Source organism: Marinomonas sp. 63XJN7_7_ISO-PGPR-S23-202 (assembly GCF_056173505.1).
In genome coordinates this window covers 3,252,639-3,310,009 of sequence record NZ_CM149677.1, presented here as the reverse complement: position 1 = coordinate 3,310,009, position 57,371 = coordinate 3,252,639, and the positions used below count along the sequence as shown (strand labels likewise).

The following is a 57,371-nucleotide window of genomic DNA, read 5'->3' as shown; positions in this document are numbered from 1 at the left end:
TTTAATGCCTTGGTCGTAGCATTTTCATAGTCTAAGGTGATCCACGGAATATCTTTTAATATCTCCGGTGTCAGTATGCTGTAGCGAGCAGCAGGATGCTGTTTAGGAATGGCACAATGGCATAGTAAATCCATTGCAAGTGAGCCATGGCGATAAGAGCTTTCAGCTTTGTCGACTAAACCTATTTGGTATTGTCCAGTCGCTACGCCTTGTCTGATGGCAGTACAGCCGGATAAATGCAAACTGACTTTCACATCTGGGTTGATTTGCATATAACGAGCAATCAGCTCCGGTAAAAAACGATAGGATGGCCCCAAAATGCTGCATATCCTCAAACGTCCTTTTTTATTGTTCTTCGCTCCTTTTATGCTGTCTTCAAGATGATTGACACTCTGTAAAAGCCCATAGACCTCTTCATGTAAGTAATGAGCTTCGTCCGTTGGAATCAGCTTTCCGTTGTTCCGTTCGAAAAGTTTATAACCGATTTCCTCCTCAAAGTTAGACAGCATTTTACTTGCCGCTGGTTGGCTTACATGACTGCGCTCGGCTGCCCTCGTAATGCTTCCTGTGACAAAAATTTCATGAAAAATTCTGAGTTTATTGATATTCATAGAGATAACCTAAAGTTATGAGGTCATTTAAATTATTCAGTGTGATTATGATGAATCTTCCCATAAGATGCTAGTAGCGTCAGGTCAGATAAGACGATAGCGGGCCCACTAAGTGGCGCAGAGCTCTAATAATTACAAATGCCAGTCATCATAAAAGGAACTCACATGAAAATGATTACCAAAAGTTTGTTGGTCGTTACCTCATTCGTTACGTTGCAAAGCTATGCCTATGCCGATACGAATGTATTTCAGGAGGTAAAAGACAGAGGGTATGTTAATTGTGTAATAGGTAACTCTTTCCCAGGCTTTTACAGTCTATCCAAAGATGGTAAGTGGAGTGGTATGGATATTGACATGTGCCACGCTGTCGCGGCGGCTATGTTTGGGGATGCAAGTAAGGTGAAGTTTTTGCCAGTGGAATGGGCGCAGAGTTTTACGTCCATCAAAAGTGGCAAAGGCGATTTACTGTCTAAAGGAATGACCTGGACAGAATCTCGCGATACGACTCAAGGGGTCGACTTTTTAGAGACGTACTTCTATGACGGTCAGGGTTTTATGGTTCGCAAAGATCTTGGTGTGAACTCGGTGAAAGATCTAAAAGGCGCGACGGTGTGCGTTTTGACGGGGACATCCAGTGAATTAAATGTCGCCGACTACAGTCGTAGTCATCATTTGGATTTAAAAACCGTTGTATTTGATAACTCTGCCGTGCGTAATACCGCGTTTTTTAATAATAACTGTGATGCATTGACGAACGATAAGTCGGGTTTGGCCGCTCAGCGTTCCGCGGCTCCGAATCCGAACGATTATAAAATCCTGCCAGAAACGATTTCAAAAGAAGCCTTATCTTTTGCCGTGAGACAAAATCAAAGTGAATGGGCGAACGTCGTGAAATGGACGTTTGAAGCCATGGTGGCGGCAGAAGAGTATGGCATCACCTCTAAAAATGTTGATGAAATGAAAGCTCATTCTACGAGTCCTGTTGTGAAGCGAATTTTAGGCACAGAGGGTAATTTGAATGAAGGGTTGGGTCTGTCAAAAGACTGGGCTTATAACGTCATCAAACAAGTAGGCAATTACGGTGAAGTTTATGACCGAAATGTGGGGCCTGGCACTGTCTTGAATATTCCGCGTGAAGGTACGTTGAATGAACTTTGGACGAAAGGCGGTTTGATGTACGCCAAGTCGTTTCGCTAGAACTTTTCTTTGGAGCTATCTGGACTCATATGGATCGGATAGCTCGCTTCTATTGTTTTAACGAGGGCATAGAAATGCGAAATAGGTCTATGGTGAACAGACTGGGGTTATCCGCGTCAAAGTTTTTGTCATCATTTCGGAGTTTTTTGCAGTCAGGTATTTTTGGACGAGATGGTCTGCGAGGCTATTTAATACAGGCAATGGTTTTGCTGTCCGTTCTCGCTTTCTTGTCTTATCTTTTTTTTAATGCAGACCATAACCTAAAACAAATGGGGTTAAGTCTTGGTTTTGGGTTTTTGCATTCAACGGCAGGCTTCAATATCAGTTGGAGCATTATTCCTTATGATCCAACGATGACCTATTGGCGAGTCTTTTGGGTTGGTGTGCTTAATACGTTGGTGTTATCTGCCAGTGTTATTATTTGTGGGACCATTACTGGCACCATTATTGGCATTATGCGTTTATCTGCTAATCCTATGGTGTCTCAATTAGCGCGCTGGTATGTCGAGCTGGTTCGTAATATTCCGCTGCTGATTCAGATTATCTTCTGGTTCACGGTTGTTTTTTCCAAATTGCCTTCGCCTCGCCAAAGTTATCATTTGGGTGATGGTTTTATTCTTAATAATCGTGGCTTGTATGTGCCGTCGCCAACAGTGCAGAGTGGTGCATTATGGTCGGTTATTCTGCTTGTTGTTGCTCTTATGAGTTTCCTCTTTTTAGTGAAATGGTCTTATAAACAACGTCGCATTACAGGGAAACATTCCATTTGGTTATTGGCCGGTAGCGTGGCGATGCTGGTGGTGACGTATTTCTTTATCGTAAAAAGCACGTCTATTCTCGTTTGGAGCATACCAACATTGCATGGCTTTAATTTTGAGGGTGGGCTCTTTTTACCTGCTGCTTTTGGGGCGGCGTTTATGGCCATGACAATTTACCGCTCAGCTAGTATTGCTGAAACCGTTCGAGCTGGTATGCAATCAATTGACCATGGTCAAGGTGAAGCGGCTTCAACTATTGGCTTTTCTCGCCTTCAAACGCTACGCCTTATTCTTCTTCCGCAAGCAGCAAGAGCCATTGTTCCACCAATCACTAATGCATGGTTGGCAACGACAAAAGACTCGTCGTTGGCTGTGGCGATTGGCTTTCCTGAATTGGTGTCTTTATTTATGCAAACTTCCATTAATCAAACTGGACGTGCCATTGAGATTATCTCCATGGTGATGGGGTTTTATGTGGTGATCAGTTTGCTTATGTCTTATGCGCGGAATGTCTACAACGACCGCGTCCAGTTGAAGGTGAGATAGATGAAAGAGAATGATCTAGTAAATGCAAATAGTGAGTCATCGCCTCTACGCCAATTTATAGCCACGCCAAGCCGACCACCAATAAATGCCTCTCGGGGGCTGGCTGGCTGGGTAAGAGCTAAATTATTTAATAACGTTTGGAATGCCATACTGACCTTATGTGTGTTCGTCTTATTGTATTTGGTGCTTAAACCCGCTCTAAATTGGGCGATATTTGATGCCGTATGGAGTGCCGCTAATCGCCGTCAGTGTCTAGCAATCAGCCCAGATGGGGCCTGTTGGGCAGGGGTGATCGATTGGTTCAATAATTTGATTTATGGACGTTATCCAGAGCCACAGCAATGGCGTGTCAATATTGGCTTTTTACTTGGTGTGGCCTGGTTGGCTTCCTTAGCGTTTAAGAAGACACCTTATAAAGTGTGGGTCGGTATATGCACTATTGTGTTGTACCCCTTTTTAGCATCTTACCTTTTTTTAGGTGGTTCTATTGGTCATGATATTAGCGTCTTTCATAGCGTCATGAGTGCGGCGGCTCTAGGTTTTTTTGTGTTGTTATATATGAATCTCGTTATGAGGTTATTCGGTAAGAAGTGCCTGCATGAGTATGTTGTTAGTCGTTTTACTACGTTGTCATTAAGAAACGCTAAGCCGATGGCTTTTGTGACAAGTTGGCTCATCATATCTGTTGTTATGGCAATCGTATTGTCCCGCGTCAGTCTTGTTTTAGTTCCCATTGATCACTGGGGTGGCTTATTTTTGACCTTTATTATCGCTGGCTTTTCTATTTCCATGGCGATTCCTGTTGGGGTGGTATTGGCATTAGGTCGACGCTCCAAGCTGCCTGTCATCCATTGGTTGTCGCTTGGTGTGATTGAGCTGTTGCGCTCAGTTCCTTTGATCACGGTCTTGTTTATGGCGGTCACGTTACTGCCTATCTTTTTGCCTGCGGATGTGCAAATCAATAAATTGTCTCAAGTGTTAGTGGCTGTGTGTTTGTTTGCTGGTGCCTATATGGCGGAAAACATTCGTGGTGGTTTGCAGGCCATTCCTGTAGGGCAATATGAAGCAGCACAAACGCTAGGCTTGGGTTACTGGAAAACCATGGTTTTGGTTATTCTGCCTCAAGCATTGCGTATGATGATTCCCAATATTATGACCTCTTTTATCAGCTTATTAAAGGATACCACCTTGGTGTCCATTATTGGTTTGTTCGACATCATGTTGATGGCGCGCAATATTGCGAATGATAAAAATTGGTTTGGCTTGGATACCGAGCCTTTAGTGCTGATCTCTATTATTTTCTTTGTCCTTTGTTATGGCATGTCCCAATACAGTTTGAATTTAGAAAAACGTCTTAAGGTAGATCGATAATGTCTGTGATGCAATCTAATGAAATAGCACCTAACCCATTGAGTAGACAGCAAAATCGCCCATACAAAGAAGCCATTTGTATTCACAAACTGAATAAATGGTATGGAGATCATCATGTGTTGAAAGATGTGTCATTGACCATCAATGAAGGGGAAATCATGGTGGTGTGTGGGCCATCAGGTTCAGGTAAGTCAACATTGATCCGTAGCCTAAACCAACTTGAAGAATACCAAGAGGGGAATGTTGAAGTCTTCGGACATCGGCTGGCGAGGGATAAGCAAAGCGCCCAAGTGATTCATAACACTATGGGCATGGTGTTCCAGAACTTTAACTTATTTCCTCATCTTACGGTGTTGGAAAATTGTACGTTGGGATTAATGTGGATTCGTAAGGTGCCGGAAGCTCAGTCTAATAAAATTGCGATGGACTTGTTGGATCGGGTTGGTATTGCGAATTTATCCCATCGTTACCCTGGACAAATCTCTGGTGGACAGCAGCAGCGTGTGGCGATTTCTCGTTCGTTGGCAATGGAACCCAAAATCATGTTGTTTGATGAGCCAACTTCGGCACTGGATCCGGAAATGGTAAAAGAAGTTCTAGATGTGATGATGGATCTTGCAAAGTCGGGAATGACCATGGTGTGTGTGACTCATGAGATGCAATTTGCTCGTCAAGTAGCCGATCGAGTTGTGTTTATGGCGGATGGTGAAATTGTTGAAGTTGGGCCGCCAGAGCAAGTGCTAATGAAGCCACAATGGGATCGCACGCGGGAGTTTTTACAGCATGTTTTGTAACGTAAGTTAAGAAGAGTAATGCATTCTTTGGCCTTAATATTTCTTTAATAAATGGATTCTTTAAATCATGAAAAGCAATCAACAACCAACCTACACCAATGTTCCTTATTGGTTGGCCGATCAATCTTTTAATTTGGCAGGGTTAACAAGGACGGATAAAAGTATGCCCAATCGTGCCGATGTGGTGGTCGTCGGCGGTGGCTTTACGGGAATGTCAGCGGCGATTACCCTAGCACGTGCTGGCCGCCAAGTGGTGGTGTTGGAAGCGGCCAAGTTCGGTAGCGGCGCCTCATCGCGAAACGGCGGCATGTTAGGGCCAAGCTTTAGTAAGTTAGGTGTGGAAGGGCTTGAGCGGCACTATGGCAAAGAACAGGTATATGAAACCATTCGGGAAAGTTTGCTTGGTTTTCAGTGGCTGGTGGACTTTATTCGTGAAGAGAACATCGATTGCGATCTACAAATGTGTGGGCGTTTTCGTGGCGCGAGTCATCCGAGTCATTATGCCGGGTTAGTGACGCAAGCAGAAGCCTTGGCTAAAGTGGTGGACTTTCCCGCGATTGAAGTTAGTCGTCAGGATCAGTTGGCTGAAGTCGGTAGCCATGCCTATCATGGCGGTTTGATTTATCCGACCGATGGCACATTACAACCGGCGAAATTGTTTTTAGGTTTGTTTGAGATCGCCAAACGAGAAGGGGTTATTTTGCTTGATCATGCGCCAGTGGAGCAGATAGAGCGCCAAGGTAAGGGGTTCGATGTCCGCTATCAGGGAGGGCGTTTATCAGCAGATGACGTAATTATTGCCACCAACGGCTATACCGGTGAACAATTTGGTAAATTTCGTCGTCGTGTGATTCCAATTCGTTCTGCTATGATAGCCACACAGGAACTGCCAGAAGAGGTGATTCGGTCAGTGTCACCCAAGTTGCGCTGTCATGGCGGTACGGAACGTCTGGTTGCCTATTACCGACCATCGCCCGATGGTAAACGAATTTTATTTGGTGGAAGAGGGCAAGGTCGAGGGGACCGGCCAGAGATTTATAGCCGTTATTTGCAAGGCTTTATGCTACGTCTTTTTCCTCAATTAGCCAGCGCGAGAATCGATTATGCTTGGTCTGGTTATGTGGCATATACCTTCGATCATGTGCCGCATATTGGTGTAATGGATGGGTTGCATTATGCCATGGGGTATTGTGGTTCGGGTGTTGGCCGGTCAAACTATTTCGGGCGTAAAGTAGCTCAAAAGGTAATGAATTTGACGGATGGTAAAACCGCTTTTGATCACTTTCCCTTTAAAACTCGCCCTTTGTACACTGGCCATCCTTGGTTCTTACCGATGATCATGAAGTGGCATGATTTTGCAGATCGAAAGGGTTGGTAGTCTTTCTCTATGAAGATAGTTGTGAGGTGTCATGGTAATGGTTAGCGAATGTGTTTCGTTTCTCTTGATTCGAGATGAGCAGATACTATTAGAAAAAAGAGCGGATGATAAAGCCTCTGACCCTGGTTTAATCGCTGTTCCTGGTGGCCATATAGAATCAGGGGAAAGCCAGCTTGAGGCACTGGTTCGTGAATTAAAAGAAGAATTGGATGTGGTACCTGATTCCCATCGCTATTTGTGCAGTCTGTATCATCCTACGGACGAGCTTCAATTGATTCATTATTATGTGATACCCAGTTGGACAGGTGAAATCAAGTCATTAGAAGCAGCGGCGGTGTTTTGGCATGATATGCAGAATGCGCCGATCGATGTAGCAGCCGATGGCATTGCTGTCTCGGAATATTTGCGGGTGTATTCTTCACTTTGACATATCAATAATAAAAAGGATCATTAGCCAACGCTAATGATCCTTTTGAAAGGTGAAAAGAGTACCAAGTATTAGTACTTAGATAATACAAAAGGTGAGGTGTAATATTTCACGTTATCTTTGGTAATCAAGTAGCAATCAAACAGTTGTTTTTCAGTCGCTGCGCCTGTTTTTCCTGTACGGATATAGTTATCCGCTTCGTCAACGGCTTTCGCCGAGAAGATCGCCACAGGTTGAAGAACCGTGTATGCCATTTCACCATCGAGAATCGCATTTACCGCATCAGGTGAACCATCAAAACCGCCAACGGTGACTTGTTTTAGTTTGCCCGCTTCTTTTAGTGCAGCAATAGCACCTAACGCCATTTCATCGTTACCACTGATGACACCGTTGATATTTGGATGCGCTTGCAAGATGGACTGCATTTTGTTGTAGCCTTGTGTGCGGTTCCAGTTAGCCACTTCTTCAGCCACTTTTTTCAGGTCAGGGTATTGTGACAATACGGTTTTATAACCATTAGAGCGAGTGGCGGCATTGTTATCGGATGGCGCACCAAACAACTCAACATAGTTGCCCGTGTCGCCGATACTGTCAACAAATTGCGCCGCACCAAGGGCAGCCCCTTGTGCGTTGTTTGATACTAGTTGCGCTTTGGCCAACCCTTTTTGGTTGATCTCGGCATTGATTAAAAACACGGGGATACCCGCTTTTACCGCTTTACGAACAGATCCGATAGACCCGTCTGCGTTAGCCGGATCAAGAATAATAGCCACCGCTTTGTTGGTGATGGCGGTATCGATTAGGTTGCTTTCTGTATTGGTGTCGCCTTTATGGGCGGAAACCGTTGCCGTGTAACCGAGCTTTTCTGCTTCCGCTTTGGCAGTTTGTCCTTCGGTATACCAGTATGGGTTAGATGGGTCATTGACGATGATAGACATCAACCCACCTGCCCATACATGGCTTGCCATTAAACCTAAGCCTGCTACAGAAGCTAGCAGTAAACTTTTCGTCGTCTTTAACATGATAGTGCTCCAGTTATTGTTATTGTCGTTGCCGAGTGCCGAGTAACGGCAGGTTCTTTACAGCAAGTTGTGTTTCGTTTGAGACAAATTTGCTATAAAAATTTAAGTATCATCGAACTATTTTCCCTTTTTACCGTATTGCAAACTGTTTAGGAGTACGGCCAAAACGATCACGGATCCTGTAAACACCGTTTGCCAGTAGGAAGATACGCCGATGATGACTAAGCCATCTGATAAATAGCCGATGACGAGTGCGCCCAGCAAGGTGCCTTGGACATTACCTCGTCCTCCTGTTAGAGCTGCCCCACCAATGACAACAGCAGCAATGGCTGTTAACTCGTAGGTGGTGCCTGCTGTTGGTCCTGCTGAGGTCAATTGTGATGACAGAACGAGCCCTGCAATCGCTGCACATATACCAGACAGTACATAAACGGTTATTTTGACGCGCTTAATCGGGACACCAGATAAGTCTGCTGCTTGTTCGTTACCACCGGATGCATACAGCCAACGACCAAAGGCGGTTCGACTAAGCATGATCCCGCAGAGCAGGGTAATGACGATGAAAATGATGACACTAATTGGAATGTTGGCAATTCGATTAAATCCTAGCCAGTCGAAACCAGTATTACCCAAAGACGGATCGCCTTCTAACTTGTTGAACGTCAACCCATTCGTCATTAATAGCGCTGCACCACGAGCCACATAGAGAGTACCTAACGTGGCAACAAAGGCGGGCACATTGAATCGGGCAATCAGTATGCCGTTCACCAGCCCAACGAATGCGCCGAGGGCACAGGTTAAAACAACGACGACCCATAAAGAGGGATATAATGTGATGCCCAGTGCTTGGATGTTCACCCCTTGCATCAAGAAACCAGCAAACACACCACTTAGCCCCAAAGTAGAGCCAACCGATAAATCGATTCCACCATTCAATATGACTAATAACATGCCCATCGCCAGTAAGCCATAAATCGCCACATGTGAGGACATGATTAAAAAGTTATTCACCGTAAAATAGTTCGGTGACATAAACGAAAAAAAGATGATGATAGCGATCAAGGCAAAAAAGGCACGGCCTTCTAATAATAACCGACCAATGTCGACTTTCTTGGCAGGGGGAGTTGCCTTATTTAAGGTTTGTTCGTGTTGTGCTGACATGATCACACTCCAGAATATTGTTATTTTTTTAATCTTTTACGGCTTCGCCTGAGGCGGCCATGATTTTTTCTTTACTGACGTTGGCGTCAAACTCTGCTGCAATTTTGCCCTTGTTCATGACGATAATACGATGGGCGATACTTAGGCATTCTGCAACTTCCGAGGTGGAGTAAATGACGGCAAGCCCTTGTTTTGCGCGTTCCGCAAGTAATTTAAAGACTTCTGCTTTCGCACCAATATCAATGCCTCTGCTGGGCTCATCTAACAATAAAACGTTTGGATGAGTCGCTAACATTTTGCCAATGACGACTTTTTGTTGGTTGCCACCAGACAGTGAGCCAATGGGGGCTTCACCACTGTCTGTTTTAACCGTTACATCCTTAATGGATCGATTGATCAGATGGGTTTCATCTTTATTGGAGGTAAAAAATCGACGGGTAAACTCACCAATGCTAGCAAGAGACAAGTTTTGACCCACGCTCATGGTTTGTACCAGACCATCTTTTTGCCGATCTTCTGGCACCAAGGCCAATCCCGCTGCGATGCGATCCGCAATAGAGAGTGAGGAAATTTCTTCATCTTTGAGTAGAATTCGTCCTGAATCGGCCTTTAGACGTCCGGCAGCGCACTCCATAAATTCTGAGCGTCCGGCCCCCATAAGACCATAGATGCAAACGATTTCCCCTTCCCGTACTTTGATAGAAAGGTGATCGACCACGTTAAACGGCCCTCCCTTGGGATCATGAATGACTAAATCATCGATTTCCAAGGCGGTATCGCCCATGTCATAGCCTGTTGGTGGCGAGCCAAGGTCAAAGTTCTCGCCCACCATATGGCGGACAATCCACTCTAGATCGATGTCTTTTCTGGGAGCGTAAGCGGTCATGGTGCCGTCTCTTAAAACCACAGCATGATCGGTAATTTGCAGCGCTTCTTCGAGGTGGTGGGAAATATAGACGATCGAGACACCACGCTTTTTCAAATCATTGATGACTTTAAAAAGGACTTCCACTTCGGTGGCACTGAGTGCCGAAGTGGGTTCGTCCATGATCAGGATGCGAGATTTCTGAGATATAGCTCTGGCAATTTCAATGATTTGTTGTTGTCCCAAGCGTAACTCCTCAAGGGGAGTCAGTGGGTCAATATTCTCCTGCAACTCTTCCATTAACGCTTTGGCTTGGCGTTCTTCTTCCGCGTAATCAACCCCTTTAGAATTCGTGATTTCCCGTCCCATAAAAATATTGTCACGAACATTTAAGTTGGGGGCGAGACTTAATTCTTGGTGAATGATGGAGATACCTTGTGCACGGGCTTCTGCTGCACTATTAAAATGAATGGCTTCGCCATCCAGTAAAATATCGCCAGAAGTCGGTGATATGACACCAGAAAGAACCTTCATTAAGGTGGATTTTCCCGCACCATTTTCTCCGAACAACGTGGTGACCTGACCTTTATAAATGTCGAAGTTAACTGCTTTTAATGCTTGCGTGTTGCCAAAGGTCTTGGTGATATGGCGAGCCGCTAAGACGACATCGTTTGGTGCGGTCTCTGCTGTGACGTGATGATTGTCGTTGTTTTGCATCATGGATACTGTCATTTTACATCAAACCTTACTGGTGTTATCAGCCAGTTCTTTGGGTTGATCAGTCTAAAAACACCCACAATAAAGACTTGCTTACCCACCAGCGTCTTCTGATCGATGTGTTGGAGCGTGTCGGCTTTCATGACGCGGTTAATGGCCGCCCCCACATTTTGATATTGAATTTGATTGGTAAACTGTTCGAATGAGATTTTACCTGTCGCATCGCGCAGAGCCGTACCATTAATGGCGGGCCCAACTTGTACACGAATCGTTTGCTTCTGCGGTGTATTGGCGATCTTAAGGGTATAAATACCAGAGCGACCACTTTCTACGACAGCGTCAAATTTGACTGGAATGATGGCACCGATACCGCTTTTTACTCCATATTTTTCAATGGCACTTTTTTTGTTTTCCTGAAGGGCTGCCAGGAGTGTTTGGGCATCCACCGCTTTATTAACAACAAAATCACGGATAGATGGGTATTCTTTTTGAGCGAATTTGTCAGGAGAAAAGCTTTGCTGGCGTAAGTCTTCGCTTGAACCGTTTACAATTACTTTTGTGCAAAGCGCCATTGCCACTACTAATATGATGGTAAAGAGTGCTGTTCCAAGTATCCATTTGCGTTTTCTGGATACCATTTGATTTGAGAGATTAGTGCGCATAGAAACGCCCCTTCATAGCTGAACGAATAGAAGATGGTTGCGTATGCTTGATAGAGAAAGTGTTTGTATCAGAATGAAAAAGAGAGGTAGGTCGTCTCTCATCAGCAAGATAGACGGTAGTCTGATACGGTATTCGCTGATGGTCGGCTTGCTTGTGCAATGTGTTTATCATTGTTTTTCTCCGGCTTTTCTTTTTATTCGTGATCGCATCGAAGAGTAATGTGGCGATCTAGCCATAGTTGTTTTTGTTATGTAGGTAGAGAGCTTAAGTAGTCAAACAATGGTTTAAAAATTACTTTCTGTCAATGAAATTTATTTCTTTTACCGACAAAAAAATCATCATTTTTCATCTCAATACTTTATTTCATCGTTAAAAATCGTCTTGTTGTTTTCTTTTTTCTTCATGAAATGTTTATTTTCTTATTGATTTTCAATACTTTTTTTGAATTTGTTTTACTTTTACCCTATCAAATATGCCTCTTTTTCTATCCCTTTTGAGAAAAATCTATGTTGACAGAGTGGCGTTTGATAGAAATAATTAACAGATAAAGAAAAAAATTACAAAAAAGGATGGTCGATTTTAAGATGCGGTGACGCCCTTAACAAAAGACTTACCTTCATGGGGAATCAGTATGCTAAGTGTTTGCCTGCGTCATGCTAAAACGTTGATACGACTTTGCTGTTCACTTGATTCAGTAAGAGGTGGCCTGTGAGAACCGATCTGATTGTTGGTATCGACGCAGGAACGTCGGTGATTAAAGCGGTTGCCTTTACCATGGAAGGAGAGCAAGTGGCGGTTTCCAGTGTTAGAAATCGCTACCAAACAGGCTTAGATGGATCGGCAACACAATCTATGATGCAGACATGGTCTGACTGTGCTCAAGCGGTACGCGATCTAGGTTTACAAATTCCTAATTTTTCTCAACGTGTCTGTGCCCTATCAGTGACTGGTCAAGGGGACGGCACTTGGTTGATGGATCAGCAGGGAGACCCCGTTTGCGATGCGTGGCTATGGTTAGATGGCCGCTCCGCTCCCATCATCGATACATTTAGGTACTCTCATACCGATCGTTTGCGTTTCGAATTGACGGGGACTGGACTGAATACCTGTCAGCAGGGGGCTCAATTAGCCTTCATGAAGGATAAGCATTCGTCTCTTTTAGCCGCCGCGACAACGGCGTTTCATTGCAAAGATTGGCTGTATTTTAAATTGACTGGTGTGAGAGCGACCGATCCTTCAGAGGCTTGCTTTACGTTTGGCGATTTTCGAACAAGAGAATACGACGAGCGGGTGATTGCCAGCCTGGGATTATCTGATTATGACCACTTATTACCACCGATTATAGATGGCTCACAACAGACCTTTCCTTTAACGAACGAAGCAGCAAAACAGACGGGGTTGCGTGTTGGGATTCCGGTATCACTTGCTTATGTTGATATGGTGATGACGGCATTAGGTGCGGGGGTTCATACCGGAGACGAGGAAGTGGCCTGTTCTGTGGTTGGGTCCACGGGAGTGCATATGAAGTCCGTTAATTCAGAGGATGTGTACCTGAACGATGTGGGGACGGGCTATGTAATTGTATTGCCCATTCAAAACCGTGTGACTCAGGTTCAAACCAACATGGCATCGGCGTTGAATTTGGATTGGTTGTTGAATGTTGCTGCGGACTTATTGTGCGACTTTGGCTGCTCGCAATCCAGCCATGAACTGGTGTCTAAGGTCGATGGATGGCTTAAAACAACCATGCCAGGACAACTTTTGTACCATCCCTATATTTCCGATGCAGGTGAGCGTGGTCCTTTTATTAATGCTTCAGCACGCGCCGGTTTTACTGGCTTAACCTCAAGACATCGCTTTCCTGATTTGGTGAGAGCCGTGGTAGAAGGGATGGGAATGGCCATGCGTGACTGTTATAGCGAAATGGGGGCCTTACCTAAGGAAGTGCGTCTAAGTGGTGGAGCGGTGCGGTCACCTATCTTGCGTCAGATCCTTGGCGCTTCCGTGAATGCTAACGTCAGAATGTCTTTACGGGATGAAGCGGGTGCTGCTGGGGCTGCGATGATGTCGGCTGTCGCTATGGGGGCTTATGCCAATATGGAGAGTTGTATCAACACATGGGTTTCACCTCTTCTCGCAGAGCAAGAAGCCCCAAGTTTATCGTTAGCCAATCACTACAATGATGTTTTTGATGCTTTCAGTGAAGAGCGTTATCGACTATCGACTACTTGGAACAAGATTGACGCCTTACGTAAGGCATCAAATGCGAGTTTTGAAGCGATAAAAGCGGACCAAGTGGTAGCAACATCTGCTTTAAACAAGTCGGAGTTTTAATATGAATAATGAGCAGACATTAGATCTTTTTGTCATTGGTGGCGGTATTAATGGTGCGGGCATTGCGCGCGATGCCGCAGGACGCGGCTTGTCAGTTGCTTTGTGTGAAAAAGACGATTTAGGTCAAGGCACTTCATCCCGTTCAGGTAAATTGGTACACGGTGGTTTGCGCTACTTAGAATATTATGAATTTCGCTTAGTGCGGGAAGCACTCATTGAGCGAGAAGTCTTGTTGAATTCTGCCAGTCATATTATTTGGCCGATGCGCTTTGTGTTGCCCCACAGTAAAGAAGATCGTCCTGCTTGGTTAGTGCGTTTAGGCTTGTTTTTGTATGACCATCTTGGTGGACGTAAGCGTTTGCCTGGTACGCGTACTTTAGATCTACAGCGAGATCCAGAAGGCGCAGCCATTAAAGATAAATACAAAAAAGGCTTTGAGTATTCAGACTGCTGGGTGGATGACTCTCGGTTGGTGGTGCTAAATGCCATGGATGCGGCGGAAAAAGGGGCGCAAGTGTTAACTCGAACGCGCTGTGTCTCAGCAAAACGCGAGAAAGACCATTGGCTGATTACCGTGTGCAATGAGTTAACGCACGAAGAGACGGTTTTTAAAGCCAAAGTTCTGGTGAACGCCGCAGGCCCTTGGGTTCGTAATATTATTGATGGTGTGGCCTCTTCAAAAAGTGCTCGTAATGTGAAGTTGGTTAAGGGCTCACATATTATTGTTCCCAAATTCTGGGAAGGTCAGCAGGCTTATCTGGTACAAAATCATGATAAGCGCGTGATTTTTATTAACCCATATGAGGGAAACAAAGCGCTGATTGGAACCACTGATATCCCTTATGAAGGTCGTGTAGAAGACGTGACTGCTGACGAAAGTGAAATCGAATACTTGTTGGCTGCTGTTAATCGCTACTTTAAAGAACAGTTAAAGCGTGATGACGTGATTGAAACCTTTTCAGGGGTAAGGCCTTTATTTGACGATGGGCAAGGCAACCCATCAGCTGTCACCCGTGATTATACGTTTGATTTGGATGAAACCAGTAAGGTGCCATTGCTTAATGTTTTTGGCGGCAAGCTAACAACGTTTCGCAAGTTATCAGAACACGCTATTCAAAAAATCGATAAGTTTTTTCCAAATATTGGGCCAGATTGGACGAGTCACGCCTCGTTGCCTGGGGGCGATATTGCTAATGCAGACTTCTCAACCTTTATTCAATCCATGAAAGATCAATACGCTTGGCTACCCAGAGAGTTGGTTATGCATTGGGGACGTCATTACGGTACCAGAATGAGCCAGATTATTGGTTCTGCGGCGTCGCTTGAGGGATTGGGGCAGCATTTTGGGGCGAATTTGTATGAAGCGGAAGTACGCTATTTGGTGAGCCATGAGTGGGCGATGACGCCGGATGATATTTTAACGCGCCGTACGAAAGAAGGACTGCGCTTTAATGCCTCACAAAAAGAAGCTTTTTCTCAATGGTTTAACGAGCATATCACGTCGCATAACCAGGCTCACATTACGGCGGACCATTCCAGCACAACGTCAGAAGAGGTGAACAATGTCGCTAACCTTAGCGCTTAATACTAATCCTTTGGTGAACCGTTTTGCCGAGCCAAATGACTTGATTGATACCGTCGCGCATCAAATTAAAATACGTGACTTGCAATTGACTCACGAATTTATTAATCCCAGCTGGCCTGCGTCTGTCATCCGTCGTCTCACCCGAGAGATGAAACACGCCTTAGAGCGAACAGGGGTAAGAGTCACGTCAGGTATGACGGGGCCTTATGGCCGTCTTAATCACTTTGGCCATCCTGATGCGGACGTACGGCGTTATTATGTGGAATGGTTTAAAACCTTTGCCGAGATTATCGCCGATTTAGGAGGAAATTCGGTAGGAACACAGTTTGCGATTATGACCTATCAAGATTTTGATGATGCAACACGTCGTGAAGAGTTAATCTCGATTGCGATGGATTGTTGGGCAGACGTTGCTGAACACGCTAAGGCGGCTGGGTTGGAATATGTCTACTGGGAGCCAATGAGTATCGGCCGTGAGTTTGGCGAGACGATTCAGTCTGCGCTTGACCTTCAGCAACGCTTGATAGACGCCAAGATGGCCATTCCTATGTGGATGATGGCGGATATCGATCATGGGGATGTGATGTCTAAGAACCCTGATGATTACGATCCCTATGCATGGGCAAAAGCGGTTCCGAGTGTGTCCCCCATCATTCATATTAAGCAAAGTTTGATGGACAAAGGCGGACATCGGCCTTTTGCTTCACCCTACAACGAAAAAGGTCGTATTCAACCCGAGCCTTTATTAGCGGCTCTGCAAGCGGGTGGCGCACGAGATAATCAGATTTGTCTTGAGCTCAGTTTTAAAGAGCGTGAGCCGACGGATCGCGAAGTAGTGCCACAAATAGCGGAAAGCGTTGCCTTTTGGGCCCCCTACATTAATACCGGGGTTGAAGATCTACATATTTAATGTTTTGGGCTTTCTGAGCGGTTTTCATATGCTAGCTCGGATGGTCGTAAATGAATCAGTTAAAGGAAACACCATGGCAGTACGAGAAAAGATTAATTGGGTCAATGGAGTGAATAAAAATGCAGCATGACAATGAGAGCTCTTTGGCAATTAAGGCCGCGTGGCTGCATTACGTGGGTGGTTTAACTCAAGCCGCGGTGGCAAAGCGTTTGGGGCTGACGTCGGTCAAAACCCATCGTTTAATTGCCAAAGCCGTTGCCGATGGGGCAGTCAAAGTGACCATTGATGGCCGTATCACAGAATGTGCTGAGTTAGAAAACGAACTCATTGAAAAATACGGACTGAAACATTGCATCGTTGCACCAGATCTGGGGGAAGAAGGTATTCCGCTGAAAGCGCTTGGTCAAGCGGGTGGCTCCTTTCTGCGTTCTATCTTATCGAACCGAAAAAATATCACCATTGGTTTGGCGTTAGGGCGTGCGTTATCGGCGGTGGTTGATCAATTACCGACTATGGATACACCAGATGTGCGCTTTGTGTCTTTGCTTGGTGGTCTAACACGGGATTACTCGATTAACCGTGATGATGTATTGCATTGGATTGCTGCCAAAACAGGCGCTCCGTCTTACACCATGCCAGTGCCTTTATTGGCAAATTCGGAAGAAGATAAAGTGGTTTTGATGGCACAAAAAGGGGTTCAAGACGTGTTTGCTATGGCCAATCATGCGGAGATCAAGTTGATCGGTATTGGCACGGTTGCGCAGACGGCACAACTCGTCGTATCGGGTCCAATTAAGCCAGAAGAAATTGTCGAAATCGCCCGAGCTGGGGCTGTTGGAGAGGCCATGGGGCACTTCTTTGATGATAAAGGCAACATCATTAAAACCGCATTGAGCGAGCGCATGTTGTCGGTATCCATTGATGGTAATCCCAATGGCGATGTGGTTGCCATTGCGGGCGGAGACGAGAAAATAGAAGCCATTAAAGCGGTATTAGAAGGGCAGCTATTAACAGGATTGATCACTGATGAAAGGTCAGCGAGAGCCATTTTAACGGCGCAGATTAATGAAAAGGCAACGGTCTAGGGCGCTTGTTTTAAAGCGCATTATGTCTACTAACGCGCGGGGTAGAGTATGGATAAAAATAAAACATTCTGGGTTGGCACAAGCTGGAAAATGAACAAAACCTTGTCAGAATCCCTTGAGTTTGCAACGGCGCTGAAGCAGGACGACGTCAATACGAATGAGCGGATACAGCGTTTTGTTATCCCGCCTTTTACCTCGGTCAGGCAAGTGAAAGCGTTGCTTGAGGAGACATCGGTCAAAGTGGGCGCCCAGAATATGCATTGGTGTGACCGTGGTGCATGGACCGGGGAAGTCTCGCCGTTGATGTTAACGGACTGCTGTTTAGACATGGTGGAGTTAGGGCACTCTGAAAGGCGTGAGTATTTTGGTGAAACCAATGAAACCGTAGGCCGAAAAGTTGAGGCTGCTGTTCGTCATCATTTGATTCCGCTGGTTTGTATCGGCGAAACCTTAGCCGATAAAGAGAGTGGTCATGCCACGAGTGTTTTGGCGGAACAAGTCAAAGGGGCATTACAGTACTTAAGTGAGGAGCAAAAAAACGCGCCCCTTTTGTTTGCTTATGAGCCTGTTTGGGCAATTGGTGAAAAAGGGGTCCCAGCCTCTGCAGATTATGCGGACTTGCGTCAATCAGAGATCATCAAAACGGCAGAAGCTGTGTTAGGTCGAAGAGTACCTTGCCTTTATGGTGGCTCGGTAAACCCAGAGAATTGTCAAGAGTTGATCGGCTGTGAACACGTTGATGGTTTGTTCATCGGTCGCTCGGCGTGGAATGTTGAAGGCTATATCAACATTCTGAAATTGTGTTCAAGTGCTCAACAATAATAACAGGAGATCATCATGAGAATTGCAATTGCGGGTGACAGTGCAGGCGAAGGGTTGGCAAAAGTATTGGCAGACTATCTTAGTGATCGTTACGACGTGGAAGAAGTCTCCAAAACAGAAAAAGGAGCCGAACCGTTTTACGCCAATATGTCCGAAAGAGTGGCTAAGGCGGTATTAGATGGCAAATACGATCGTGCTATTTTGGTCTGTGGGACAGGAATTGGTGTGAGTATTTCTGCCAATAAAATTCCCGGTATTCGAGCCGCTCTAACACACGATACCTATTCGGCGCAGCGCGCAGCGTTGTCAAATAATGCCCATATTATCACTATGGGAGCGCGAGTCATTGGTCAAGAGTTGGCAAAATCCATTGCGGATGCTTTTTTGAAAGAAGTCTTTGACGAAAATGGCCGCTCAGCTGGAAATGTTCAGGCGATTAATAGTGTTGATGAAGCTTATCGCGTGAGGTAATTCTCGTGAGTTGGTTTCGTTAGTACTTTCTTGGTTATAACCATTCGATTTTATCGGCTTTAAGGTTAAGGCTACTCACTGATTGTCTTCGAGTTCTTCCTATAATAAAAACAACTCAAGGAGAGGCTAATGCCTAGCTTTCTTGGTATTGATAGTGGTTTAACGGTAACAAAAGCGGTGTTATTTGATGTCGATGGCACGCAGATTGCCGTTGCGAGACGGCGTGTGCCACAACATATTCCCAAAGCAAAGTGGGTTGAGAGAGATATGTTGGGTCTGTGGTTCGCGACAGCGGAAGCCATCCATGAAGCGATACAGAAAAGTCATCGTTCTGCTCAGGATATTTTAGGCGTATCAGTAACGGCCCACGGCGATGGTATCTATCTTTTAGATCGCGATGGCAAGCCTGTTCGAGCAGGTATTTTGTCTTTAGACAGTCGTGCTGGCGAGCAAGTTCGAGCGTGGCAATCTGATGGCAGAGCGCAATCTGCTTTAGTGTTGACAGGACAAGAGCCCCATGTGTCAGCCCCTTCTGCCTTATTGGCGTGGATCAAAACGAATGAACCGGATAATTATCAGCGTATAGCACATGTTCTTAGTTGCAAGGACTGGCTAAGGTATTGTTTGTGCGCTCAACTAGGAACGGATAGAACGGAAGCCAGTACGTCGTTTACGGATGTTCATTCTCAACAGTATTCTTCGGCGGCTATGTCTTTGTACGGTCTTGAGTACATTGAAACGGCGTTACCGGATATTCATGATTCTTCAGAAATTGTGGGAGAGGTGACTCAAGCATCCGCCCAGTTAACAGGATTGTGTCCAGGCACCCCCGTGGTTGCTGGATTGCATGATGTAACGGCCTCGGCATTAGGAATGGGGGGCCAAAAGAGTAATATGGTGGATATTGTCGCAGGGACCTATTCCATCAATGAAATTGTTTCCGAATCCCCCATTGTCGATGGGCAGTGGTTTTGTCGTAATGGACTTGTTGAGGGGCAGTGGAACAATATGGCCATTTCACCCGCTTCATCGGCGAATTATGATTGGTTTTTAGATACGCTATGTGGGGCGGATAAATCGCTTGCCGCGACCAGAGGCACGGATATTCACAATAGCATAGCGGAAGAAATGCAGCCTGCTTTGCTCAATCCATCGTCACTTTTGTTTCATCCTTATCTATTTGGTTCACCTTATGGTGATGAGGCGAGTGGTAGTTTTTTGGGCTTGCGTGCCTGGCATGGTCGAGGTCACATGCTTGCCGCCGTTCTCGAAGGCATTGCTTTTAATCACCGAGTCCATGTGGAAGCACTAAATACCGCCTTTTCATTTCATGAAGCAAGATTGACTGGTGGGGTGTCACGTCATCCTGTCTTTGCTCAATTGTTCGCTGATATTTTAGGCTTGCCCGTTCATGTCCTTAATACCGATGAGTCTGCTGCGTTTGGTGCTGTGTTGTGTGCAGGTGTGGGGGCGGGTGTTTACAAACATCCCCACGATGATCCTCGAGATTTGTCAGCCTTAACCACCAGTTATTATCCTGATGCTCAAAAAAAACTGATTTATGAAGAAAAATTTCAATTGTTTCATCAGCTAACCACCAGGTTAAACGACGCTTGGTTAGATATTGAGTGCTTTGCTAAACAGCAGGATAGGGCCTAGATGGAAACTCGATATATGGAAGATGAACATAATGTTAGCGCTGAAGTGGTACACGGTATGGGCTCTGTAGAGAAGGTAGATCATTACGATGTGGTGATCATCGGTGCTGGCATTAATGGTGTGGGCTTGTTTCGGGATCTTTGTGAGCAAGGTGTATCTTGTTTACTGGTAGAAAAAAAGGATTACGGTGCGGGAACGAGTGCTGCCCCCTCTCGTCTCATTCATGGTGGCCTTAAGTATATAGAAACGGCGGAACTTGGGCTGGTGGCGCAATCCACGTTGGAACGTAATTTATTGCTGCGAAATGCGCCCCATTATGTGACACCGCTCTCGACATTTATTCCGACCTTTTCTTGGACAAAAGGGGTTTTTGCGGCCCTGCGAACCCTATGTGGATCAACGACAGCCCCCCGCAGCCGAGGCGCTCTTTTGATTAAAGTGGGCTTGGCGATTTACGATTTTTATGGTGCTCGTAAACGCATTATGCCGAAGCATCGATTTTTATTCCGTCGTCGAGCTTTGGCGCTGTTGCCAATTCTTAACCGAAACATTGTGGCGTTGGGGAATTATTACGATGCCAAGATTGCTCAACCAGAACGCCTAGTATGGGAGTTAGTCAAAGATGGTTTGGCGGCGAATGATCAATCTCGGGCACTCAATGGGACGGCGTTACGACAAGTTGAGCAGGGTGTGTTGTTGTTCCAGCAGGATAATGAACAAGTCACTCGTGTTAACACCAATATTGTGATCAATGCAGCGGGGCCTTGGATAGACAAAGTGAATCAATCGTTAGGGATTGATTCTAGAATGATTGGTGGCACCAAAGGCTCGCACATTTTATTGGATCATGCTCCTTTGCTTAAGGCGCTGGATGGTGCCATGATTTATTTTGAAGCGGACGATGGGCGTATTTGTTTGGTGTTTGAATATTTAGGTCGAGCGTTAGTGGGGTCGACAGACAGTAAAGCGGATGATCCAGATACGGTGAAATGCGAAGAGGAAGAGATTGATTATTTTCTTCAGAGCTTAAGCTCCCTTATGCCCAGCTTGTCTTTTACGAGAGATCAAATTGTGTATGCTTACAGCGGTATTCGTCCATTGCCATTCAGTGAGGCGGCTATTCCAGGTTTAATTAGCCGAGATCATTCGGCACCTGTGTTTGAGCCAACTCACGAGCGGCCTTTTGCGATTATTTCCCTCATCGGTGGGAAATGGACAACTTTTCGAGGTTTTGCAGAAGAGGTGGCGGATGATGTGCTGAAACGGCTGCATAAATCCCGTCGTGTTTCCACACAAGATTTACCCATAGGGGGAGGGCGAGATTTCCCCTTATCTGTCGCGGAAAGAAAACAGTGGGTAACACAGGTGAGTGAGCGTTCAGGATTGCAGATTGACCGAGTCGATCAGTTATTAGAACGATACGGCAGTCATGCCCAAAACGTGGCCCTGCATCAAGGCGAATGGCATGATGATCAGCGTTTACCCGATTCGAATGATGTGAGTTTGGCGGAAATTGATTGGATCGTAAAAAACGAGCAGGTTAATCATTTAGACGATATTGTCATGCGCCGTACTACGCTGGCGGTCACCGGTGGGGTCACTCTAAAAGATATAGAGGCCATTAGCCAAGTGGCGGCCAAGCAGCTTGCATGGGATGAGCAGAGACAACGTTTAGAGAAGGAGACCTTAGTAACGCAGCTTATCAGTAAACACCACTATCGTTTTTCTCCAGATAAATAATATGTTCTAGGCAAAGAGTACGTCAAATACAGCCTTATGTATCAGATAAGGCTGTGTTCGTCTTAGTGATCGTTTAAGCGGTCAGTTCATTGGCTAAGACCTGGATATGTTCTGGTCCGATTCCACAGCAGCCACCAATCAGAGTTGCGCCGTCTTGTTGCCATTGCTGTGCCCAGCTTAGGTAGGCTGGTGGTGTTAGTTCTTGGCGCAATTCGTTTAAATTGTCATTTGCCATGGCATTTTTCGGTTGTGGAGGAAAGGCATTGGCATAAGCACCTATCTGGATAGCTTTATTCTGCAACGTGGTTTTGGTTAATTTTATAGCTTCACCAATGATTTCAGGTTGACTGCAATTGAACAATATGGCGTTTACGCCGATGGCTTCCATAGCCTTCACTGCCTCTTCAACACGTTCGCCTGAACGTAGAATCGGTTCATCCGTTGGCTCCAAATCTTCTAATGTAAATGCCACCCAGAATGGTTTATGTTCGGTGTCGATTGTGTCGACGATGGCTTTAATTCTTGTGGGTTCATCTATCATGCTTTGTGTTTCGCATAACCAAATATCCACGTAATCGTTTTGTGCTTTAATTAATGGTGTGGCGAGTTCTTCGACCCGTTCAGGCTGATATAAATCCGCACGGTAAGAACCGAACAGAGGGGCGATAGAGGCAGCGACTTTGGTCGTCGTGCCACTTTCATCTGCTGCTTCACGTGCTTTTTTTCCCGCCAGTTCAGCTAGTTCATAAGCTCGTGCTTTGAATGTCTCTTCGCCAATGTGGAATGGCACCAAAGCGTAGCTGTTAGTGGTGATGACTCGGGCACCACTGGTTATGTAGGTCTTGTGAATGTCCTTAACGATGTCAGGCGTTTCTATCATGGCTAAAGCAGACCATTCAGGTTGTTTAAAGCGGGCGCCACGGCGCCTAAGTTCACGGCCCATGCCGCCATCTAGAATGGTTATGTCTGTCATTTTTCTCACCTAGTTTGCAAAGTAGGCAGGATTCTAACGACATTTTTTAACTATTCAATTGATTACATCAAGAAAAATAGATTGGCTGGAAGAATATGATGAATTTGCATAAAAGCGTCGTTATTAGAGAATAAAATGTCTGTCTTGCTCAATTATATGAGCGTTATTATGGTCACACTAGCCAACAACTTTAGAGCCTTTTATTGAAGAGATCATTATGAAGCCAGTCGGTGTATTTGATATTTTAAAAATTGGCGTTGGGCCATCCAGTTCGCATACCTTAGGGCCTTGGCAAATATGCCGAGTATTTGCTCAAGGGCTGGAAGATGAGGGACTGTTGGATAACGTTTATAGTGTTCGAGTTTTTCTATATGGTTCTTTGGCATTGACGGGGCAAGGTCACTGCACCGATATTGCCATTATGATGGGGCTATCTGGCGCAAATCCTGTGACGGTTCCCCTAGAAGATGTAGATAATCTTCCTCGACAGATTACTTCGACAGGGCGACTGTTATTGTCCGCCAAACAAGATGTTCATTTCCCCCCGGCGTCCGCTATTGTCTATCGTATGAGCGAGCGATTACCGATGCATGCTAACGGCATGACGTTGATTGCCTACGATGAACAAGAGCAAGAAGTGGCGCAGAAGACGGCTTATTCCATTGGCGGAGGCGCCATTCTTTGGGAGGAGGGAGAGGATGTTATTCATGAGCCGAGTTTCGGTTTTCCTGAAACCGGTAAGGATTTACTGGCTTTGTGTGACCATGGTGAGGCGTCATTGAGTATCTCGCAAGCCATGTTAAAGCTAGAAGAACAATTGCGACCAGAAGCAGAGACAAAAGAGGGATTACTAGCGATTTGGCGGGTGATGGAAAGTGCCGTTTTTCGAGGCTGTCATACGATAGGAGTATTACCAGGTGGACTAGAGGTAGGGCGCCGAGCTGCTCATCTAGCGACTAAACTGATGCCCAGTTCCTATGAGTTAGATGAAAAAACGTGGTTTGAGGCTATCGGGGCTTGTCATAAAGATTTCTCACATACATTGAAGTGGGTGGGATGCTTTGCGTTGGCGGTGAATGAAGAGAATGCGGCTTTAGGACGTATTGTGACTTCACCAACTAATGGTTCGGCTGGCGTGATTCCTGCAGTGATGATGTATTACCTGTATTTTACCGATCAAAAAGTGACTCAGGACGATCTCATTCACTTCTTATTGGTCGCGGGGGCCATTGGCAGTATTTTCAAAAGCGGTGCGACTATTTCTGCTGCGATGGGAGGGTGTCAGGCCGAAATTGGCGTGTCGTCTGCGATGGCCGCAGCGGCTTTAACCGAAGGCTTAGGTGGCTCCCCTGCACAAGCCTTGATGGCGGCTGAAATCGCCATGGAACATCACTTGGGGATGACATGTGATCCGGTTGGTGGCCTAGTGCAAATCCCTTGTATTGAGCGCAATAGCATGGGGGCGATCAAGGCCATTACGGCGGCACATATTGCTTTAAATACGGAAGCGGCCAATGCCAAAGTCTCGCTAGACGATGTGGTGCGTACTATGTGGCAAACAGCGCAAGACATGAATAGCCGTTACAAAGAAACCTCCCAAGGAGGTCTTGCGGTGAATATTTCTGTGCGCTTGCCCGAGTGTTAATTGTTGGCTGTACTTGTTTAGGAATGTTTTGGTTTAGGAATGTTTTGGGCGCTATAGCAGTGGCTGATAGCGCTTGAGCATTGCTTCTTGGCTCTCTGGTTCTTCGCTCAGTTGCAACTGATCTTTGATCATTTGCCCCATGGTTGGCAGCTTGGAGCGCTCTATCTTAGTAGATTCTGACCAGAGCTTGGCGCGCATCAGGGATTTAGCACAGTGTAAAAATACTTCTTCAATGGTGATGTCGATACACGCTTTAGGAGGGTTTTTCTCTTTTGCAAAGTGAGCAAGGTGTTCTGGGCAAGTGCTGATGCTTGCTGTGCCATTGATTCGTAGCGTCTCATCGACCCCCGGAATTAAAAACAGGCAGCCAATCTTGCCTGTTTCTATAATGTTGACTAAAGAGTCCAATCGGTTATTGCCTTTTGCTTCGGGGATGAGAAGACGATTGGTATCCAGAATTTTAACGAAACCTGCGGCGCCTCCTCTAGGAGAGCAATCTAGCTTGCCAGACTGATTGAATGTTGAGATGGTCATAAAAGGAGACAGTTCAATAAATCGCATGCTATGGGGTTCTAGCTGAGAAAGTTGTTTTTGTGCAGCACGACCCTTAGCATGACCAAAGATTTCTCTTAACTCGACTTCAGATTGAATAGGCATTGTATTATTTCCTTGACTGGTTGTTATCTCTTATCCAGTAACAAACTCTCTTTGAATAGACGTGTTTGGTTACGCCCTCTTTCTTTGGCATCATACAAGGCTTCGTCTGCCTGCCAAATGATTTCATCAAGATTTAAGGCTTGCTTATCGATTGGGTAACCTGTCATGCCAATGCTGACATGTAAGGTGTCGCGACCTATTGCGATTTGATTGATCCTGTCATGAAGTCGTTGGCAAAAGGTGTTGGCCTTGTCTATGGGCGTGTTATAAAGGACAATTAAAAATTCCTCCCCACCCCAGCGAGCCACAATGTCACAGGAACGAACTGTGTTTACCAAGACTTTCGACATCTCAATGAGTATTTTATCCCCTTTTTGATGACCAAATGTGTCATTGACTCTTTTGAAATAATCGATATCTAACAGAATAAAAGACAACATTAAGTCGGCACGTTTTGTCTGCTGGATCATTTCATTTGCTCGTTTTGTGGCCTCTCTTCTATTGAGTAATCCTGTCAGTTCATCAGTGGCAGAGGTGATGGTTAGAGCTTTGGTTTTGTCTTCGAGCTTATCCCTCGTATTGATAAGCTCTTGATAGAGTTGGTCTCGATTAATGGCGCTGAATAACGCCCAATGGATTTTACCTTGCTGGGATAGGGTCGCGTTGATGGTGACAGGAACAGGCTCTTTCTTCGCCGAGAGCAGCATGACTTGTAGCTCGGATACTTTGCCATCTTGTAACAGCATTGGGTAAAAATAATGTTCTAAAAAGAGAATACTGGCTTTGGTAAAAAGAGCCGTAATGGGTTGGCCTATTAAGCTTTCTTTGGCAAAGCCAAACTCGTTCTCAATGTATGCATTGAGTTGCAGAATTTTCTGTTCCTGAAAATCACTGACCATAAGGCCACATGGAAATATATGGGGGTCCATCTCCATCTGCTTACTGGTCTCCTTATTGAGTTTGATCAATAAAATCTTGAATGCAGTTGAGTACTTGTAATGGGTACGTCATATGCAAACAATGTCCTTTGCCATTAATAATATCCAGCTTAGCATTAGGTAGCTGTTTTTGCGTATATTTACCTACTTCAACGGGCACTAAAGTATCCTGTTTACTTTGTATGACTAAGCAGGGCTGGTGGACTTTCGGCAGTAAGTGGCGGTAGTCAGAAAAGAAGGTTGCTATGGCGAACGGTTTAGAATAGGTTGGGTCTGTTGAGCAAAAGCTAGTGAGTAATTCTTGTACCAGTGCATCGTCCGTTTCTTGTTCTGTATCCGTTTCCGAAGGGGTGCTGTTCATGACCAAAGGGGCGAGATAGTTGCCCCATCCTATGTAATTTTTGTCCATTAAGTTGACGAGTTCTTCTAAATCACTTTTTTCAAAGCCACCAGAATAACCATCATTTAAATTTAAAAAGCAGGGGGAGGGGCACACCATAACCAGTTTGTCGATCAAATCAGGCCTTTTCTGTGCCGTAATTAAGCCGATGGTTGCACCGACTGAATGTCCGACAAAGAGTACGTTGGAAAAATCCAATGAATCACAAATTTCGATCACATCCAGCGCGTAACCTTCTAGCTGGCTATAGCGGTTTTTTTGATAGGCCCGAACGTCTGAATTGCCGCTGCCGACATAATCAAACAAAACGACTTTGTACTGTTTTTCTAGGTAGGGTGTTAAAAAGCGCCACATGTTTTGGCTACAACCAAAACCATGGGCTAACAGGATGACATCCTCGCCTTCGCCCAGGATGTTGATATGATTACGGCGTTTGATATCTAAAGCATTAAACTGAGTGTTGCTGATGGATGTTTCCATGTTTTCTCCCTGTTATCTAGTTAAAAGGGGATAAGACCACCTTTTCCTTGGCGTTTTAATAACCTTGGATAAATTTGAAATCTTTTTGGGACGAAGGCCTATGGCCACTGTCGTTAAATGCTTAAATTATTAAAGCACAATGCTGTTAGGCTTGCTGGTGCCTTTGAGTCTGGTCGAAGATAGCAATAGTGTCTCAGAGACCACAATGGCCTGATAGGAGTGTCTATCAGGCCATGTTCGAGCCATGATTGGGTAGCAAGTATCGTCCTACATGGCTTTGTATCTTTAAGTGCGTCTGACTTTTTATAAAATACGTTTTAATAAGCGGTCGGCTCGCGTGCGCAACACCCGTCGTATGAGCTTTTGTATTTTGTCAGGGTAGTGCCTTACTGTTTCTAGCTGTTTATAGCTGCGTATTTGCTCGGTATGTTTGAATATGTTGTCAAATTCGGCCGTGAACTTGGCTTCAAGCAATTGTTGCGGATCTTGAATGAGCAACCCATTTTCTAAATCCAGCGCCCATGCTCTTGGGTTTACATTATTGCCCGTTAGTAGCATGGTTTTGCGATCCACCCAAAGCCCTTTTAAATGGTAGCTGTTAGCATCGTGCTTCCATAGATGGATAGCAAGGCGACCAGATGCCGTATGTGCTTTATTGGTGCGAGCGAATTTACGCAAGTTCAACTCATACAGATAAGGTAATCCGCCAATGGCCTTGAACGGCTGATCTGGGGCAATATAAAAGTCACTTGCGGTCTTATCACCGACGATGATGTGAACCTGGACCCCTCGTTTTATTGCTCGAGTGATTTCACGAATCACGGCTCTTGGTAAGTTAAAGTACGGTGTGCATAGATAAATTTCTTGTGTTGCATTACTTAGAAGAGCAATGATCTTATTATTAAGTTGGTTGCGACGTTTGCCAATACCGACTAAAGGTGTGATGGCGACTTGACTCTCACTAACCGACTCGTTTTGTATGTGGTAGCGAGCTTTAGACAAGGTAGCACGGAATTGTCGAATTAACGGTTTAATGTCCTTGGTGCTTGGCAGGTTTGTGTCATTAAGGTTATGAACCGCAGGGTCCGCGATCATGTTGTTACGAATAAAATGTACCATGCTATCGGCTAGAGGTTTGTGCTCGATAATGTGGTAACGATCAAAGCGATAGCGCTCTTGGTAATGCAGGTAGATGTTGTTTAAGCTGGCACCACTGTAGATCACAGTGTTATCAATAATGAGCCCTTTCAAGTGGAGTACGCCAAAGACTTCGCGATTACGGACTGGGATGCCATAAACAGGAATTGAAAGATCGTATTGCTCGGCAAATTCTTGATAGAGTCTGGCATTTCCTGTGCTCTTTTCTGCACCGATTAAACCACGCTGCGCACGATGCCAATCAACACAGATGGCAATATCCAAGTCAGGGTTGTCTTGCTTTGCTTGATAGAGAGTGGCGAGTACTTCCCTGCCTGCTTCATCATTTTCAAGGTACAGGGCAACAATATAGATACGTTTGGTTGCCTGTTTTATCGCGTTTAGCAAAAGTTCTCGATATTCTCGAGCAGAATGCAAAATCGTAATACGCTCTGGATGGACTGCGAAATGAGGGATAGGATCGAGTAAGTGTCTATTGGGCATAATACCGAAGTGCTACCTATGTTTTGACTAGCGGCTAACTTTAGCAAATTCGTTGTTTTATTCCTATAAAATAACGCTTTAGTTTTTGCCTTTACGCTATTATTTACGCGTTTCTGTCTTTTACATTGGTCTGTTTTCTTGTTTGTGACGTAGGTTTAGGAGAGATATTGTTTTGAGGTGGAGCTTTTATCCTAATGAAGAAAGTATTCGTGACATTGAGTTCTTTGTTGTTGGTGGCCTGTACCAAGGCGGGTCTTGAGCTAGCCAATCTGCCGAATAAGTTTAGTGGCACGAAAACCATTAAGAATATTGCTTATGGAGCGCAGTCTTTGCAAACGTTAGACCTCTATATCCCGCCTAACCCATCCCACGAGCCGCTTCCTGTGGTGGTGTTCTTTTATGGTGGCAGTTGGAAAGAGGGTTCGAAAAGTATGTATCCTTTTGTTGGTGAGGCGTTTGCCAAGAAAGGCTATATCACGGTCATTGCTGATTACAGTAAGTATCCTCAAGTGACGTTTCCGACCTTTGTTGAAGATGGTGCTAAAGCGGTGGCTTGGACCTATCGTCATGTCGCGCAGTATGGCGGGAACCCAAGTGAGTTGTTTATTGTGGGTCATTCAGCAGGGGCTCATATTGGAGCCTTAATTACGGCAGATTCACATTATTTATCGGCAGAAGAGGAGAATAGCAGCATTATCAAAGCCTTTGCCGGGTTATCCGGCCCCTATGATTTTGTGCCTTATGAGAAAGACTATATTGCTATTTTTGGTCCCCCAGAAAATTACCCCAAGATGCAGGTGCCGACCTTTATCAATGGTAAAGAACCTCCCATGTTGCTGCTTTGGGGAGCAGATGATGATGTGGTAGGAAAAAGTAACATGGATAAGCTGGTGGCGAAGATTCACGAAAAAGGGGGCATAGAAGAGCATAAAACCTATGCAGGCGTTGATCATGTCGGTATGGTCTCAACCTTTATTTGGTTTCTAAACAGTAAGGCGCCGATTTTGGATGATATTACCGCGTTTTTTAGCCAATATAAGTGAACAGTAACAGTAAAGCGTTTTTTCGTGTTGTTTCATTCTTCCTTTTAGAGTCTTGATCTATTTTTATGACCATTCCGCTGACCGATTTATTATCTTCCTCATCGAACTCTGTGGTGTCCGATGTGACTTGTTCCACATGCCATGCCTGTTGCTGTCGCTTAGAAGTGATGATTATTTCGGAGACGGGGGTGCCAGAAAGACACATCGCTGTAGATGAATGGGGTGGCGAGACCATGTTGAGACTAGAGGATGGTTGGTGTTCCGCTGTCGATCGTAATACGCACATGTGTACCATCTATGAACATCGACCATGGATCTGCCGAGAATTTTCTATGGGGTCCTACCAATGTTTGGATGAGCGCAAAATGATGGATTGAGACGTTGACCTCGTTGGCTTCTTTTTGCTTCAACCTCACGTTTACTTTTCGCTAAAAGAGCGTTATCAAACAAGAGTATGTTAATGACAATACTGCTATTTTATCTTTAAATTGAAATCGCCTGGGTTATCAGTTTGCTTGTGTCGCTGGGAAAGGGGCTAGGATGAATAAATCAATGAAAATAAGACAAGCCAATGTTGCGGATATTGATGCGTTAGTTGAATTAAGTCGACAAATTGGGGAAATACATTATGAAAAAGCTCCCCATACATTTATGCCGCCATCACCGGAGGAGAAAGCTTTTTTGTTGAAGGCGTTGGAGGGTGGGGAGTATCACTTTTGGGTAGCAGAGCAAGAAGGAAGTGTTATTGGTTTTATCAATGCGCGGATCACGATTAATGAGTCTATTCCTTTTATTGTAAAAACTCCTGTTTGTCGTATTGGTACGATTGTTGTTGATGAAAGCCACCGTTCTTGTGGTGTTGGGGAAGCGCTTATGGATGCATGTTACTTATGGGCTATTGAGTCTGGCGCAACCTCTATTCGTTTAGAGGTGATGGCATTTAATGAACGGGCTAAAGCCTTCTACCAAAAATTAGGTTATGTTGAGGATTTTTATATCATGTCTCGACAAATTGCCTAAACTTAATGTAACCCGTTGTTGAGGAAGAAATCGATGGATATTCAGGCGCTTGTTATAGTGTTGTTAATTGGTGGTATTGCCGGTTGGTTAGCTGGAAAAATTATCAAAGGCGGAGGCTTTGGCATTGTTGGCAATATTATCGTTGGTATTGTCGGATCCGTTGTTGGTAACTTTGTCTTTGCGGCATTAGGGCTGTTTGCTCACGGTATCTTGGGTTCTATCATTACGGCCACCTGTGGGGCCATTATTTTGCTCTTTATTGTACGTTTGATTAAGCGAATGTAATTAGGCTTTAAAAAGCCAGTGGAGGTGCTATGCTGATTCGATCTGTTTCAACCAAAGATGTTCCCTCGCTCACGGATATTTATAATAGCTATATTGAAAATACCATTATTACTTTTGAAGAAGACCCTATTACCTCTGATGAGATGGCGGCTCGTATCGATAAGATTTCCCAAGCCCATTTACCATGGTTGGTTCTGGAAGAGGATGGCGACGTGTTAGGTTATGCGTATGCGGGGAATTGGCATGGACGCAGTGCGTATCGTTTTACGGCAGAGCCAACCATCTATTTGGCGCAAGAGGCAAAAGGAAAAGGCCAAGGAAAAATTCTCTATTCTTCTTTGATCGAAGAGCTTAGAAAAAAGGGAATAAAACAGCTAATAGGCCTGATAGCGTTACCGAATGACGCCAGTGTGGGGTTGCATGAATCATTGGGTTTTAAAAAAGCGGGCGAGTTTAAAGACGTTGGTTTTAAATTTGATCAGTGGATATCCGTTGGTTATTGGCAACTTACCTTGTAATCTTTTGTGTGTTCGTTCTTGTTGCGTGTTAAATGCGTGTCTAAACTAAAAGAGCACCATGGTGAATACCATGATGCTCTTGTTATATCCGTTTTTTATCTTGACCTAGGGTGCTGTATTTAAGGCTTAGTAAATATTCGCGGTCAAAACAAAAATATCCATATAGCCTAACTCCCCATCAATCGGTTTAATTGGGTTGGCACTATGGAAAAATTTCCGATCATTTAGAATGACAAATTCTCCATGGTCAAAGGCGTGGCTGATGATGGCTGGGCTGTTTTCTTCTAAATGAACATTAATTTTGCCGCCTTTTATGTTATGGCGCTGCATGACATAAATACCAATGCGATCAAAGCCATCTTGATGAACCCCTTCCGGTGCGACTTCTGCTAGCTGATGATCCGCAAAAATACGCAACTGGTGCACTTCAATAAGCGTACCGTCTTTTACATCAGCCATTTGGCGAAAATGCTTAAAGAGCTCAACGAAACCTGGATCCTGAAAGGTCTGCTCTTCAATTTCTGGATAACGTCTAACCACATTACCCTGAAAGTGGTTAATGCTGTCATCTTGCATAAATTCTTTAGTGGGTAAGCGTGACAATTTCTCTTGATGTAGTGTAAAGCAGGAATATCTGCGCAATCGAAATTGACCATCCGCATAGGGATTGGTTGGTAAATCATTAAAGGTGGGGGCCAGATGTTCCACACTGTCTGGAGAGAGTTGACCAAGTTCTAAATAAAATGGGGTGGGTGTGATGTTATTCGCTAGCATAAAAGACTACCTCTTTTCGCTTTGTTGGCAGATCATGCGCAACATTGTTTTTATTATTAGTGCACGTTTTTAAACGTGCCTTTAAAAAGGTGAATCGGCTTTGTGAGCCTATCCTTAGTGTAGTGATTTATTGAGGAATATGCTCGCATTATTGGGTATCTAGAGTGTAAAAAAATGCGTTTTTAGAGACGGACTCCATCCTTTAGTGTGATGGTATGGGGTTTATGATTTTGAGGTTTTGTCTGATGGGCGTTTTTTTTCATGGCAAGAACAAGGTGGGACAGGGTCTATGCCGCCTTCGTGCCAAGGGTGACATTTTGCTAGACGTTTGAGACCAAGGTAAACGCCTTTGATGACACCAAAGCGCTCAATGGCTTCGATCATATAATGGGAACAGCTAGGGTAGAAGCGGCAGTTGTTTCCCAATAACGGGCTAATGGCGTATTGGTAGCTCTTCACCAGTATTAAAAAAAAACGCTTAATCATAGAGGGTACTCTTTGCTATCGTTATGCTCATATCCAATGTTTTGCTATTTATTCATCTTGATTGGGTGCTGTCATTGTTTTTGTTCACATGTCCCCCATTCAAGCTTTCTCATAATACTATTACTTTTAAAAAGACGATTTTATGACGGGTCAAATTCAGTTAGAAGCATCACAAATTGTTGCCTATCAAGGGGAACCTGGGGCTTATTCTCATCTCGCCTGTAAACATACCTTTCCAGATCTTAAAACCATTCACTGCGCTACCTTTGGTGAGGCACTGCAAAAGGTTGAACATGGTGAGGCCTATTATGCGATGATTCCGCTAGAAAACTCCACCGCTGGTCGCGTTGAGGAAATTTATCGTGAACTCAAGCGAACTCAGTTACATGTCGTCAAAGAACATTTTGAGGCCGTCAATCATTGCCTTATCGCTCGACATGGTGTTGCCATTGAGCAGATTACCCGCATTGGTAGTCATCCTCAAGCATTGGCTCAGTGCGATGATAATATTAAGGCATTGGGCGCCAAAAACGTTGCGATGTATGATACCGCAGGCGCAGCGAAGTTCATTGCAGAAAATGATGAACCAGGCTTCGCTGTTATTTCTTCTGAATTGGCAGCTGAGTTGTATGGTTTAAATATTCTCAAAACGCATTTTAACGATCGAGAAGGTAATACGACGCGGTTCTTAGTGTTTTCAAAGCAACAAAAAATGCCCGAATACGAGCCAGGAAAGGTCTATATTACGACTTTTATGTTTCGAGTGCGAAATCTTCCCTCAGCTTTATACAAAGCCATGGGCGGTTTTGCTACCAATGGCATCAATATGTTGAAACTGGAAAGCTATATGGTGAATGGACACTTTACGGCAACGCAGTTTTATATAGACGTTGAAGCACATTTTCAAGACCCTGCCATGCAAAGAGCCCTTGAGGAGCTACGATTTTTTTCCGAAGATCTCCGTATTCTGGGGACGTATTATGCGGATGCGTTCCGTTCTCAACAGTCTAAATAATACTAAATTGTCTGTGAAAGCGATAAGTGTAATAAATGTGTAAATGAGCTCTGTTACCTTGGTGCTATATTCTATTTGGTTGGCACTAGGGGTATTTCAGATGAACAGTTTCTTTAAAGCTATTTTTAATCGATGTATTCGTTTAGCTGGCAATCTGATAAAAGGCGTATCGTACCTGTTCCATTTTCTTTTTCCACATTGGCGTTTCACTATTCCTGCTAACTCGCCAGCAAAAATAGCGAGCCATTGTGATACGCCGATTCCAAAGATTATTTGGCAGACGAACTACTCTAATCGCTGTGCTTTGCCTATTTATGTGAACTATTTGTTCAATCGTTTGATGTCACTTGATTATGAATATCGTTACGTTAGCACACAAGAACGTGAAGTGTTTATGCGCGATCATGCGCCGCAAGAGGTGTACAAAGCCTATTTAAGGTTAAATGATGGCGCTGCTCAAGCGGACTTGTGGCGAGTCACTTGTCTTTATCTTCGTGGTGGCGTGTACATGGATATTGATGCGGCTCTAGTGTGGCCTCTAAGAAAAACCCTTAAGCATGATGATGAGGCGCTGTATATCAAATTCAAAAAAGATTACAGCGAATTTACCAATTATTTCTTGGCAACGGCACCGAAAAACCCCGATTATCACGCCATCTTAAGCAAAATAGTTTACAACATTAACCATCACTCAGAGCTGGTGAGTAAACGGGTGTACGACACTACGGGGCCATCTGCGTTTAATGAGGTACTTCAAGGTAAAAGTGTTAATGCGAAGAAGCGAGGACATGTTTGTATTCAGGGTGCTTTCACGAATGAATACTTCCAATATCTGGATAAGCCAAAAGGAAAATGGACATATCTAAGGGATGATGAAGTGGTTAAGAAAATTAGCTGATAAAGGCTATTTACTATAAAGACGCCCTGTTTTACCAGGGCGTTTTTATTGCTACCCATAGATGGATTATTTATTGAGAAAGCGTTTGACTAGGCTGCTAAAGGGAATAGGTTTTTCTGCATGGAGCCAATGTCCGGTGTCTGGAATCATTTTGAATTCCGCATTGGGGAAAAGACCTATAATGTCTTGTTGGTAATCCGCAACAATATAGTCTGATTTTTCTCCTTTGATAAACAGTGTTGGGGTTTGAATAGGGCTGTCTATTTCTGGTTTTTTTAAAATCGTAGTATAACTTTGTGCGATATTGTCGAGTGAAATAGCGAGTTTGAAGCCATTATCAGTGCGTTCTAGGTTTTTAAGCAGAAATTGACGGACGGGTAGAGATGGTTCGTATTCACTAAGTAGGCTATCCGCTTGTTTACGGGATGTGATGTCCGCTTCATCAATGGCTTTTAGTCCTTTGATGATTTGTGTGTGGCTTGGTGGATAGTCAACTGGAGCAATGTCTGCGACCACCAATTTGATGATGCGGTCTGGTGCAAGGGCAGCCATTTGCATGGCAACTTTCCCGCCCATGGAGTGACCAAGTAAGTAGAACTTGTCTAAGCCTGTTTCTTGAGTCCATTGCAATATCGCTTGGGCCATATTGGGATAGGATGCATGACTCAGGGCGCTGGATTGGCCATGATTCGGCAAATCGATACAATAGACACGAAATGTTTCGGACCAGTTTTTCGCGATGGAATGCCAGTTGTCTGCGTTGCCAAAAAGCCCATGAAGAACGACGAGCGCTGGGCCGGATTCACCGTATTGTTTTGCGTGTATCATAGTCACCTTGTGTTTTAATATGGCACGAGTTAATACACTCTATTGTATCAAGTCTTTTCGCCTCCCAATAGAATTAAGGTCGCTTGAGTATGTTAGATACCTTTTTTGTCAAAGTTTTAAAGCATCCATTGCATCTGATAGCCCTAGTAGTCGATAAATGCGGTGTCAAAGCGAACTGGATTACCGTGATCGGTTTTGTGGTTGGTATGCTGGCATTGCCTGCTTTGTATTTTGGCAATACCTCTCTGGCATTAGTGTTTGTACTGATCAATCGAGCGATGGATGGGCTAGATGGGGCGGTGGCAAGGGTAAAAGGTCCATCAGATCTAGGTGGGTATTTAGATATTACCCTAGATTTTATTTTTTATTCGGCGGTGGTGTTTGGTTTTGCTCTGATGAATCCTGACGCCAATGCTTTGGCGGCAAGCTTTTTGATTTTTTCTTTTATGGGAACCAGCAGTAGCTTTTTGGCGTTTGCCATTATGGCCGAAAAGCGTCAAATCGAGCGCTTGGATTATGGGAAAAAGTCTTTGTACTTTTTAGGTGGGCTAACAGAGGGGGCGGAGACGATTACGTTTTTGGTGTTGATTTGTCTCTATCCTTTGCACTTTTCCATATTCGCCTATGTCTTTGGGGGGATGTGCTGGGTAACGACGGCAACCCGTTTATATGTAGGTTACCGAACGTTGAAATGAGCGCCTCTAAAAGAGCGGCGTGTCTTACGTGATAGAGAAGTGCTTAGAGACTTAGGCGGCTAGTCGCTAAAAAACGCGATTTCAATATCGCTTTTAACGATCGCGCAGCAAGCGAGCATATAGCCACTTTGCACCCAAGCGAGGGGCTCAAAAGGGTATTCAACCTGCCCCCACAACAGTTTGATGGAGCAGGAAGAACAGTAACCTTCACGACACTGGTATTCGACGTGGATACCCTCTCTTTCCAGTTGCACAAGCAAGGGTTCATCTTCGGTCACCAGAATTTGTTTTTTCCCCAGTAGAACGCGATGAACCTTATCTCGTATTTTGTCCGGTTTATTAGAGGTCAAAGTCGTCAAAGTCAGACTCGCTTAGATCGTTGTCGATTTGTCCAACAAGATAAGAGCTGATTTCTGCTTCTTGGGGGGCAACTTGGACATTGTCACTGACTAGCCACGCGTTAATCCAAGGGATTGGGTTGTGCTTGGTTTCGAAGGCGGTATCCAGTCCGACGGCTTGCATGCGAACGTTGGTGATGTATTCCACATATTGGCCAAGAATTTGTGCATTGAGACCGATCATGGAGCCATCTTTGAATAAGTAAGATGCCCAGTCCTTTTCTTGTTCTGCAGCTTCAACAAAGATATCGCGCATTTCATTTTTGCATTCTTGCGCAATGATGGCCATTTCTGGATCGTCTTTACCGGATGCCATCAGATTAAGCATGTGCTGGGTACCGGTTAAATGCAGTGCTTCATCTCGGGCGATCAGCTTGATGATTTTAGCATTGCCTTCCATCAAGGTGCGCTCAGCAAAGGCAAAACTACAGGCAAAGCTGACGTAGAAACGAATTGCTTCGAGCACATTTACAGAGGCCACTGTCAGGTAGAGGGCCTTTTTGAGAGTACGCATGGATATTTCAATTTCACCATGGCCTGGCACGTGGTGCGTTCCTAGACCTAGGGTATTGTATAGGCTTACCATTTCGATCAAGCGGTCATAGTAAATAGAAACACTGTCCGCTCGTTTGGTGATTTCTTTGTTAACGGTGATGTCATCAAAAATTTTCGTTGGGTCGTTCACAATGTTACGAATAATGTGCGTATAAGAGCGGCTATGAATCGTTTCACTGAATGACCACGTTTCGATCCAAGTTTCTAATTCTGGCAAAGAAACAATAGGCAACAAAGCAACATTGGGAGAACGGCCTTGCACACTGTCGAGCAGTGTTTGGTATTTTAAATTGCTCAAAAAGATGTGCTGTTCGTGCTCTTCCAGTTTTTGAAAGTCTTTGCGGTCAGAGGATAGGTCGACTTCTTCAGGGCGCCAAAAGAAAGACAATTGCTTTTCGATTAATTTCTCGAAAATAGGGTGCTTTTGTTGGTCATAGCGTGCAACGTTGACGTTTTCACCAAAGAACATCGGTTCTTTGAGGCTATCGAACTGTTTGCGGTTGAAAGTCGAATAACTCATTACTTGGCGGTTTCCTTAAATAGGTAGCGTTAAAAAAACGGATGCCAGCAACTGTCTGTGGCGCTTGTTTTTTTAATATCGTTTTAAGTTTGTATATCTGGCGCTATTCTACTGCTAACACGGCCTTGCGAAAAGCAAGTTGGCAGATCATGGAACGAAATAAGACCTCATGTCTATGAGGTCTTATTGGGCATTTTATGGCTTAGATTTTACATGCACCACTGGCACAATCGTCCATATCATCTTGCTGGTCGTCTGCCCCATCGCGTGTGTTATGGTAGTAAAGAGTCTTCACACCCAGTTTGTAGGCCGTGAGCAGGTCTTTTAAGATGACTTTCATGGGTACTTTTTGCGATTCGAACTTCTGTGGGTCGTAGTTAGTGTTCGCCGAGATGGATTGGTCAACAAACTTCTGCATGATACCCACAAGCTGTAAGTAACCATCGTTCGATGGAATGCTCCACAGCAATTCATATTGTTCTTTAAGGCGTTCGAACTCAGGAACAACCTGTTTTAGGATGCCATCTTTACTGGCTTTGACAGAGACGAAGCCCCGTGGAGGCTCAATGCCATTTGTCGCGTTACTAATTTGAGAAGAGGTTTCAGATGGCATCAAAGCACTCAGGGTCGAGTTGCGAAGGCCATGTTCTACAATGTCTTTACGCAACGTTTCCCAATCATAAACCAACTCATTTGATACGATGTTGTCGATTTCTTTTTTGTAGGTATCGATTGGTAAAATGCCTTTTGCATAAGTTGTTTCGTCAAATGCTAAGCATGGGCCAAACTCTTTAGACAATTTGTTAGACGCTTTCAGCAAGTAATATTGTATCGCCTCAAAAGTTTTATGAGTCAAATCGTTCGCGCTACCATCTGAATATTTGACGCCGTTTTTCGCTAAATAGTAGGCATAGTTGATCACACCTATGCCCAGTGTGCGGCGCATTTCGGTGGCCCGTTGCGCAGCAGGGATGGGGTAGTTTTGGTAATCTAACAAAGCATCCAGTGCGCGAACAACCAATTCAGACAGCTCTTCCAGTTCATCTAGGTTCTCAAGCGCACCTAAATTGAAAGCCGACAAAGTACATAGGGCAATTTCTCCTTCTGTATCGTCAACGCGGTTTAGCGGCTTGGTTGGTAGAGCGACCTCAAGACACAGGTTACTTTGTTTAACAGGCGCAACAGCTGGGTCAAATGGGCTGTGAGTATTACAATGATCTACGTTTTGTAGATAAATACGACCTGTGCTGGCGCGTTCAGAAGCAAACAGGGTAAACAAATCCGATGCTTTAACGGTCTGTTTGCGGATGGAAGGATCTTGTTCATACAAAGTGTATAGACGGTCAAACTCTTCTTGGTCTGCAAAGAAGGCGTCGTACAAACCAGGTACGTCTGATGGGCTGAATAGAGTGATGTTGCCACCCTTGATTAAACGTTGGTACATCAAACGGTTAAACTGAACACCATAGTCCAGATGACGAACGCGGTTTTCTTCCACACCACGGTTATTTTTAAGCACCAGTAGGCTTTCTACTTCTAAATGCCAGATCGGGTAATATACTGTTGCGGCACCACCACGGACACCGCCTTGAGAACAGCTCTTAACGGCGGTTTGGAAGTGTTTGTAGAACGGAATACAGCCTGTATGGAATGCTTCACCTCCACGAATAGGGCTACCTAGAGCGCGAATGGCCCCTGCATTGATGCCAATACCTGCCCGTTGACTGACGTATTTTACAATCGCACTGGACGTTGCATTGATAGAATCCAGAGAGTCACCACACTCGACCAATACGCAGCTGCTGAACTGGCGTGTTGGAGTACGAATGCCAGACATGATTGGTGTGGGGAGAGAGATTTTGAATTTAGACACGGCGTCATAGAAACGACGAATCAGATCCAAACGTTTGGCTTTATCATAATTTGCAAACAGACTCGCCGCGATCAAAATGTAGATGAACTGCGGGCTTTCATAGATCGCGCCTGTCACACGGTTTTGAACTAAATACTTACCTTCTAATTGCTTAACGGCCGCATAGGAAAAGTTCATGTCGCGGGAATGATCAATAATATCGTTTAGCTCATCAAACTCGTCTTTTGTATAATTTTCAAGCAAGCTTTCATCATAGCGATTTTGCTCAACTAAGTTTCTGACATGGTCATAAAGATGAGGTGGCTCAAAGTTGCCATAGGCTTTTTTGCGTAAATGAAAGATAGCCAGACGCGCCGCTAAATACTGATAGTCTGGTGTATTCTCAGAAATTAAGTCTGCTGCGGACTTAATCAAGGTCTCGTGAATATCGGTAGTGCGGATGCCATTAAAAAACTGTATTTGTGCTTTTAGCTCAACTTGCGACACAGAAACATTATCCAGGTCTTCCGCCGCCCATGTGATGACTTTGTGAATTTTCTCAAGATTGATGTTTTCTGTCTTACCGTTACGCTTAGTAACTGTGAGGGTGCTCATGGCTTAACTTCCCATTCGTGCAATGTGTAAAAAAAGAGGTGGCAACTGTATCTAGTATGTGTTTGGTATCTTACATACTAGATGTAGTGTGTCTTAATGCTTATGACGAGAACAATAGTGCGCATTGACTTGAAAATCAAGGCTTGAAAATTGCGCTAAAATAGGAGTGAAACCTATCTGTAAGTAGCTACTTACTCTGTTGCCCTTGGTTAGTGGAAACTCGGTGATAGGCAAGATGTAGTGCGCTTTTTTTTAGGTTTTTTTATAAGTTAAAAAGCGATTTTTTCTTGCCCAAACATTGATCTGAATTAGTGACTAAGCACCATTTTGGCGCTCGCGACTAAGGAGAACAAAATTAATTGATGTAGTAAGTAAATAGGTAGAGCATGGCGCCCCATCCAAGCGAGTAAACGGGTAATAACATGCTCAGGGATGGAGTATTGATGAATCTTAAAGTATCCGAGTGTTATACCGATCAAAGCAACGCCAATCCAAGGGAACGGAAAGGCAATATCCAATGTGCTAGTGGGAAGGTGCAACGTATGAACGATATAAGGTAATACATTGGGGAAAGACAGCCAGTTAGTGGTATTGTAAATCAGTACAATGATCACGCCGATAATAAACGATACCATTGGCCATTTCGCCATGGGGCGGACGAGAAATGTCAGCAGGAAGATAAAGTGCAAAATGCCAAAATAAATCCAGTCATTGGGGAAGGCCAGATAAGTCCCCAGAGAAATTATGATAATGGCGAGCAAAAGTTTAAGGTCACGCTTCCATAGGATGATCGAATGATGCTTTTGCATCGTAAGGTAAGCAGACCAACCAACGGCAGAAATAAAAATGGTGACAATAATGTCGCGAAAATGATTCCAGAAAGGGTTAGCGAGGGAAAACTCAATAAAGCCGAAATTACCCAGGTCCCAGCTAAAGTGAAAGATCATCATGAGTAATACCCCAAGACCACGATAGGTGTCTAACAAGGAGCTACGTAGGGCTTTCGGAGAAACAGGATTTTCGGGCATTATCGACCATTATGTAAAGGTGAATGAAGTGGAGCCATCATACCGATACTCTTTGGCCTGCTCAAGCAGTGAGCTAACTCCGTTAGTGCAGGTACGTCTTTTTGAGCAGCTGAAATCAGCGTTAGTTTGGGAGCAGGAATCATTATTAATGTTTGGGCGTGATGTGTTCGTGCCAAGGCGAGTGGCTTTTATTGCCGATCAAGGGTTGTGTTATCGCTACACGGGTAAAGATCATTATGGAAAGGGTTGGCCAAATTGGTTAGCAGAGGTCAGAAAGCAGGCTGAATGTCTCGCGGGTCAGTCTTTCAACTCTGTGTTGTTGAATTGGTATGAAAATGGAGAGGATTATATGGGGTGGCACGCCGATGATGAGAAAATATTAGGTCCAGCCCCTGTTATTGCTATGTTGAGTTTGGGGGCAACCCGAGACTTTCTCTTTCGGTTAAAAGGTGATCATAGTGTCAAACATCGTATTACATTGGAAGGTGGCAGTTGGTTGGTGATGTCGGCATCAACACAAGTACTTTGGCAACACTGTTTACCAAAAAGAAAACGGGTTCAAGAAGAGCGTATTAGTTTAACCTTTCGCACTCTGTTGAACCCATAGGATGGTCTTTCATTTGAAGTGTCTAGTTTTAATGCTCCGATTATTATGGCGCTTTACGTTCGCGTAACCAGCTTTCTGTTTGCTTGGTAAAACACAAGCGGTCATGCAAGCGGCTCGGGCGACCTTGCCAGAATTCGATGTAGCTTGGGGTTAACACATACCCTCCCCAGTTGTCAGGACAAGGGACTTTTTGGTTGGCAAAATTGTCTTCTGCTTCTTTATAAGCGCCTTTCAGTGTTTCTCTATTATTGATCGTGGCACTTTGTTTCGAAATATAGGCCGCTAATTGACTGCCTTTAGGACGACTCGAAAAGTAGTGCTCAGAGTCTTCGCGGCTGACTTTTTTGATCTCTCCCTCGACCCGAACTTGCCGAGACAGTGCTGGCCAGAAAAAAGTCAGACAGGCTTTGTTGTTTTTCGCTAACTGTTGTCCTTTGTCACTGTCGTAATTAGTGAAAAAGCAAAACCCTGCATCGTCCCGCTGCTTAAGTAAAACGACACGAGCGTGGGGCTGGCCAGAGTCATCAACCGTGCTGATCGTCATAGCGGTTGGGTCTTCTTGGTTAGAGGCAATGGCTTGTTCTAACCAACCATCAAAAAACGCTAACGGATCATTACCGACGCTGTCTTCTAATAGATCTTCAAACTGATAGTCACGCCGAATAGAGTGTAGATCGCGATTCATAATTAAATCCTATAGGTTGACATGGTCATAATTTTCGACACCTGTGTCATGAGCGCCATGATGGGCTTGGGAAACACATAACCGCCTGACTGGAGTGCCATTTGTTTGTGTTTGGCTTCATCAATATGCATTTGTGTGAGGACAGCTTGGCTTTTTTTATCTTGATGAGGCAGTTCCAACATGTGTTTATCAAGGTGAACACAGACTTGATCTTCTGTTGCCGCTACAAAGCCAAGACTCAGTTTGTCACTAATAAGTCCAGCGCTTGCACCAATAGCAAAAGAGGCTCCGTAGAAAAATGGATTCAGAAGGCTAGGACGGCTGTTTAGGTCATACAAACGCTTTTCACACCAGACGAGGTGGTCGATTTCCTCTTCTGCTGCGTGCTCCATCTCTTCTCGAACTGTCTCTAGCTTTGCTGTGGTCGCTTGGCCTGCATACAGCGCCTGTGCACAGACTTCACCCGTATGGTTGATGCGCATTAAGCCTGCCGCGTGTTTACGTTCCTGTTCACTCAATGTCGCTTCAGAGTATTGATTCGCCGGTGAAGGGCGATGTTCTTTTGCGACGTGAGGAATCAGTGTTTGTAATGCTCGATCAAATTGCATTACCGCTCTATCCAAAAAAGAATACATCTTATTTCCTTGTTTAACCTGGGGGCCAGGTCATTTGACGTCCACCAAGTACATGCATATGAATATGGTAAACTGTTTGACCCCCCATTTGATTGCAATTCATGACAACCCGATAACCCTCGTCACTGATACCAAGTTGTTTGGCGACTTTGGCGGCGACAATGGGCAGTTTACCAACAATGCTTGCATCGTCATCGGTTAAGTCATTGAGCGTGCTAATATGTCTTTTGGGTATCACTAAAAAGTGGCTGGGTGCTTGAGGCATGATGTCTTCAAAGGCAATGACGTCATCATCCTGATACAAAATGGTAGCGGGGATATCGCCATTAACTAACTTACAGAATAAACAGTCCATACAGTCCTCTTATCTCTATTATTGATATTACGTTCATTCTATCAAGGCACTTCTTAAGAACGTTTGACTCTTGACAAAGAAGCGTCTCTTAAGCGCTCGCCCTTACGAATTAGGCGCGATAATTGCGTTTCAAGGTGGCTGTCCAAGTTGCTTGCGGGCAACAGGTCATCGAAACCGATTGTCTTAGCATATTCGCGCGACATTTTAACATTATCTGAAATCAGTAAACATTGATCTTCCAGTTTCATCAAGGGGCGTATTTTTTTGTGAATGATGTGAGGGATTTGTCCTTCATTATCAAACGCTAAGATGATGCTAATGGTTTTGCGCTGATCTGGCTTATCGAGATAGTCCAGCAAGTCGTCAAGGTCATCAAAATGCTCAATAGTACTAAGGTTGGAATGAAGAATCCCTAGTGCTTGGCTCAGGTCATTACTGTGTTCACCAAAAACAATAATGGAGTAGGTGTCATTATCCAGTGTATGTAGGTTGGTATGACGTATCTGCCAGGTAATGGGAAGTTCAATGATGAGACGATGAAAGCCATTCTCCTCGGATATCACACAGGAACCATTTAAAGAGTCGACGAGAATGTGAATATAGTTCATACCCATATCAAACAGATGATTATTCAGGGTGAGGTGGGTCGGTAATGGGAAACTGTTTATTTCCAGTATAGTGTTTCCTTCATGGCTCAGATCACGACGGCTGATGTTGACCGTCAGCGTTTGATCCGTGAAGTGTTTACACTCTTGTAAAATGGTTTCAATAAGATGCTCTATCACCTCTGTATTATGTAAGATTTCTAAGTGATCAGTGTTGTCACTGGTAATCTCAATAACGGCATTATCTTGATCCAGTTGCTGAAAATTGTTGTAAGCATTATCGATTAATTTAGACAAAAACAGAGGCGAGGAGTCCTGTTGGAGAAAAGTGTTTTTGTCCCTCGTGTAGTACATATTATCTAACCGCACGAGCAGGTTTTTTAAGTTATTGCTCGCCGCTAGACTGTTGAAAATGAAGTTTTTAGCGAGGTTTCGATGGGGTGTTTTTTGAACATTTCTCAATCCGTTATCAATGATGTTGACTTGGCGACGAAGACGACTAGAGATATCCGCGATCAGTTCAAATAGGGCATTTTGCGAATGGTTCACGACATTAGCGTGACGTTTAAGTAACGGACTGAGCTGCGCAATCATACCGATAAAGTAGACCATGGCTTCCAAGACAGTGGTGATCGTCATCCCCCATTCATAAATGACAGCACTGGATATAATGCCATAAGCGGACAGGAACCAAGTGGAATAGCCAAGCAAAAGCATGATTCGAGCAATTAGATAGTAACCAGAAAAAGGGACCTTTGTGGCAAAGGCGCAGATGGCTAATACGGTTAAAGCACAGATAGTAATAAGTGATAACAGGGATAGATAGAGAATGCCTAGCGAATTTGGGTAGGCGCTATAGATAATGGCAAACAGAAGATTCATACAGGCCAAGGCAATTAAGTATTTATCTACCTTGGGAAAATGCGTTCGTGTATCTAGGTAAAACTTGGAAAACAATACAATGGCAGCTATACCAGCAAGGGCGGTGAAATTGTAGATACGCTCTTGAATGCCAATGTCATTTGGAAAAAACTGGTAAAGCTGCCCGTGAAGAGACAAGTGAAACAGTGCAATACAGAGCAACAATACACTGTATGTCAAGTACATGGGGTGAGTGCTTTTGATATAGAAAAACACATTACTAATAAACAGGATAACCAAAAAACCTAGCAATAGTCCGGTAAGAGAGAAGTCTTTCTGTGAGTCGAGGGTGGCCTTAGATAAAGTTTTTAAATTCAATTGAACATTGATTGGCAAATGGGACGACATTTTGAGGTAGACGGTGAAAACGGGTGGAGCATTCGTCGGTAGCGGATAAAAGTAATCGGGATGTTCAATGAGTCGGTTGTTGTAGGGACGTGCTTCACCAAGCAAGGCCTGAACTTGGTCGCCAAACATGGTCGGTAAGTAAAGATCCAAATATTCAAGGCGAGGCGCATTGATATCCAAAAGTGATGGTACGTTTTGAGTTGTGCGAATGGCGATGTTAATGCGCACCCAGACATTTCCTTTGACCAGTCCTAGCTGCAAAAAGTCCGAGTTGATTGGCAAAAAACGTTTGGAATAGCCTTCTGATGCGATATCTTGGATGGATAAGCGGCCACTTTCGTCGATTAAGTATTGAGCTGACTTGGCAATATTTAAGTCTTGATGGCTATCATCAAGTAACGCGATATCGTTAGCTGCCCATAGAGTGCTGCTAGTCAGTAATAAAAATAGTAGAATCAGTTTCGAAAACAAAACGCTAGCTCAGTTGTCTTAAGTATAAGACCATCATTATTAACTAGATAGGGGATGAAATGCTATATCCAATTTTAGAGCAGTACTATGTTGTATTCGCTTTACTACTCTTGGTCATTACTTGGTTTACGCGACAGAAAACCCCTGAAGCAAGAAGAAACTATTTATATGGTTATGCTTTGATTAGCGTCGTTGGTTTTTTGCTCGGTTTTAAGTGGATATCTGGTGTGATTTTTGGGCTTATTATTCTTGAAGTAGGGCGTTGCTTTAAAGGATGGTTAGATAAAAAAGAGCAACAGTTGAAAAAATAGCCTCCATTCAGACATAGTGCCACTTATACAATGTTGTCATGCTAAACGATATTCAAAAAAGGAATAGGCTTTCTTAAGGGCAGACCTTTTTTACTATTTTCGTTTGTTTTTTCTGTTGTTAGCACTGTCATCTGTGTGAGAAAAATCAATCGTCTTGCTTGATCGCCTTGGCTCAGTCATTGGAATATTTTTATTCATCTATATCTATTTTTCGCAAACTCAATTCCGACTTTAATAGTAGGTTTTTATGTAATTTACAAAATATTTACAAAATATTGTTTAATATTGATAAATAAAAAGGACAGAATATCCTCTATCTAGGAAAAATTGTGGTGCTTTGTTGTCTGACTGTCATGGCGCTATACGAGATCTAGATAATGCGAGTAGGATAACTACTGTCTGCTGTGGATGTTCTTATGACACCTGATTTCCAGCAAAGTGACGCACAGAGTTTTTGAATCATGGATTGAATCTTTGCAATTTCTTAAATGATAATGATTATCATCAATATTGCAAGCTTTTTGTTGCGCCGCAAATAATGAATTAGGCAAGGCAATATTTCATGCCTCTGCCTGAATCGAACCTCCAAGAAAGAGTATGGCGTTGACTTATCCAAACGAGTCAATGTTTTTGTCTAACAATTTATTAAGTGTTGTTTTCTATGTCTACACCTGTTGATGTAATCGCCCATCATTGGGCATTTGCTGTGTTTATAGTGGTCTCTATAGGCTTGGGTGCTGCCATGTTGGTAGGAGGGACTTTCTTAGGTGGTAGAGCGCAAGCTCGTGCTAAGAATACCCCTTTCGAATCAGGTATCGCATCGGTTGGTTCAGCTCGTCTTAGACTGTCTGCCAAGTTTTATTTGGTGGCGATGTTTTTTGTCATTTTCGATGTTGAAGCTTTGTATTTGTACGCTTGGGCCGTCTCTATACGCGAGAGTGGCTGGGTGGGGTTTGTCGAAGCCACCACTTTTGTCGTCGTATTGCTTGCTGGTTTGATTTATTTGATTCGAACAAAAGCACTGGACTGGGCTCCTACCCGATCGAAAGAACTTATTAAGCAATCTGAAATCATCAAAATCGTTGACGGTTCACACAAATAATCACGAGGTCAAAACATGGATTATACGCTTACACGCATTGATTTGGATGGCGAAGATGATCGCTACCCATTAGAAACCAAAGAAACTGTCGGGGATCCGCTGGAGCAACATGTTCACCGTAGTGTTTACTTAGGCAAACTTGAGCATGCGATGCATGATATGGTCAACTGGGGCCGTAAGCACTCTCTTTGGCCATATAACTTCGGCCTATCCTGTTGTTATGTTGAAATGACCACTTCCTTCACAGCTGCTCACGACGTGGCACGATTTGGTTCTGAGGTATTGCGAGCGTCACCAAGGCAGGCCGACTTTATGGTGGTCGCAGGGACGTGCTTTACCAAAATGGCCCCCGTTATTCAGCGTCTATATGATCAGATGTTAGAGCCTAAATGGGTGATCTCCATGGGGGCTTGTGCCAATTCAGGTGGTATGTATGATATTTATTCCGTTGTACAAGGCGTAGATAAATTCTTACCCGTGGATGTTTATATTCCCGGTTGTCCTCCTCGTCCAGAAGCCTATATTCAAGCCTTGAATCTACTGCAAGACGCAGTGGGCAAAGAACGCCGCCCATTGTCTTGGGTTGTTGGCGATCAAGGCGTTTATAAGGCAAATATGACGCCAGAACGCGAACGCAAACACGATGACCGTATTGCCATCACCAACCTAAGAACGCCGGACGAAATTTAATCTGGCTGGATTTGTTTTAGGCTTATCAAGATAGTGAGCAAAAATGACAAAAGCAACAAGTAAACTCGTACCTGAGTCTTGGCAGACCAGTGACCATCGCAATGATCCCGTGGTTGGTGAGCTTATCGAAAAGTTTGGTGAATCCGTGTTTCGATTACAGCCATCTCGAACTGGAATGCCCATTGCGTGGGTTGCTCGTGAACGGATCAAAGACGTTTTATTGTTTTTAAAAAACGTCTCCAAACCCTACTCAATGCTATATGACCTTCATGGAGTGGATGAGCGCCTTCGTACTCATCGAAAAGAGATACCAGATGGAGTCGATTACACGGTTTTCTACCATCTTATTTCGATGGAGCGTAACCATGACATTATGCTCAAAGTAGGGTTAGGCGAAAATGATCTAGAGCTAGCCAGTATTGTTAGTCTGTTTCCTAATGCCAATTGGTATGAACGTGAAACATGGGAAATGTTTGGTATTGTCTTTTCTGGACACCCTAATTTACGTCGCATTATGATGCCTGACACATGGGAAGGTCATCCATTGCGTAAAGATTATCCAGCTCGTGCCACAGAGTTTGATCCGTTTGAGCTAACACGGCAAAAAGAAGCGATCGAAATGGAAGCGCTGACATTTAAACCCGAAGATTGGGGTATGGCACGCAGTAAAGAAAATGAAGACTTTATGTTCCTTAACTTGGGGCCGAACCACCCTTCTGCGCACGGTGCGTTTCGTATCGTTTTGCAACTCGATGGTGAAGACATCGTCGATTGTGTGCCAGATATCGGTTACCACCATCGTGGTGCTGAAAAGATGGGCGAACGTCAGTCTTGGCACAGTTATATCCCTTATACCGACCGGATTGAATATTTAGGCGGTTGTGTCAATGAAATGCCTTATGTTTTGGCCGTTGAGAAACTGGCGGGTATTAAAGTACCTGAGCGAGTGGAAGTCATTCGTGTCATGTTATCCGAATTATTCCGTATCAACAGTCACTTACTTTACATCTCAACCTTTATCCAAGACGTAGGCGCCATGACGCCAGTATTCTTTGCCTTCACGGATCGTCAGAAAATATACGATTTGGTTGAAGCCATTACTGGCTTTCGTATGCATCCAGCTTGGTTCCGTATCGGTGGTGTGGCCCATGATTTACCAAGAGGGTGGGAGCGATTATTAAAAGCCTTCTTGGATTGGATGCCAAAACGCTTGGAAGAATACGTGACAGCGGCGCTTAAAAACACCGTACTGAAAGCCCGTTCTCAAGGGGTGGCAACTTACAATGCCAAAGAAGCCTTGGAGTGGGGGGTGACTGGCGCTGGGTTGCGAGCCACTGGCGTAGAGTTTGACGTACGCAAATGGCGCCCCTACTCAGGTTATGAAAACTTTGATTTTGAGATTCCTGTCGGCGGCGGTGTGAGCGATTGTTACAACCGCGTTATGCTCAAAGTGGAAGAAATTCGCCAAAGTTTGAAAATTTTGACTCAGTGCTATCACAATATGCCGTCTGGTCCGTTTAAAGCGGATCATCCATTGACCACGCCACCACCCAAAGAGCGTGCCTTGCAACACATAGAAACCTTGATTACGCACTTTTTACAAGTGTCTTGGGGCCCTGTGATGCCAGCTAACGAATCTTTCCAAATGATTGAAGCGACAAAAGGGATCAATAGTTACTACCTCACCAGTGATGGTAGTACTACCAGTTATCGTACTCGTGTTCGTACGCCGAGCTTCCCTCACTTACAGCAAATTCCATCGGTGATTAGTGGCAGCTTGGTATCCGATCTTATTGTGTACTTGGGCAGTATTGATTTTGTTATGTCAGATGTGGACCGTTAATCATGAATCAACCGATTAAAATAGTCACTGTAAGTGATGACAGCGATGATTTTGTTTTGAGTGATGCCGATGCCCAGGCCATCGAGCATGAAAAACATCATTACGAAGACCCACGAGCTGCTTCCATCGAAGCTTTAAAGATCGTTCAGAAAAGTCATGGTTGGGTACCTGATGGCGCCATCAAAGCGATTTCTGACCTTCTCGGAATACCTGCCAGTGATGTTGAAGGCGTGGCGACCTTTTATAGTCAAATTTATCGCCAGCCAGTTGGGAAACACATCATTCGCTATTGCGATAGTGTGGTGTGCCATATCACTGGGTTTGAAGACATTGTCACTGAGTTAGAAAAGCAACTCAAGATCAAACCGGGTCAGACGACGCCGGATGGCCGCTTTACCTTGCTCCCAACCTGTTGTTTGGGGAATTGTGATAAAGGGCCAACTATGATGGTGAACGATGATACTCATGTGCGTTTGGTTCCTTCTAATCTGGCAAACATTTTGGAGCAGTATCAATGAGCCTATCGATCAATAAGACGGCAGAAAGTCATCCGCTAACGTGGTGTCTTCGCGAGGATGAACAACCCGTTTGGCTGGATGAATATCGTCTCAAAGAAGGGTATGTTGGCGTTGAAAAAGCGTTAGCTATGCACCCTGATGAAGTGGTTGGCTTGGTAAAAGACGCAGGCTTACGTGGTCGTGGTGGGGCGGGTTTCCCAACGGGACTAAAGTGGAGTCTGATGCCGAAAGACGAGTCAATGAATATCCGCTATATGATCTGTAACGCGGATGAAATGGAACCGGGTACCTACAAAGATCGTTTGTTGATGGAACAAATGCCACACCTTTTGGTGGAAGGCATGATCATCGCTGCACACGCTATCAAAGCTTACCGTGGCTACATTTTCTTGCGCGGAGAATACGTTGAAGCGGCAGAAAACCTTCGTAAGGCCATTGAAGAGGCTAAATCAGCTGGGTTACTTGGTAAGGACATCTTGGGCAGTGGCAAAGATTTTGAGCTGTTTGTTCATACTGGTGCAGGGCGTTATATCTGTGGCGAAGAAACCGCATTGATCAACTCCCTTGAAGGCCGCCGTGCTAACCCAAGGTCCAAACCGCCATTTCCTGCTGTATCGGGCGCTTGGGGGAAACCCACTTGCGTTAATAATGTGGAATCCATTTGTAACGTACCAAGCATTCTTAATCGTGGTGTGGATTGGTACAAGGGGTTGACTACCAACGGCAGTAGCGATTGTGGCACCAAATTAATGGGCTTCTCAGGACGTGTAAATAATCCAGGGTTATGGGAATTGCCAATGGGCACAACGGCGCGTGAGATATTGGAAAATTACGCGGGCGGTATGCAAGAAGGCTTAGATTTAAAAACTTGGCAACCAGGTGGGGCAGGCACAGATTTCTTGTTGCCAGAACATTTGGATTTGCCAATGGATTTTGATCATATCCAAAAAGCAGGCAGTCGTCTTGGAACAGCGCTTGCTATGGCTGTGGATCATAAAATCAATATGGTCTCTTTGGTGCGCAACATGGAAGAGTTTTTTGCTCGTGAATCCTGTGGCTGGTGTACACCTTGCCGTGATGGTTTGCCATGGAGTGTGAAAGTTCTAAGAGCAATCGAACATGGCGAGGGACAACCAGGCGATATTGAAACACTTGAGCAGTTATGTCGTTCATTAGCACCTGGTCATACCTTCTGTGCCCATGCACCTGGGGCAGTTGAGCCGTTACAAAGTGCAATAAAGTATTTCCGCGAAGAATTTGAAGCGGGTATTTCAGGTCAAGCTAATAATTTGCGTGAGATTCGCGGTATTCAACCGAATCAACAGTAATTTATTCAGTTTTATTTTGTGTGTTTACGCCTATCGAATGTCGATGGGCCTGTGGGAAGCATAAGACTTATGGCAACCATTCATGTAGATGGCAAAGAATATGAAGTTGATGGAGCAGATAACCTATTACAGGCTTGTTTGTCTCTAGGGCTTGATGTTCCCTATTTTTGCTGGCATCCGGCACTGGGTAGTGTCGGCGCATGCCGCCAGTGTGCAGTAAAACAATATAAAGATGCCGATGATACACGTGGTCGTTTGGTGATGTCGTGTATGGCACCTGCGAGTGATGGCGCTTATATTTCGATTGAAGATGAAGAAGCGAAGGCATTTCGAGAAAACGTTGTGGAATGGTTGATGTCGAATCACCCCCATGACTGTCCAGTGTGTGAAGAGGGTGGTAACTGCCATCTACAAGACATGACGGTGATGACAGGTCACAACTCTCGACGCTATCGCTTTGCTAAGCGAACTCATGAAAACCAAGAGCTTGGGCCTTTTGTTTCCCATGAAATGAACCGCTGTATTGCTTGTTATCGCTGTACTCGTTACTACAAAGATTACGCCGATGGTACAGACTTTGGAGTCTATGGGGCGAATAATAACGTGTACTTTGGTCGTCCAGAGTCGGGAACCTTAGAAAGTGAGTTCGCCGGCAACCTGGTTGAAGTTTGTCCGACGGGTGTGTTTACTGATAAGACGCATACCGAGCGTTATAACCGTAAATGGGACATGCAATTTGCCCCGAGTATCTGTCAGCAGTGTAGTGTGGGTTGTAACATTAGCCCCGGTGAACGTTATGGTGAAGTCCGCCGTATTGAGAACCGCTACAATGGGGATGTGAACCACTATTTCCTTTGTGACCGAGGTCGTTTTGGTTATGGCTACACCAATTTAGAAACACGTCCTAAACAGCCGTTTACTAACCAAGGTGAAGAGCAAGTCTCTCTTAATACTGAGCAAGCCGTACAAACCGCCAGTGAGATTATCAAGGGTTCTACACGCGTGATTGGTATTGGGTCGCCACGGGCCAGCTTAGAAAGTAATTTTGCCTTGCGTCAATTAGTAGGGGCGGACAACTTCTTTACGGGTATTGAGGCGGGTGAGCAGCAACGTCTAGAGAAAATGTTGCAGATCTTGAAAACCTCTGGTGTGTATACCCCAACGCTGCGTGAAATTGAAAAATACGATGCGGTGGTTATTCTGGGTGAAGACATTACGCAAACCGCTGCTCGCGTCGCGTTATCTGTAAGACAAGCGGTTAAAGGAAAAGCGCGGGAAATGGCGGCTGTACAAAGTGTGGCTGAGTGGCAAATCGCGGCGATTCAAAATATTGGCCAGCACGCCAAGTATCCGATTTTTACCACACACACAGATCGAACTCGACTGGATGATGTAACGGCTTGGCATTATAGTGCACCCGCCGCAGATCAAGCGCGTTTAGGTTTTGCCATTGCTCACGCTATTGATCCAAGTGCTCCTGCCGTAAAAGACCTTAATGATGAGTTACAGAAAAAAGCCGACTTTATTGCCTCTGCCTTAAAAGAATCTCGTAAGCCTTTGATTATCTCTGGTAGTCAAGCGGGCGAAATGGCGTTGATTGATGCCGCCGCAAATATCGCCAAAGCACTCAAATCACAGGGCGTTGATGAGGTTGGTATGACACTGGTTGCCCGTGAAGTGAACAGTATGGGCTTGACCATGTTGGGTGGGAAATCACTGGATGAGGCCTTGTCTGCTATATCAGAAGGGGCTGACACAGCCATCGTACTAGAAAATGATTTGTATCAACGGGTGTCGGCGCAACGGGTAGATCAAGCCTTGGATCAATTGAAACACCTAATCGTCGTCGATCATCAATATTCTGATACATCGAAAAAAGCAGAGTTGGTGTTGTCTGCGGGAAGCTTTGCTGAAGCTGACGGAACGGTTGTCAATTTAGAAGGGCGTGCTCAACGTTTCTTCCAAGTATATGACCCAAGCTATTACAAGCCGGATACGATTGTTCTTGCCGCATGGCGTTGGTTACATTTGGTGAGTTCTGCGAACAACGGCCAGTCTTCTGATGCTGCTAGCCTTGACCAGTTGATTGCTGATATCGCAAGCGACATGCCGCAATTAGCCGGTATTGTTGAGGCGGCGCCAAATGCTGATTTTAGAATTCATGGTCAGAAAATGGCTCGCTCTCCTCACCGCTACAGTGGTCGTACCGCCATGCGTGCCAATATTAGCGTTCATGAGCCACGTCAACCGCAAGACCAAGACTCGCCATTTGCCTTCTCAATGGAAGGCAACAATAATCCGCAAGCAGATCGTAATGAAGTGGCGTTTGCTTGGGCGCCAGGTTGGAACTCACCACAAGCTTGGAACAAATTCCAAGATGAAGTGGGTGGACATTTGCGCAATGGTGATCCTGGTGTACGTTTGATTGAAACCTCTAATCAAGGGGAATACTTCTCTGAGATTCCAGCGTCTTTTGTGGCGACAGAAGGTCAGTGGCAAGTTGCTGCAAATTACCGCTTGTTTGGTAGTGATGAATTATCACAACGCAGTGCGGTAATACAAGAGCGAGCGGGACAGCAAACGGTGACGATACATCCCGCTGATGCCAAACTATTGGGCGTGAATGAACATGCCACAGTGAGCTTCGCTTGGGGTGGTCAACAATGGCAATTACCTTTGTCATTCAGTGAACACATCCGCTCTGGCACAATTGGTTTGCCGCTGGGTTCGAATGGGTTACCAGCCAGCCTTGCTGGTCAAATGATCGATAATTTGCAGGAGGGACACGCATGAGCATTTTTACTCCCGAAGTTATCGCTGCCTTGATTGCCATTGGTAAAGCGTTTGCCATTTTGATGGTTGTGGTGGCGTGTGGTGCCTTTATGAGTTTTGGTGAACGTCGTTTGCTCGGCTTGTTTCAGAATCGCTATGGCCCGAACCGAGTGGGTTGGGGCGGTTCTTTGCAGCTTGTTGCCGATATGATCAAGATGTTTTTTAAAGAGGACTGGATTCCACCTTTTTCAGACCGCTTTATTTTCACCTTGGCTCCTTTGATCGCCTTTACCTCTTTGTTATTGGCGTTTGCCATCGTGCCAGTCAGCCCTGGTTGGATTGTTTCCGATTTAAATATCGGACTGTTATTTTTTCTGATGATGGCAGGGCTAGGGGTTTACGCTGTGCTTTTTGCTGGTTGGGCCAGTAATAACAAATACTCTCTTTTAGGGGCGGTACGTGCGTCAGCGCAAACATTGAGCTACGAGGTCTTTTTGGGGTTATCTCTAATGGGCGTTGTGGCGAAAGCCGGTTCGTTCCAGCTAACGGATATCGTCAATAACCAAGCGCATATGTGGAATATTATTCCGCAGTTCTTTGGCTTTGTGACCTTTGTGATTGCAGGCATCGCGGTTTGTCACCGTCATCCTTTCGATCAGCCAGAAGCGGAGCAAGAATTGGCTGATGGTTATCACATTGAATACGCTGGTATGAAGTTTGGTTTGTTCTTTGTCGGTGAATACATCGGTATTGTGACGGTTTCTGCATTGATTGTGACCTTGTTCTTTGGTGGTTGGCAGGGGCCATGGTTGCCGCCAATTATCTGGTTTGCTTTGAAAACAGGCTTTTTCATGGTGATGTTTATCTTGGTTCGGGCCGCGTTGCCGCGTCCTCGTTACGACCAAGTCATGTCGTTTGGTTGGAAAATATGTCTGCCGATTACGCTGATCAATTTACTGGTAACCGCAGCCATCGTGCTGATTCAAAACAATTAATTTAGGGGACAACCATGACACTGAAAGAATTACTGGTTGGTTTCGGCACGCAAGTGCGCAGCCTTTGGATGATCGGGATGCACTCGTTCGCAAAACGCGAAACGCAGATGTACCCAGATGAGCCTGTGTATGTTCCGCCTCGTTACCGTGGTCGTATCGTTTTGACTCGTGATCCCGATGGCGAAGAGCGTTGTGTGGCCTGTAACTTATGTGCAGTCGCTTGTCCTGTCGGCTGTATTTCATTGCAAAAAGCAGAAGATGAAGAGGGACGTTGGTACCCTGACTTTTTCCGAATCAACTTTTCACGCTGCATCTTTTGCGGTATGTGTGAGGAAGCGTGTCCAACGACGGCGATACAGTTAACGCCTGATTTTGAATTGGGTGAATACAACCGCCAGGACTTGGTTTATGAAAAAGAAGATCTGTTGATCTCAGGTCCAGGTAAGTATCCAGATTATAACTTCTATCGGATGGCGGGTATGTCTATTGCGGGCAGACCAAAAGGCTCTTCCGAGAACGAAGCGGAACCGATTAATGTGAAAGGTTTGTTGCCGTAAGGAGCGCTGTTGTGGATATTGTTTTTTATATTGCGGCGGCCATTGCCGTACTGACCACCATTCGAGTCATCAGCCACACAAATCCTGTGCATGCTCTGTTGTATTTGATTGTGTCGTTGCTGGCGGTAGCCGTTGTGTTTTTTTCTATGGGTGCAAACTTTGCCGGAGCGTTGGAGATCATCGTCTATGCGGGCGCCATTATGGTGTTGTTTGTGTTTGTGGTGATGATGTTAAACCTTGGTGGCGAAGAAATTAGACAGGAGCGCCAATGGTTGAGTCCCTCCTTATGGATCGGGCCTGGGATTATTTCCGCTCTGCTGCTGATCGCCTTGGTGTATGGTATCAATAGCCTTCAACATGGTGCGATTCATTACTACATGCTGGGGGGGAAAGGTGTCGGTGTTAGCTTATTTGGCCCTTATGTTCTGGCAGTTGAGTTGGCGTCATTGTTACTTTTGGCTGGGCTTGTCGTGGCATTTCATGTGGGTCGAGATAAAACCAAGCTGGATTCTATGGAGGAGGAAGCATGATTCCGTTATCCCATGCGTTGATTCTGGCCTCAATACTATTTGTATTGGGTCTTAGCGGTTTATTAGTTCGTCGAAACTTATTGTTTATGCTGATTTCTCTTGAAGTGATGATTAATGCGGCAGCGCTCGCATTTGTTGCAACGGGGAGTTACTGGCAGCAAGCTGATGGTCAGATTATGTACATTTTGGCCATCAGTCTGGCTGCGGCTGAAGCCAGTATTGGCTTGGCCTTGTTGCTGCAATTGCATCGACGTAACCAGTCTTTGAATGTTGATACTGTCAGTGAGATGCGCGGATGAATTTACTTTACTTAACTATTCTGTTGCCGTTAATCGGCTTCCTATTGCTGGCGTTTTCTCGTGGTCGTTGGTCGGAGAATTTTTCCGCTGTCATTGGTGTCGGTTCGGTAATGCTGGCGGCATTGACGACCATTTACATTGGCATCGACTATTTGCCGAAGCTTTATGATGGTCAGATTACCTCCTTTAACCAGCCTTTGTGGACCTGGATTCACCAAGGAAATTTCGATATTCAGGCTACGCTGCATTTGGACGGTTTGTCTTTCACTATGATGTGTGTGATAACCGGGGTGGGATCGCTTATTCACCTGTTCGCTTCTTGGTACATGCGTGGTGATAAAGGCTATTCTCGCTTTTTCACTTATACCAACTTGTTTATTGCCAGCATGTTGATATTGGTGTTAGCCGATAACTTATTA

General features: G+C 44.7%; 57 protein-coding genes (2 of these 57 cut by a window edge). 36 read left to right on the top strand and 21 right to left on the bottom strand.

From position 1 onward, the window contains the following. Positions 1-611, bottom strand: the 5' portion of a protein-coding gene (locus tag AC0VYG_RS15355; RefSeq protein WP_475428829.1) for a LysR family transcriptional regulator. 292 nt of this gene lie to the left of the window's left edge; only the first 611 of its 903 coding nucleotides appear in the window; its start codon is at positions 609-611; its stop codon lies off the left edge, out of view. A 165-nt stretch (positions 612-776) separates the two neighbouring features. Here AC0VYG_RS15355 and AC0VYG_RS15350 point away from each other — a divergent pair, with 165 nt between their 5' ends. From AC0VYG_RS15350 to AC0VYG_RS15325, 6 genes are all read left to right on the top strand, one after another. Beyond that, positions 777-1,808, top strand: a complete 1,032-nt coding sequence (locus AC0VYG_RS15350; protein WP_475428828.1) for an amino acid ABC transporter substrate-binding protein — start codon at positions 777-779, stop codon at positions 1,806-1,808. Positions 1,809-1,954: 146 nt separating this feature from the next. Beyond that, positions 1,955-3,112 (top strand): amino acid ABC transporter permease, encoded by a 1,158-nt coding sequence (locus tag AC0VYG_RS15345; RefSeq protein ID WP_475428827.1) that lies wholly within the window; start codon positions 1,955-1,957, stop codon positions 3,110-3,112. Beyond that, positions 3,113-4,483 (top strand): amino acid ABC transporter permease, encoded by a 1,371-nt coding sequence (locus AC0VYG_RS15340; protein ID WP_475428826.1) that lies wholly within the window; start codon positions 3,113-3,115, stop codon positions 4,481-4,483. After that, a complete protein-coding gene (locus AC0VYG_RS15335) occupies positions 4,483-5,277 on the top strand; it encodes an amino acid ABC transporter ATP-binding protein (protein ID WP_475428825.1) in 795 nt (264 codons plus the stop codon). The genes AC0VYG_RS15340 and AC0VYG_RS15335 overlap by 1 nt, the downstream gene beginning before the upstream one ends. 67 nt (positions 5,278-5,344) lie before the next feature. Next, positions 5,345-6,655 carry an NAD(P)/FAD-dependent oxidoreductase gene (locus AC0VYG_RS15330; protein ID WP_475428824.1) on the top strand — a complete coding sequence of 437 codons (1,311 nt, stop codon included), beginning with the start codon at positions 5,345-5,347 and terminating at the stop codon, positions 6,653-6,655. A gap of 37 nt (positions 6,656-6,692) precedes the next feature. Continuing rightward, positions 6,693-7,082: an NUDIX hydrolase gene (locus AC0VYG_RS15325; protein ID WP_475428823.1), complete on the top strand. Its 390-nt coding sequence runs from the start codon at positions 6,693-6,695 to the stop codon at positions 7,080-7,082. A gap of 71 nt (positions 7,083-7,153) precedes the next feature. Here AC0VYG_RS15325 and AC0VYG_RS15320 read toward each other — a convergent pair whose 3' ends face one another. The 4 genes from AC0VYG_RS15320 to AC0VYG_RS15305 form a co-directional block, all read right to left on the bottom strand. Beyond that, entirely contained in the window at positions 7,154-8,104 is a 951-nt protein-coding gene (locus AC0VYG_RS15320; RefSeq protein WP_199475357.1) for a D-ribose ABC transporter substrate-binding protein, read from the bottom strand. 117 nt (positions 8,105-8,221) lie between these two features. Further along, complete coding sequence (locus AC0VYG_RS15315; protein WP_475428822.1) at positions 8,222-9,265, bottom strand: ABC transporter permease; 1,044 nt, start codon at positions 9,263-9,265, stop codon at positions 8,222-8,224. Positions 9,266-9,293: 28 nt separating this feature from the next. Next, a complete protein-coding gene (locus AC0VYG_RS15310) occupies positions 9,294-10,862 on the bottom strand; it encodes a sugar ABC transporter ATP-binding protein (RefSeq protein ID WP_475428821.1) in 1,569 nt (522 codons plus the stop codon). Further along, positions 10,859-11,509, bottom strand: a complete 651-nt coding sequence (locus tag AC0VYG_RS15305; RefSeq protein WP_475428820.1) for a DUF2291 family protein — start codon at positions 11,507-11,509, stop codon at positions 10,859-10,861. The genes AC0VYG_RS15310 and AC0VYG_RS15305 overlap by 4 nt, the downstream gene beginning before the upstream one ends. A gap of 709 nt (positions 11,510-12,218) precedes the next feature. Here AC0VYG_RS15305 and AC0VYG_RS15300 point away from each other — a divergent pair. The 8 genes from AC0VYG_RS15300 (at position 12,219) to AC0VYG_RS15265 (ending at position 22,116) form a co-directional block, all read left to right on the top strand. Continuing rightward, entirely contained in the window at positions 12,219-13,844 is a 1,626-nt protein-coding gene (locus AC0VYG_RS15300; RefSeq protein ID WP_475428819.1) for an FGGY family carbohydrate kinase, read from the top strand. 1 nt (position 13,845) lies between these two features. Next, complete coding sequence (locus AC0VYG_RS15295) at positions 13,846-15,429, top strand: glycerol-3-phosphate dehydrogenase (protein ID WP_475428818.1); 1,584 nt, start codon at positions 13,846-13,848, stop codon at positions 15,427-15,429. After that, positions 15,407-16,339 carry a sugar phosphate isomerase/epimerase family protein gene (locus tag AC0VYG_RS15290; protein ID WP_475428817.1) on the top strand — a complete coding sequence of 311 codons (933 nt, stop codon included), beginning with the start codon at positions 15,407-15,409 and terminating at the stop codon, positions 16,337-16,339. The genes AC0VYG_RS15295 and AC0VYG_RS15290 overlap by 23 nt, the downstream gene beginning before the upstream one ends. Before the next feature lie 119 nt (positions 16,340-16,458). After that, positions 16,459-17,424, top strand: a complete 966-nt coding sequence (locus AC0VYG_RS15285; RefSeq protein ID WP_475428816.1) for a sugar-binding transcriptional regulator — start codon at positions 16,459-16,461, stop codon at positions 17,422-17,424. 48 nt (positions 17,425-17,472) lie between these two features. Beyond that, on the top strand, positions 17,473-18,246 hold the full coding sequence (locus AC0VYG_RS15280; RefSeq protein ID WP_475428815.1) for a triose-phosphate isomerase: 774 nt from the start codon (positions 17,473-17,475) through the stop codon (positions 18,244-18,246). Positions 18,247-18,261: 15 nt separating this feature from the next. Continuing rightward, complete coding sequence (gene derI / locus AC0VYG_RS15275) at positions 18,262-18,717, top strand: D-erythrulose-4-phosphate isomerase (RefSeq protein ID WP_475428814.1); 456 nt, start codon at positions 18,262-18,264, stop codon at positions 18,715-18,717. Between the two features lie 129 nt (positions 18,718-18,846). Further along, a complete protein-coding gene (locus tag AC0VYG_RS15270; protein ID WP_475428813.1) occupies positions 18,847-20,376 on the top strand; it encodes an FGGY-family carbohydrate kinase in 1,530 nt (509 codons plus the stop codon). Further along, the gene (locus AC0VYG_RS15265; protein WP_475428812.1) at positions 20,377-22,116 is read left to right on the top strand and encodes a glycerol-3-phosphate dehydrogenase/oxidase; all 1,740 of its coding nucleotides are present in this window, start codon (positions 20,377-20,379) and stop codon (positions 22,114-22,116) included. A 73-nt stretch (positions 22,117-22,189) separates the two neighbouring features. Here the strand turns inward: AC0VYG_RS15265 and AC0VYG_RS15260 are convergent, their stop codons facing one another. Continuing rightward, positions 22,190-23,089 carry a homocysteine S-methyltransferase family protein gene (locus AC0VYG_RS15260; protein WP_475428811.1) on the bottom strand — a complete coding sequence of 300 codons (900 nt, stop codon included), beginning with the start codon at positions 23,087-23,089 and terminating at the stop codon, positions 22,190-22,192. Positions 23,090-23,306: 217 nt separating this feature from the next. Between AC0VYG_RS15260 and AC0VYG_RS15255 the strand changes: the two genes are divergently transcribed. Beyond that, complete coding sequence (locus tag AC0VYG_RS15255; RefSeq protein WP_475428810.1) at positions 23,307-24,734, top strand: L-serine ammonia-lyase; 1,428 nt, start codon at positions 23,307-23,309, stop codon at positions 24,732-24,734. 51 nt (positions 24,735-24,785) lie between these two features. On the opposite strand, the gene AC0VYG_RS15250 is transcribed toward AC0VYG_RS15255, so the two are convergent. The 4 genes from AC0VYG_RS15250 to pssA form a co-directional block, all read right to left on the bottom strand. After that, positions 24,786-25,391 (bottom strand): pyridoxamine 5'-phosphate oxidase family protein, encoded by a 606-nt coding sequence (locus AC0VYG_RS15250; protein ID WP_475428809.1) that lies wholly within the window; start codon positions 25,389-25,391, stop codon positions 24,786-24,788. 23 nt (positions 25,392-25,414) lie between these two features. Beyond that, positions 25,415-26,290: a GGDEF domain-containing protein gene (locus tag AC0VYG_RS15245; RefSeq protein WP_175365324.1), complete on the bottom strand. Its 876-nt coding sequence runs from the start codon at positions 26,288-26,290 to the stop codon at positions 25,415-25,417. A gap of 52 nt (positions 26,291-26,342) precedes the next feature. Beyond that, positions 26,343-27,209 carry an alpha/beta fold hydrolase gene (locus tag AC0VYG_RS15240; protein WP_067019729.1) on the bottom strand — a complete coding sequence of 289 codons (867 nt, stop codon included), beginning with the start codon at positions 27,207-27,209 and terminating at the stop codon, positions 26,343-26,345. Between the two features lie 303 nt (positions 27,210-27,512). Further along, positions 27,513-28,850 carry a CDP-diacylglycerol--serine O-phosphatidyltransferase gene (gene pssA, locus AC0VYG_RS15235; protein WP_475428808.1) on the bottom strand — a complete coding sequence of 446 codons (1,338 nt, stop codon included), beginning with the start codon at positions 28,848-28,850 and terminating at the stop codon, positions 27,513-27,515. Between the two features lie 194 nt (positions 28,851-29,044). On the opposite strand from pssA, the gene AC0VYG_RS15230 reads away from it, so the two are divergent. The 5 genes from AC0VYG_RS15230 to AC0VYG_RS15210 all read left to right on the top strand — a co-directional run bounded on the left by AC0VYG_RS15230 (position 29,045) and on the right by AC0VYG_RS15210 (position 31,716). Beyond that, positions 29,045-29,893 carry an alpha/beta hydrolase gene (locus AC0VYG_RS15230; RefSeq protein ID WP_475428807.1) on the top strand — a complete coding sequence of 283 codons (849 nt, stop codon included), beginning with the start codon at positions 29,045-29,047 and terminating at the stop codon, positions 29,891-29,893. 65 nt (positions 29,894-29,958) lie between these two features. Beyond that, the gene (locus tag AC0VYG_RS15225) at positions 29,959-30,270 is read left to right on the top strand and encodes a YkgJ family cysteine cluster protein (protein WP_475428806.1); all 312 of its coding nucleotides are present in this window, start codon (positions 29,959-29,961) and stop codon (positions 30,268-30,270) included. Between the two features lie 163 nt (positions 30,271-30,433). Continuing rightward, complete coding sequence (locus tag AC0VYG_RS15220; RefSeq protein WP_475428805.1) at positions 30,434-30,913, top strand: N-acetyltransferase family protein; 480 nt, start codon at positions 30,434-30,436, stop codon at positions 30,911-30,913. A 33-nt stretch (positions 30,914-30,946) separates the two neighbouring features. Further along, positions 30,947-31,198: a GlsB/YeaQ/YmgE family stress response membrane protein gene (locus AC0VYG_RS15215; RefSeq protein WP_199475377.1), complete on the top strand. Its 252-nt coding sequence runs from the start codon at positions 30,947-30,949 to the stop codon at positions 31,196-31,198. A gap of 29 nt (positions 31,199-31,227) precedes the next feature. Continuing rightward, entirely contained in the window at positions 31,228-31,716 is a 489-nt protein-coding gene (locus tag AC0VYG_RS15210) for an N-acetyltransferase family protein (protein WP_475428804.1), read from the top strand. Between the two features lie 126 nt (positions 31,717-31,842). Here the strand turns inward: AC0VYG_RS15210 and AC0VYG_RS15205 are convergent, their stop codons facing one another. Further along, positions 31,843-32,490, bottom strand: coding sequence for a 2OG-Fe dioxygenase family protein (locus tag AC0VYG_RS15205; RefSeq protein ID WP_475428803.1), 648 nt, complete (start codon positions 32,488-32,490; stop codon positions 31,843-31,845). Positions 32,491-32,712: 222 nt separating this feature from the next. Then, entirely contained in the window at positions 32,713-32,976 is a 264-nt protein-coding gene (yidD, locus tag AC0VYG_RS15200) for a membrane protein insertion efficiency factor YidD (protein ID WP_475428802.1), read from the bottom strand. A 142-nt stretch (positions 32,977-33,118) separates the two neighbouring features. On the opposite strand from yidD, the gene AC0VYG_RS15195 reads away from it, so the two are divergent. Then, entirely contained in the window at positions 33,119-33,991 is an 873-nt protein-coding gene (locus AC0VYG_RS15195; protein ID WP_475428801.1) for a prephenate dehydratase, read from the top strand. Between the two features lie 100 nt (positions 33,992-34,091). Next, positions 34,092-34,889: a glycosyltransferase family 32 protein gene (locus tag AC0VYG_RS15190; protein WP_475428800.1), complete on the top strand. Its 798-nt coding sequence runs from the start codon at positions 34,092-34,094 to the stop codon at positions 34,887-34,889. Between the two features lie 66 nt (positions 34,890-34,955). Here the strand turns inward: AC0VYG_RS15190 and AC0VYG_RS15185 are convergent, their stop codons facing one another. Continuing rightward, the gene (locus AC0VYG_RS15185) at positions 34,956-35,717 is read right to left on the bottom strand and encodes an alpha/beta fold hydrolase (RefSeq protein ID WP_475428799.1); all 762 of its coding nucleotides are present in this window, start codon (positions 35,715-35,717) and stop codon (positions 34,956-34,958) included. 89 nt (positions 35,718-35,806) lie between these two features. Between AC0VYG_RS15185 and AC0VYG_RS15180 the strand changes: the two genes are divergently transcribed. After that, positions 35,807-36,412, top strand: a complete 606-nt coding sequence (locus AC0VYG_RS15180) for a CDP-alcohol phosphatidyltransferase family protein (protein ID WP_475428798.1) — start codon at positions 35,807-35,809, stop codon at positions 36,410-36,412. A 59-nt stretch (positions 36,413-36,471) separates the two neighbouring features. Here AC0VYG_RS15180 and yfaE read toward each other — a convergent pair whose 3' ends face one another. The 4 genes from yfaE to AC0VYG_RS15160 form a co-directional block, all read right to left on the bottom strand. Then, a complete protein-coding gene (gene yfaE, locus AC0VYG_RS15175; RefSeq protein WP_083200895.1) occupies positions 36,472-36,771 on the bottom strand; it encodes a class I ribonucleotide reductase maintenance protein YfaE in 300 nt (99 codons plus the stop codon). Beyond that, positions 36,752-37,885, bottom strand: a complete 1,134-nt coding sequence (gene nrdB / locus AC0VYG_RS15170) for a class Ia ribonucleoside-diphosphate reductase subunit beta (RefSeq protein WP_475428797.1) — start codon at positions 37,883-37,885, stop codon at positions 36,752-36,754. The genes yfaE and nrdB overlap by 20 nt, the downstream gene beginning before the upstream one ends. 202 nt (positions 37,886-38,087) lie before the next feature. Then, positions 38,088-40,352, bottom strand: a complete 2,265-nt coding sequence (gene nrdA, locus AC0VYG_RS15165) for a class 1a ribonucleoside-diphosphate reductase subunit alpha (RefSeq protein ID WP_475428796.1) — start codon at positions 40,350-40,352, stop codon at positions 38,088-38,090. A 308-nt stretch (positions 40,353-40,660) separates the two neighbouring features. Next, complete coding sequence (locus AC0VYG_RS15160) at positions 40,661-41,380, bottom strand: heparan-alpha-glucosaminide N-acetyltransferase (RefSeq protein WP_475428795.1); 720 nt, start codon at positions 41,378-41,380, stop codon at positions 40,661-40,663. Positions 41,381-41,408: 28 nt separating this feature from the next. On the opposite strand from AC0VYG_RS15160, the gene AC0VYG_RS15155 reads away from it, so the two are divergent. Further along, on the top strand, positions 41,409-41,987 hold the full coding sequence (locus AC0VYG_RS15155; RefSeq protein WP_475428794.1) for an alpha-ketoglutarate-dependent dioxygenase AlkB family protein: 579 nt from the start codon (positions 41,409-41,411) through the stop codon (positions 41,985-41,987). A 43-nt stretch (positions 41,988-42,030) separates the two neighbouring features. On the opposite strand, the gene pdxH is transcribed toward AC0VYG_RS15155, so the two are convergent. From pdxH to AC0VYG_RS15135, 4 genes are read right to left on the bottom strand one after another with little or no spacing between them, the layout of a single operon-like run. Beyond that, complete coding sequence (pdxH, locus tag AC0VYG_RS15150; protein ID WP_475428793.1) at positions 42,031-42,672, bottom strand: pyridoxamine 5'-phosphate oxidase; 642 nt, start codon at positions 42,670-42,672, stop codon at positions 42,031-42,033. 2 nt (positions 42,673-42,674) lie between these two features. Beyond that, a complete protein-coding gene (gene coq7, locus AC0VYG_RS15145) occupies positions 42,675-43,307 on the bottom strand; it encodes a 2-polyprenyl-3-methyl-6-methoxy-1,4-benzoquinone monooxygenase (RefSeq protein ID WP_475428792.1) in 633 nt (210 codons plus the stop codon). A gap of 13 nt (positions 43,308-43,320) precedes the next feature. Further along, entirely contained in the window at positions 43,321-43,662 is a 342-nt protein-coding gene (locus tag AC0VYG_RS15140) for a histidine triad nucleotide-binding protein (RefSeq protein WP_475428791.1), read from the bottom strand. 53 nt (positions 43,663-43,715) lie between these two features. After that, positions 43,716-46,007 (bottom strand): 7TMR-DISM family protein, encoded by a 2,292-nt coding sequence (locus AC0VYG_RS15135; protein ID WP_475428790.1) that lies wholly within the window; start codon positions 46,005-46,007, stop codon positions 43,716-43,718. Positions 46,008-46,066: 59 nt separating this feature from the next. Between AC0VYG_RS15135 and AC0VYG_RS15130 the strand changes: the two genes are divergently transcribed. The 12 genes from AC0VYG_RS15130 to nuoL all read left to right on the top strand — a co-directional run. Further along, complete coding sequence (locus tag AC0VYG_RS15130) at positions 46,067-46,318, top strand: hypothetical protein (RefSeq protein WP_475428789.1); 252 nt, start codon at positions 46,067-46,069, stop codon at positions 46,316-46,318. 661 nt (positions 46,319-46,979) lie between these two features. Further along, entirely contained in the window at positions 46,980-47,420 is a 441-nt protein-coding gene (locus AC0VYG_RS15125; RefSeq protein ID WP_475428788.1) for an NADH-quinone oxidoreductase subunit A, read from the top strand. Positions 47,421-47,435: 15 nt separating this feature from the next. After that, positions 47,436-48,110, top strand: a complete 675-nt coding sequence (locus AC0VYG_RS15120) for a NuoB/complex I 20 kDa subunit family protein (protein ID WP_067015701.1) — start codon at positions 47,436-47,438, stop codon at positions 48,108-48,110. A gap of 43 nt (positions 48,111-48,153) precedes the next feature. Beyond that, positions 48,154-49,953, top strand: coding sequence for an NADH-quinone oxidoreductase subunit C/D (gene nuoC / locus AC0VYG_RS15115; RefSeq protein WP_475428787.1), 1,800 nt, complete (start codon positions 48,154-48,156; stop codon positions 49,951-49,953). Between the two features lie 2 nt (positions 49,954-49,955). Beyond that, the gene (gene nuoE, locus AC0VYG_RS15110; RefSeq protein WP_475428786.1) at positions 49,956-50,471 is read left to right on the top strand and encodes an NADH-quinone oxidoreductase subunit NuoE; all 516 of its coding nucleotides are present in this window, start codon (positions 49,956-49,958) and stop codon (positions 50,469-50,471) included. Continuing rightward, a complete protein-coding gene (gene nuoF, locus AC0VYG_RS15105; RefSeq protein WP_475428785.1) occupies positions 50,468-51,799 on the top strand; it encodes an NADH-quinone oxidoreductase subunit NuoF in 1,332 nt (443 codons plus the stop codon). The genes nuoE and nuoF overlap by 4 nt, the downstream gene beginning before the upstream one ends. Positions 51,800-51,868: 69 nt before the next feature. Continuing rightward, positions 51,869-54,592 (top strand): NADH-quinone oxidoreductase subunit NuoG, encoded by a 2,724-nt coding sequence (gene nuoG, locus AC0VYG_RS15100; protein WP_475428784.1) that lies wholly within the window; start codon positions 51,869-51,871, stop codon positions 54,590-54,592. After that, a complete protein-coding gene (gene nuoH, locus AC0VYG_RS15095; protein ID WP_067015688.1) occupies positions 54,589-55,566 on the top strand; it encodes an NADH-quinone oxidoreductase subunit NuoH in 978 nt (325 codons plus the stop codon). Before nuoG ends, nuoH begins: the two co-directional genes overlap by 4 nt. A 14-nt stretch (positions 55,567-55,580) precedes the next feature. Further along, complete coding sequence (gene nuoI / locus AC0VYG_RS15090) at positions 55,581-56,123, top strand: NADH-quinone oxidoreductase subunit NuoI (protein WP_199475401.1); 543 nt, start codon at positions 55,581-55,583, stop codon at positions 56,121-56,123. Between the two features lie 11 nt (positions 56,124-56,134). Beyond that, positions 56,135-56,653, top strand: coding sequence for an NADH-quinone oxidoreductase subunit J (nuoJ, locus tag AC0VYG_RS15085; RefSeq protein ID WP_475428783.1), 519 nt, complete (start codon positions 56,135-56,137; stop codon positions 56,651-56,653). Further along, positions 56,650-56,952 carry an NADH-quinone oxidoreductase subunit NuoK gene (gene nuoK, locus AC0VYG_RS15080; protein ID WP_067015680.1) on the top strand — a complete coding sequence of 101 codons (303 nt, stop codon included), beginning with the start codon at positions 56,650-56,652 and terminating at the stop codon, positions 56,950-56,952. The genes nuoJ and nuoK overlap by 4 nt, the downstream gene beginning before the upstream one ends. After that, on the top strand, positions 56,949-57,371 hold the beginning of the coding sequence (gene nuoL, locus AC0VYG_RS15075) for an NADH-quinone oxidoreductase subunit L (RefSeq protein ID WP_475428782.1). It continues 1,419 nt past the right edge of the window; the window shows 423 of its 1,842 coding nt (coding positions 1-423); the start codon lies at positions 56,949-56,951; its stop codon lies off the right edge, out of view. Before nuoK ends, nuoL begins: the two co-directional genes overlap by 4 nt.

Excerpts from the sequence above, each read along its gene's own strand:
- AC0VYG_RS15310 (WP_475428821.1), bottom strand. The coding sequence starts at position 10,862 with ATGACAGTATCCATGATGCAAAACAACGACAATCATCACGTCACAGCA.
- AC0VYG_RS15210 (WP_475428804.1), top strand. The coding sequence starts at position 31,228 with ATGCTGATTCGATCTGTTTCAACCAAAGATGTTCCCTCGCTCACGGAT.
- AC0VYG_RS15130 (WP_475428789.1), top strand. The coding sequence starts at position 46,067 with ATGCTATATCCAATTTTAGAGCAGTACTATGTTGTATTCGCTTTACTA.
- derI (WP_475428814.1), top strand. The coding sequence starts at position 18,262 with ATGAGAATTGCAATTGCGGGTGACAGTGCAGGCGAAGGGTTGGCAAAA.
- nuoF (WP_475428785.1), top strand. The coding sequence starts at position 50,468 with ATGAGCCTATCGATCAATAAGACGGCAGAAAGTCATCCGCTAACGTGG.
- AC0VYG_RS15225 (WP_475428806.1), top strand. The coding sequence starts at position 29,959 with ATGACCATTCCGCTGACCGATTTATTATCTTCCTCATCGAACTCTGTG.
- AC0VYG_RS15330 (WP_475428824.1), top strand. The coding sequence starts at position 5,345 with ATGAAAAGCAATCAACAACCAACCTACACCAATGTTCCTTATTGGTTG.
- AC0VYG_RS15260 (WP_475428811.1), bottom strand. The coding sequence starts at position 23,089 with ATGACAGACATAACCATTCTAGATGGCGGCATGGGCCGTGAACTTAGG.
- nrdB (WP_475428797.1), bottom strand. The coding sequence starts at position 37,885 with ATGAGTTATTCGACTTTCAACCGCAAACAGTTCGATAGCCTCAAAGAA.
- AC0VYG_RS15220 (WP_475428805.1), top strand. The coding sequence starts at position 30,434 with ATGAATAAATCAATGAAAATAAGACAAGCCAATGTTGCGGATATTGAT.
- AC0VYG_RS15350 (WP_475428828.1), top strand. The coding sequence starts at position 777 with ATGAAAATGATTACCAAAAGTTTGTTGGTCGTTACCTCATTCGTTACG.
- AC0VYG_RS15125 (WP_475428788.1), top strand. The coding sequence starts at position 46,980 with ATGTCTACACCTGTTGATGTAATCGCCCATCATTGGGCATTTGCTGTG.
- AC0VYG_RS15160 (WP_475428795.1), bottom strand. The coding sequence starts at position 41,380 with ATGCCCGAAAATCCTGTTTCTCCGAAAGCCCTACGTAGCTCCTTGTTA.
- AC0VYG_RS15285 (WP_475428816.1), top strand. The coding sequence starts at position 16,459 with ATGCAGCATGACAATGAGAGCTCTTTGGCAATTAAGGCCGCGTGGCTG.
- AC0VYG_RS15315 (WP_475428822.1), bottom strand. The coding sequence starts at position 9,265 with ATGTCAGCACAACACGAACAAACCTTAAATAAGGCAACTCCCCCTGCC.
- AC0VYG_RS15245 (WP_175365324.1), bottom strand. The coding sequence starts at position 26,290 with ATGGTCAGTGATTTTCAGGAACAGAAAATTCTGCAACTCAATGCATAC.
- pdxH (WP_475428793.1), bottom strand. The coding sequence starts at position 42,672 with ATGAATCGCGATCTACACTCTATTCGGCGTGACTATCAGTTTGAAGAT.
- AC0VYG_RS15205 (WP_475428803.1), bottom strand. The coding sequence starts at position 32,490 with ATGCTAGCGAATAACATCACACCCACCCCATTTTATTTAGAACTTGGT.
- nuoC (WP_475428787.1), top strand. The coding sequence starts at position 48,154 with ATGACAAAAGCAACAAGTAAACTCGTACCTGAGTCTTGGCAGACCAGT.
- AC0VYG_RS15305 (WP_475428820.1), bottom strand. The coding sequence starts at position 11,509 with ATGCGCACTAATCTCTCAAATCAAATGGTATCCAGAAAACGCAAATGG.
- AC0VYG_RS15335 (WP_475428825.1), top strand. The coding sequence starts at position 4,483 with ATGTCTGTGATGCAATCTAATGAAATAGCACCTAACCCATTGAGTAGA.
- nuoH (WP_067015688.1), top strand. The coding sequence starts at position 54,589 with ATGAGCATTTTTACTCCCGAAGTTATCGCTGCCTTGATTGCCATTGGT.
- nuoI (WP_199475401.1), top strand. The coding sequence starts at position 55,581 with ATGACACTGAAAGAATTACTGGTTGGTTTCGGCACGCAAGTGCGCAGC.
- AC0VYG_RS15250 (WP_475428809.1), bottom strand. The coding sequence starts at position 25,391 with ATGCCTATTCAATCTGAAGTCGAGTTAAGAGAAATCTTTGGTCATGCT.
- AC0VYG_RS15325 (WP_475428823.1), top strand. The coding sequence starts at position 6,693 with ATGGTTAGCGAATGTGTTTCGTTTCTCTTGATTCGAGATGAGCAGATA.
- AC0VYG_RS15295 (WP_475428818.1), top strand. The coding sequence starts at position 13,846 with ATGAATAATGAGCAGACATTAGATCTTTTTGTCATTGGTGGCGGTATT.
- AC0VYG_RS15185 (WP_475428799.1), bottom strand. The coding sequence starts at position 35,717 with ATGATACACGCAAAACAATACGGTGAATCCGGCCCAGCGCTCGTCGTT.
- AC0VYG_RS15280 (WP_475428815.1), top strand. The coding sequence starts at position 17,473 with ATGGATAAAAATAAAACATTCTGGGTTGGCACAAGCTGGAAAATGAAC.
- nuoK (WP_067015680.1), top strand. The coding sequence starts at position 56,650 with ATGATTCCGTTATCCCATGCGTTGATTCTGGCCTCAATACTATTTGTA.
- nuoG (WP_475428784.1), top strand. The coding sequence starts at position 51,869 with ATGGCAACCATTCATGTAGATGGCAAAGAATATGAAGTTGATGGAGCA.
- AC0VYG_RS15120 (WP_067015701.1), top strand. The coding sequence starts at position 47,436 with ATGGATTATACGCTTACACGCATTGATTTGGATGGCGAAGATGATCGC.
- AC0VYG_RS15270 (WP_475428813.1), top strand. The coding sequence starts at position 18,847 with ATGCCTAGCTTTCTTGGTATTGATAGTGGTTTAACGGTAACAAAAGCG.
- AC0VYG_RS15215 (WP_199475377.1), top strand. The coding sequence starts at position 30,947 with ATGGATATTCAGGCGCTTGTTATAGTGTTGTTAATTGGTGGTATTGCC.
- AC0VYG_RS15255 (WP_475428810.1), top strand. The coding sequence starts at position 23,307 with ATGAAGCCAGTCGGTGTATTTGATATTTTAAAAATTGGCGTTGGGCCA.
- coq7 (WP_475428792.1), bottom strand. The coding sequence starts at position 43,307 with ATGTATTCTTTTTTGGATAGAGCGGTAATGCAATTTGATCGAGCATTA.
- AC0VYG_RS15240 (WP_067019729.1), bottom strand. The coding sequence starts at position 27,209 with ATGGAAACATCCATCAGCAACACTCAGTTTAATGCTTTAGATATCAAA.
- AC0VYG_RS15265 (WP_475428812.1), top strand. The coding sequence starts at position 20,377 with ATGGAAACTCGATATATGGAAGATGAACATAATGTTAGCGCTGAAGTG.
- AC0VYG_RS15195 (WP_475428801.1), top strand. The coding sequence starts at position 33,119 with ATGACGGGTCAAATTCAGTTAGAAGCATCACAAATTGTTGCCTATCAA.
- AC0VYG_RS15140 (WP_475428791.1), bottom strand. The coding sequence starts at position 43,662 with ATGGACTGTTTATTCTGTAAGTTAGTTAATGGCGATATCCCCGCTACC.
- yidD (WP_475428802.1), bottom strand. The coding sequence starts at position 32,976 with ATGATTAAGCGTTTTTTTTTAATACTGGTGAAGAGCTACCAATACGCC.
- AC0VYG_RS15320 (WP_199475357.1), bottom strand. The coding sequence starts at position 8,104 with ATGTTAAAGACGACGAAAAGTTTACTGCTAGCTTCTGTAGCAGGCTTA.
- nrdA (WP_475428796.1), bottom strand. The coding sequence starts at position 40,352 with ATGAGCACCCTCACAGTTACTAAGCGTAACGGTAAGACAGAAAACATC.
- nuoE (WP_475428786.1), top strand. The coding sequence starts at position 49,956 with ATGAATCAACCGATTAAAATAGTCACTGTAAGTGATGACAGCGATGAT.
- AC0VYG_RS15340 (WP_475428826.1), top strand. The coding sequence starts at position 3,113 with ATGAAAGAGAATGATCTAGTAAATGCAAATAGTGAGTCATCGCCTCTA.
- AC0VYG_RS15230 (WP_475428807.1), top strand. The coding sequence starts at position 29,045 with ATGAAGAAAGTATTCGTGACATTGAGTTCTTTGTTGTTGGTGGCCTGT.
- AC0VYG_RS15190 (WP_475428800.1), top strand. The coding sequence starts at position 34,092 with ATGAACAGTTTCTTTAAAGCTATTTTTAATCGATGTATTCGTTTAGCT.
- pssA (WP_475428808.1), bottom strand. The coding sequence starts at position 28,850 with ATGCCCAATAGACACTTACTCGATCCTATCCCTCATTTCGCAGTCCAT.
- AC0VYG_RS15290 (WP_475428817.1), top strand. The coding sequence starts at position 15,407 with ATGTCGCTAACCTTAGCGCTTAATACTAATCCTTTGGTGAACCGTTTT.
- AC0VYG_RS15180 (WP_475428798.1), top strand. The coding sequence starts at position 35,807 with ATGTTAGATACCTTTTTTGTCAAAGTTTTAAAGCATCCATTGCATCTG.